The 57,671-nt window shown below is 68.5% G+C and carries 44 protein-coding genes, 3 pseudogenes and 1 other annotated feature (1 of these 48 running past the window's edge); of the genes and pseudogenes, 37 read left to right on the top strand and 10 right to left on the bottom strand.

Annotation, left to right across the window (positions count from 1 at the left end; genetic code table 11):
- A protein-coding gene (locus Q0967_RS03380) for a hypothetical protein (protein ID WP_299449086.1) crosses the window boundary here: on the top strand, window positions 1-902 show its 3' portion. 271 nt of this gene lie to the left of the window's left edge; 902 of the gene's 1,173 nt are visible here — the last part of the coding sequence; its start codon lies beyond the left edge, outside the window; it ends in the stop codon at window positions 900-902.
- 169 nt (window positions 903-1,071) lie between these two features.
- Here the strand turns inward: Q0967_RS03380 and Q0967_RS03375 are convergent, their stop codons facing one another.
- The 5 genes from Q0967_RS03375 to Q0967_RS03355 form a co-directional block, all read right to left on the bottom strand.
- Window positions 1,072-1,470, bottom strand: a complete 399-nt coding sequence (locus tag Q0967_RS03375) for a hypothetical protein (protein ID WP_162802977.1) — start codon at window positions 1,468-1,470, stop codon at window positions 1,072-1,074.
- Between the two features lie 589 nt (window positions 1,471-2,059).
- Window positions 2,060-2,557, bottom strand: coding sequence for a hypothetical protein (locus tag Q0967_RS03370; RefSeq protein ID WP_299449079.1), 498 nt, complete (start codon window positions 2,555-2,557; stop codon window positions 2,060-2,062).
- A gap of 390 nt (window positions 2,558-2,947) precedes the next feature.
- Window positions 2,948-4,015, bottom strand: a complete 1,068-nt coding sequence (locus tag Q0967_RS03365) for a CHAT domain-containing protein (RefSeq protein ID WP_299449077.1) — start codon at window positions 4,013-4,015, stop codon at window positions 2,948-2,950.
- 404 nt (window positions 4,016-4,419) lie between these two features.
- Entirely contained in the window at window positions 4,420-4,698 is a 279-nt protein-coding gene (locus tag Q0967_RS03360) for a hypothetical protein (protein ID WP_299449074.1), read from the bottom strand.
- A gap of 84 nt (window positions 4,699-4,782) precedes the next feature.
- Window positions 4,783-7,206, bottom strand: coding sequence for a hypothetical protein (locus tag Q0967_RS03355; RefSeq protein ID WP_299449071.1), 2,424 nt, complete (start codon window positions 7,204-7,206; stop codon window positions 4,783-4,785).
- Window positions 7,207-7,731: 525 nt separating this feature from the next.
- Between Q0967_RS03355 and Q0967_RS03350 the strand changes: the two genes are divergently transcribed.
- The 21 genes from Q0967_RS03350 to Q0967_RS03255 all read left to right on the top strand — a co-directional run bounded on the left by Q0967_RS03350 (window position 7,732) and on the right by Q0967_RS03255 (window position 32,565).
- Window positions 7,732-10,782 (top strand): hypothetical protein, encoded by a 3,051-nt coding sequence (locus Q0967_RS03350; RefSeq protein WP_299449068.1) that lies wholly within the window; start codon window positions 7,732-7,734, stop codon window positions 10,780-10,782.
- 508 nt (window positions 10,783-11,290) lie between these two features.
- Window positions 11,291-12,555, top strand: a protein-coding gene (locus Q0967_RS03345) for an IS3 family transposase (protein WP_299449065.1) whose coding sequence is annotated in 2 segments (ribosomal slippage) — window positions 11,291-11,582 and window positions 11,582-12,555 — 1,266 coding nt in all. Because the reading frame shifts where the segments join, the coding sequence is not laid out codon by codon here.
- Window positions 11,569-11,712, top strand: a sequence feature (AL1L pseudoknot). Its footprint overlaps the gene before it by 144 nt.
- A gap of 439 nt (window positions 12,556-12,994) precedes the next feature.
- Window positions 12,995-14,509, top strand: a complete 1,515-nt coding sequence (locus tag Q0967_RS03340) for a class I SAM-dependent DNA methyltransferase (protein WP_299449063.1) — start codon at window positions 12,995-12,997, stop codon at window positions 14,507-14,509.
- Window positions 14,502-15,683 carry a hypothetical protein gene (locus Q0967_RS03335; RefSeq protein WP_299449061.1) on the top strand — a complete coding sequence of 394 codons (1,182 nt, stop codon included), beginning with the start codon at window positions 14,502-14,504 and terminating at the stop codon, window positions 15,681-15,683. The genes Q0967_RS03340 and Q0967_RS03335 overlap by 8 nt, the downstream gene beginning before the upstream one ends.
- Window positions 15,680-18,715, top strand: a complete 3,036-nt coding sequence (locus tag Q0967_RS03330) for a type I restriction endonuclease subunit R (protein WP_299449059.1) — start codon at window positions 15,680-15,682, stop codon at window positions 18,713-18,715. Before Q0967_RS03335 ends, Q0967_RS03330 begins: the two co-directional genes overlap by 4 nt.
- A gap of 250 nt (window positions 18,716-18,965) precedes the next feature.
- The gene (locus Q0967_RS03325; RefSeq protein WP_299449057.1) at window positions 18,966-19,316 is read left to right on the top strand and encodes a hypothetical protein; all 351 of its coding nucleotides are present in this window, start codon (window positions 18,966-18,968) and stop codon (window positions 19,314-19,316) included.
- Window positions 19,313-19,693 carry a hypothetical protein gene (locus Q0967_RS03320; RefSeq protein ID WP_299449056.1) on the top strand — a complete coding sequence of 127 codons (381 nt, stop codon included), beginning with the start codon at window positions 19,313-19,315 and terminating at the stop codon, window positions 19,691-19,693. The genes Q0967_RS03325 and Q0967_RS03320 overlap by 4 nt, the downstream gene beginning before the upstream one ends.
- A 340-nt stretch (window positions 19,694-20,033) precedes the next feature.
- Complete coding sequence (locus Q0967_RS03315; RefSeq protein ID WP_367181608.1) at window positions 20,034-20,276, top strand: excisionase family DNA-binding protein; 243 nt, start codon at window positions 20,034-20,036, stop codon at window positions 20,274-20,276.
- 65 nt (window positions 20,277-20,341) lie between these two features.
- Window positions 20,342-20,782, top strand: a complete 441-nt coding sequence (locus tag Q0967_RS17395; protein WP_367181607.1) for a helix-turn-helix domain-containing protein — start codon at window positions 20,342-20,344, stop codon at window positions 20,780-20,782.
- Window positions 20,783-21,308: 526 nt separating this feature from the next.
- A complete protein-coding gene (locus tag Q0967_RS03310) occupies window positions 21,309-21,584 on the top strand; it encodes a hypothetical protein (protein ID WP_299449054.1) in 276 nt (91 codons plus the stop codon).
- A gap of 230 nt (window positions 21,585-21,814) precedes the next feature.
- The gene (locus Q0967_RS03305) at window positions 21,815-22,540 is read left to right on the top strand and encodes a hypothetical protein (RefSeq protein ID WP_299449052.1); all 726 of its coding nucleotides are present in this window, start codon (window positions 21,815-21,817) and stop codon (window positions 22,538-22,540) included.
- A 187-nt stretch (window positions 22,541-22,727) separates the two neighbouring features.
- Complete coding sequence (locus Q0967_RS03300; protein ID WP_299449050.1) at window positions 22,728-23,348, top strand: SAF domain-containing protein; 621 nt, start codon at window positions 22,728-22,730, stop codon at window positions 23,346-23,348.
- Window positions 23,348-24,133 carry a hypothetical protein gene (locus tag Q0967_RS03295; protein WP_298891676.1) on the top strand — a complete coding sequence of 262 codons (786 nt, stop codon included), beginning with the start codon at window positions 23,348-23,350 and terminating at the stop codon, window positions 24,131-24,133. The genes Q0967_RS03300 and Q0967_RS03295 overlap by 1 nt, the downstream gene beginning before the upstream one ends.
- Window positions 24,130-25,785, top strand: a complete 1,656-nt coding sequence (locus Q0967_RS03290; RefSeq protein ID WP_298891675.1) for a CpaF family protein — start codon at window positions 24,130-24,132, stop codon at window positions 25,783-25,785. Before Q0967_RS03295 ends, Q0967_RS03290 begins: the two co-directional genes overlap by 4 nt.
- Complete coding sequence (locus Q0967_RS03285) at window positions 25,782-26,639, top strand: type II secretion system F family protein (RefSeq protein WP_298891674.1); 858 nt, start codon at window positions 25,782-25,784, stop codon at window positions 26,637-26,639. The genes Q0967_RS03290 and Q0967_RS03285 overlap by 4 nt, the downstream gene beginning before the upstream one ends.
- Window positions 26,636-27,550, top strand: a complete 915-nt coding sequence (locus Q0967_RS03280) for a type II secretion system F family protein (RefSeq protein WP_299449047.1) — start codon at window positions 26,636-26,638, stop codon at window positions 27,548-27,550. The genes Q0967_RS03285 and Q0967_RS03280 overlap by 4 nt, the downstream gene beginning before the upstream one ends.
- A 142-nt stretch (window positions 27,551-27,692) precedes the next feature.
- The gene (locus tag Q0967_RS03275) at window positions 27,693-27,872 is read left to right on the top strand and encodes a hypothetical protein (RefSeq protein WP_298891669.1); all 180 of its coding nucleotides are present in this window, start codon (window positions 27,693-27,695) and stop codon (window positions 27,870-27,872) included.
- Window positions 27,872-28,297 carry a TadE family protein gene (locus tag Q0967_RS03270; protein WP_298891667.1) on the top strand — a complete coding sequence of 142 codons (426 nt, stop codon included), beginning with the start codon at window positions 27,872-27,874 and terminating at the stop codon, window positions 28,295-28,297. Before Q0967_RS03275 ends, Q0967_RS03270 begins: the two co-directional genes overlap by 1 nt.
- The gene (locus tag Q0967_RS03265; RefSeq protein WP_298891665.1) at window positions 28,294-28,758 is read left to right on the top strand and encodes a TadE/TadG family type IV pilus assembly protein; all 465 of its coding nucleotides are present in this window, start codon (window positions 28,294-28,296) and stop codon (window positions 28,756-28,758) included. Before Q0967_RS03270 ends, Q0967_RS03265 begins: the two co-directional genes overlap by 4 nt.
- A 13-nt stretch (window positions 28,759-28,771) precedes the next feature.
- The gene (locus Q0967_RS03260; protein WP_299449044.1) at window positions 28,772-29,218 is read left to right on the top strand and encodes a TadE/TadG family type IV pilus assembly protein; all 447 of its coding nucleotides are present in this window, start codon (window positions 28,772-28,774) and stop codon (window positions 29,216-29,218) included.
- The gene (locus Q0967_RS03255) at window positions 29,215-32,565 is read left to right on the top strand and encodes a LysM peptidoglycan-binding domain-containing protein (protein ID WP_299449042.1); all 3,351 of its coding nucleotides are present in this window, start codon (window positions 29,215-29,217) and stop codon (window positions 32,563-32,565) included. The genes Q0967_RS03260 and Q0967_RS03255 overlap by 4 nt, the downstream gene beginning before the upstream one ends.
- Before the next feature lie 69 nt (window positions 32,566-32,634).
- Here the strand turns inward: Q0967_RS03255 and Q0967_RS03250 are convergent, their stop codons facing one another.
- Window positions 32,635-32,898, bottom strand: coding sequence for a helix-turn-helix domain-containing protein (locus Q0967_RS03250; RefSeq protein WP_298891658.1), 264 nt, complete (start codon window positions 32,896-32,898; stop codon window positions 32,635-32,637).
- A gap of 252 nt (window positions 32,899-33,150) precedes the next feature.
- Between Q0967_RS03250 and Q0967_RS03245 the strand changes: the two genes are divergently transcribed.
- The 11 genes from Q0967_RS03245 to Q0967_RS03195 are packed head-to-tail and all read left to right on the top strand — an operon-like array spanning window position 33,151 to window position 44,837.
- Entirely contained in the window at window positions 33,151-33,942 is a 792-nt protein-coding gene (locus tag Q0967_RS03245) for a hypothetical protein (RefSeq protein WP_299449040.1), read from the top strand.
- Window positions 33,939-34,787 (top strand): hypothetical protein, encoded by an 849-nt coding sequence (locus Q0967_RS03240; protein ID WP_299449038.1) that lies wholly within the window; start codon window positions 33,939-33,941, stop codon window positions 34,785-34,787. Before Q0967_RS03245 ends, Q0967_RS03240 begins: the two co-directional genes overlap by 4 nt.
- Window positions 34,784-35,104, top strand: a complete 321-nt coding sequence (locus Q0967_RS03235) for a hypothetical protein (protein ID WP_299449036.1) — start codon at window positions 34,784-34,786, stop codon at window positions 35,102-35,104. Before Q0967_RS03240 ends, Q0967_RS03235 begins: the two co-directional genes overlap by 4 nt.
- A complete protein-coding gene (locus Q0967_RS03230; RefSeq protein WP_299449034.1) occupies window positions 35,101-35,940 on the top strand; it encodes a hypothetical protein in 840 nt (279 codons plus the stop codon). Before Q0967_RS03235 ends, Q0967_RS03230 begins: the two co-directional genes overlap by 4 nt.
- A 30-nt stretch (window positions 35,941-35,970) precedes the next feature.
- Window positions 35,971-37,533 (top strand): hypothetical protein, encoded by a 1,563-nt coding sequence (locus Q0967_RS03225; protein ID WP_299449032.1) that lies wholly within the window; start codon window positions 35,971-35,973, stop codon window positions 37,531-37,533.
- Between the two features lie 48 nt (window positions 37,534-37,581).
- Window positions 37,582-39,084 carry an SCO6880 family protein gene (locus Q0967_RS03220; protein WP_299449029.1) on the top strand — a complete coding sequence of 501 codons (1,503 nt, stop codon included), beginning with the start codon at window positions 37,582-37,584 and terminating at the stop codon, window positions 39,082-39,084.
- Between the two features lie 8 nt (window positions 39,085-39,092).
- Complete coding sequence (locus tag Q0967_RS03215) at window positions 39,093-40,637, top strand: ATP-binding protein (RefSeq protein WP_299449027.1); 1,545 nt, start codon at window positions 39,093-39,095, stop codon at window positions 40,635-40,637.
- Window positions 40,634-42,193: a peptidoglycan DD-metalloendopeptidase family protein gene (locus Q0967_RS03210; protein WP_299449025.1), complete on the top strand. Its 1,560-nt coding sequence runs from the start codon at window positions 40,634-40,636 to the stop codon at window positions 42,191-42,193. The genes Q0967_RS03215 and Q0967_RS03210 overlap by 4 nt, the downstream gene beginning before the upstream one ends.
- A 36-nt stretch (window positions 42,194-42,229) precedes the next feature.
- Window positions 42,230-42,688, top strand: a complete 459-nt coding sequence (locus tag Q0967_RS03205; protein ID WP_299449023.1) for a hypothetical protein — start codon at window positions 42,230-42,232, stop codon at window positions 42,686-42,688.
- Window positions 42,685-44,148 (top strand): type IV secretory system conjugative DNA transfer family protein, encoded by a 1,464-nt coding sequence (locus Q0967_RS03200; protein ID WP_299449021.1) that lies wholly within the window; start codon window positions 42,685-42,687, stop codon window positions 44,146-44,148. Before Q0967_RS03205 ends, Q0967_RS03200 begins: the two co-directional genes overlap by 4 nt.
- Window positions 44,145-44,837: a hypothetical protein gene (locus Q0967_RS03195; RefSeq protein ID WP_299449019.1), complete on the top strand. Its 693-nt coding sequence runs from the start codon at window positions 44,145-44,147 to the stop codon at window positions 44,835-44,837. Before Q0967_RS03200 ends, Q0967_RS03195 begins: the two co-directional genes overlap by 4 nt.
- A gap of 494 nt (window positions 44,838-45,331) precedes the next feature.
- On the opposite strand, the pseudogene Q0967_RS17390 reads toward Q0967_RS03195, so the two are convergent.
- Window positions 45,332-45,664: pseudogene (locus tag Q0967_RS17390) on the bottom strand (thermonuclease family protein); the annotation flags it as partial.
- 912 nt (window positions 45,665-46,576) lie between these two features.
- Here Q0967_RS17390 and Q0967_RS03185 point away from each other — a divergent pair.
- From Q0967_RS03185 to Q0967_RS03175, 3 genes are all read left to right on the top strand, one after another.
- Window positions 46,577-47,095 (top strand): hypothetical protein, encoded by a 519-nt coding sequence (locus Q0967_RS03185; RefSeq protein ID WP_299449017.1) that lies wholly within the window; start codon window positions 46,577-46,579, stop codon window positions 47,093-47,095.
- A 281-nt stretch (window positions 47,096-47,376) separates the two neighbouring features.
- Complete coding sequence (locus Q0967_RS03180) at window positions 47,377-47,571, top strand: hypothetical protein (protein WP_299449016.1); 195 nt, start codon at window positions 47,377-47,379, stop codon at window positions 47,569-47,571.
- 144 nt (window positions 47,572-47,715) lie between these two features.
- Window positions 47,716-48,492, top strand: coding sequence for a hypothetical protein (locus tag Q0967_RS03175; RefSeq protein ID WP_299449014.1), 777 nt, complete (start codon window positions 47,716-47,718; stop codon window positions 48,490-48,492).
- Window positions 48,493-48,943: 451 nt separating this feature from the next.
- Here the strand turns inward: Q0967_RS03175 and Q0967_RS03170 are convergent.
- Window positions 48,944-49,694 (bottom strand): annotated as a pseudogene (locus tag Q0967_RS03170) (IS3 family transposase); the annotation flags it as partial.
- Window positions 49,695-49,797: 103 nt separating this feature from the next.
- Here Q0967_RS03170 and Q0967_RS03165 point away from each other — a divergent pair.
- Window positions 49,798-51,087 (top strand): ISL3 family transposase, encoded by a 1,290-nt coding sequence (locus tag Q0967_RS03165; RefSeq protein ID WP_299449012.1) that lies wholly within the window; start codon window positions 49,798-49,800, stop codon window positions 51,085-51,087.
- 55 nt (window positions 51,088-51,142) lie between these two features.
- On the opposite strand, the pseudogene Q0967_RS03160 reads toward Q0967_RS03165, so the two are convergent.
- Both Q0967_RS03160 and mobF read right to left on the bottom strand, forming a co-directional pair.
- Window positions 51,143-51,500: pseudogene (locus Q0967_RS03160) on the bottom strand (transposase); the annotation flags it as partial.
- A 178-nt stretch (window positions 51,501-51,678) separates the two neighbouring features.
- Window positions 51,679-57,420 (bottom strand): MobF family relaxase, encoded by a 5,742-nt coding sequence (gene mobF / locus Q0967_RS03155; RefSeq protein WP_299449010.1) that lies wholly within the window; start codon window positions 57,418-57,420, stop codon window positions 51,679-51,681.
- Between the last annotated feature and the right edge of the window lie 251 nt (window positions 57,421-57,671).

Raw genomic sequence — 57,671 nt, 5'->3', positions numbered from 1 at the left:
CGAACATTTCGGGCACCAGCAAGCGGCCTGACTTTCTGGTCCACGCAGACGTGCCGTTCTATTTAGAAGCAGTAGTTGTGAGTGCTCGGCCAGAGCGTAAGGCAAGCGATCGTCGCCTCGCTCAAGTGCAGGCCATCCTGGACGAAGTACGGGTGGTCGGCTGGTCCCTGAGCTTCGATTGGTACGTCATCGGGCCAGCTCCCGTCAAGAGCACCAAGCTGCGTGACCGCCTTGTCCGGTGGCTCGACGGACTCGACCCGGAAGACGTCGCCCGGCGGCTGGGTCGGGCGTATGACGACGATGCGGACGCCGGTTGCTTCCCGTTCATAGAAGAGGGGTGGCACTTGGAGTTCAGGGCTCTGCCAACCGGGGTCCAAGACTCACCCCTCGTTCTCATGCGGGGAATGGGGCGAGCGGCGGGTGTAGACAACGCGACCGGGGTGACCAGGGTGCTCAACAGCAAGGCCAACCGCTACGGCCGCAACCTGCCACACCCGCTCGTTACCGCCGTACTGAGTAACACCGGGGCGCGCACGAAAGACTTTGAGTTCAGGTCGGCGCTCTACGGCGACCCGTTCTTGCCGCCGAATCACCTCCGCGATGCCGATCTTCATACGGACGCTCACTGGCGCACGCCGCGTGGCTGGCGACGCGCGCACAACCCGAACGTCGTTTCTGCTTCCTGGTTGACCTGGCGATCTTTGACTAAGCAAGTGCCTCGTCTGTGGGCCACTGCGGAGCCGGGAATACCGTCAGTTCGACCCCTCTCGTGGGCCGACACTGCAGATGTAAGTGGCCCGGAGACCCCGGAGCCGGCCAACCAACCTGCGTTGACGTCGCTCGGCATCCCAGCCAATTGGTGCGCGGGGGAGCCGGACTTCGCCCGAGGAACATCTTCCTAGCGGCTTCGTTCTGCGGATGTGTTGCCGGGACCCGCCCTCATCGCGGCGGAATGACGCACCGGTCGGACTCGCTGACTCGCGACAAGCGAGTCCGCGGGAAAAGGACGTGCCCACCCGGGTCGCTTATGGATGGGTTACCAAGCTGGCGTAGTACTTGCTTGGATGGTCCCTACTGGAGGCGGCTCCATGTCGGTGATTGCTTATGCTTCTCTCCGTGGCGCAGCAGTCCGTAGGCGTTCCTAATCTTGAAGACGAATCCAATCAAAGTTCCCAGCAGGGCAACAACTCCGACGTACCAGCGAGCGTAAGGATTGGCCCAGTCAATGCCCTCGGCAAAACCACCTGGATCCGGGCTCGCCCGTGAGACCTGAGTCAAAATCCACTCTTGATAGTCGATAACATAGTTCAGCACATAGAAGTTCACGACTGCAATCGCCAAGGCGCCGACACCACCAATCTTGAGCCCGAGGTCCCTCAGGCCGATCCAGCAGATTGAGCCGAGACCTACAGCGAAAGCGATTGCCCCCGTGAAGGCGATGAACTTGACGATCGTCTCGAACCACACCATAGGAAGGCCCAAGAGTAGGCAAAGGAGAAAGGAAAGGTGGGCAAGCAACACGCTGAGCACGAGGTCGCCAACTGCAACGCCCGCGAGCTTCGGTAGCAGTCTCCATTGCCCAACACGCAATAGATACGCGTCCCACAGGCGGGAAGCCTCCCTCCAACTGCCCCACGCGCGCTTTACCATACCCTCTCCCGCAACGCAAATGATTCTTCAACGCTTAGTGCCGCAAACAGGCGCGGAGTGGCGTTGGGGTAGGTGGGGCGGCAGTAAGAGCGACGCCTGCGGCAGGTGCGGCCGCTTGCCGGGAGGCTTGCCGTGCGGTGACCGTCGACGGGCGCTGTGCATTGAGCCATGCCGAGATGCTAGAGACGGGCTCCGACAAGCCCTGCCACCCGAGCGTCGACCGTTGGCCTGCACGGGCACGAGAGGACAGCATCGGCTGGTCCCCCTCGACCGGCCACGCATGCCACTTGCGGCGAAGTGACGCACCTTCAAGAGCGCCCGGATCGCAAGCCTGTTCGGACAACGCGAAGCAATAAGAGCACTCTCCCGCCTGGACACGGGAGGGCGCTCTCGGCGAAAGATGGTCCGACTACTTGCCGTCGGCCCACTCCTCGATGGCCTCGATGTTGGCGAGCGCCTGCTCGTGGGCGTTGCCGTTGATGGGGATGCGCACGTCGGGGGCGTGCACGTCGACACCAGGCAGGCTCATCATGAACTTGCGCTGCGACTTCTTGGCGTTGTTGAGGTCGAGCGAGCTCAGGTACAGCGAGATCGCCTCGTGCGTGCCCGCGTAGGTGAACAGGATGTAGCCACCCTTGAGGTTGACCGAGTAAATGTCCCACCCCCGTGAGAGGAGCGCCTTGGCGATCTCGCGGGAGCGCGTGGTCGCGTCGTAGCCCTTCTGGCGCTTGAGCATCTCCTCGAGGTCTTCCGCCATCTTCGGGTCGAGCGTCGACCAGATTGCGGCGGCGGCGCTGGCGGACGGCGCGGTAGGTGCCGTAGCGGTGACGGTGACCTGGCCGTCCTTGGTGACGGTCATCGTCCCGCTGAAGCCCTGGGGGATGTGGATGTGTAGGTCGCTGGTCATGAGAACTCCTCTCGTTCACGCCGCTCGGAACGATTGGCGTTGTTACCGCTCATTAGAGCATATGCCCGCATGGCCGTCAATGAACGGCAATGCGGGCATGCGGAGACCGGGACCGCGCCTAGGCCGAGTGGCCGCGCCTCCACGAGGGCCTCGATGAACTCGGGCCGCCGGGGTGGGCCACATACCAGCCGAGGGCGGCCCGGTTCAGCCCCTGCCCGTCGAGGAAGTCGTGGACGTCGGCGCGCGTGGCCGCGGACGAGGCCGGGCACGGCATGGTCTCGGTCACCTCTGTGCCCTCGAGACTGGCCCGCTAGCGGCGGTAGGACGCAGCTTCGACGTCCCGAGAGAGGGAATGCCGAATGGCGCGGCCGCGTGCCTTACACGGATTCTCTATTCGCCCGCGACTCGAACCAAGACCAGGTCGTCGACGTCAAGATCGTCGCGTGAGAGCAGGGTGGGCTTCCAACCCTCGTCCAGCCCCATCAGGTCCAGTACGACCGCACCTTGGCGTAGCGCCGGCCCGATCGGCTGCGCTGAGGCAATCGCAGCGTAGAACCTGGCGGCGAAGGCACTAGCAGCCAAGTCGCTGATCTGGGTCGCCATTGCGATGATCACAGGGGTCGCCTCAAGCAAGACCTCAGCTCCATCAAGGGTGTCGCAGCCATTCAGGGTCAGCAGTTTCGGCGGTTCAGCGGTGGCGCTAAGGGCACGAGCCAGCAGCTCAAATGGAACGTCCCGCCCCTCGGGGCCGTCGACGCTGGCGTTGTCGAACAATACCGCGGCATCGCCGGCGTGACCGGAAAAGTGGACAACGTGGGGTCGGACGTCGTTCAGACCGTCGAGTAGGTCTTCAGGGGTAGCTGCGGGCCGGTACTGGATGTCAATGAGATCTCGGTGTAGCGCACGTTTGACCGCCTGCTGAACGTCACGAACCTCGACCTCGGTTCGGAGGTCCATCTCAGGGTTGGCGGTCAGGTAAAGGACTCGGAGAATCTCTGGCTTCGGCGGCTGAACCGTCACGTAGTGCACGGTAGGGCTGGAGAGCCGCGCGATCTCGCGGGCATGACTCTTCTCCTTCTGCTGACGCCGGGCATCCGCCTGCTCCCGGGTTCGAGCATCGGCCTTCTTCTTGTCCTCCTCCTTCTTCGCCGAGCTCTTGATCTCACGGGCGAGGTTCTCCTCAGCCGTTGCCAGGTCTCCGGCTGACTTGCTGAGCTTGACCGACAGGGCGCTCACCTTCTTGTCCTCGGCCTGAGCCCTCTTCTCTAGGTTCTCCGCGTTGCGCTGGTAGGTCCGAGCCATGCTGGCGCTCGTGCGCGGCGTGATCTTCTGGAGCTCCTTGGCCGCGTCGGCGCGATGCTTCCCGGCGGCTGCCCGCGCCTTCCCGCGGTTCGTCTCGTCACTGGCTTGCTGCTTCCGGATCGCCACAATCTTGTCGCGGTACTGCTTCTCCGACATCGCGTCCCCTTCTTGACCGGCAGGTGGCCTGGAGCCGGTCGTGCACGAGTCCGGCGATCCTCCTGAAGGATATGAAGCGGGTCCGACAGACCCGGCCGATGGATGGCTGCCGACGTGTCGCGGTTCATGAGGCGTGACGGAATCTTGGGACCATCACCTGTATCCGGGTAGTTTGCGCTCGCACTCAGGCGCACGACCTCGACCCACGAGTCAACCCGCCCAGAGATCTCTCGGAACGGAACGCCCTACGAAGACCTGCGACAGATAGCCCAACCTGGGCCGAGCTGACGCCGGCCGTGGACCATGGACAGGTTCAGACGCCGGCGACGTAGGCGGTGAGGAAGTGGACGCCGTGGTGGTCGAGGTTGCCGCGGGCCCGGTCGTAGTGCTCGGTCGTTCTGGGGTCAGCGTGCCGGGCCAGGATAGGTCACCGACACGTTCGCAGCCACAGACTGTCCGAGGTTCTTCAGCACCAGGAGCGCGGTGCCCTTCGAGAGGCTCTCCCGCCGCAATTCGGCGACGATCACCGGTCGAGTTCGCGCTCGGCTGTCGTCCCGTGTCGCTTGCAGAGTGTCTCGTGCGTATAGGGCGGTGACGATGATGGCAACGGCCATCGCGGCTGTCCCAAGCGCCGTTAGGGCTCCCGCGATGGCACCGAGGGCGACCCAGTCGGTGTCAGTCATGGGCTCTGCATACCAGCCGCTACGGACACACTCCAGGTCCGCATGAAGACCGGTCTGCGCCTTAGGTGTTGGAGCGTTCGCTGGTCAGCGGTTCTTCCTGCCGCTCCGGAGACGACGAGTCGTTCGGCGAGCCGAAGGGGGGACGCGGGGGCCGGTCGCGGCCGGTTCTTGTAGGTTCGCCGCCTTGACGAGGGCGTCGAGGTTTGCGTCGGCCTCCGGAAGGCTGTTGAAGTACATGGCGACTTCGAAGTTACCGTCCTCGTCGAAGAGCAGTCCATACGACCGGTCTGACCCGAGCTGGTGACGCTTGAGGCGGATGTAGGCAGCGAACCGGCGTAGGACCGTGTCTTGGTCGTAAGCGTGGGGTCGGGTGAAGAAGAAGAGGGTCGGGTGCCCCCACGCCCCGGCGAGGGAGATCATCCCGTCGTGGGGCTGCCCGTCAAGGCGGGTGCGTCGGATGCACTCGTCAATACCCTCCAGCACGGTCTGCTGGGTGTCCTCCGACAGGGCGAACATGTCAGCGCCGAAGCGGACCATGCCGTTTCCGTGCGCCTCGACTGCGTCGACGAGGTCGAGGACCCGGGGGAGCGCCCGGTAAGTCGGCTTTACCGGTTGGGGAACACCCGGGACCAGGTTGTCACGGTTCATCCACGCGTCCAGCTCGGCGCACTGGTCCCCAACAAACGTCAGGACCGCGTCCTCGTCGTGAGTCGGGCGGGCGCGCTTCGTCTCTCCTGGAGTGTCGGGGTGTTGCGGGTGGAGCCGGTCGGGGTCGGGTTCGACGTAGAGGTCGGCGTCCATGAACAGCATGAAAAGATCGAGCTCGTCTGCGCCCTTGTAATAGGTGGTTACGTCCGAGTCGGTCCGTCGGCGCAGGTAAAGGAGGAACTCCGAGGGCCGTTGGCATACCTGGGCGATGGTCTCAAGATCGTGCAGCGATGTGATCCACGGAGTGCCGTGTGTTGGTAGCAACCCACTGCTGCGATGATCGCCGAGGTTCGTGCCCAAGGGACCGATGTCATCAAGGAGTGCGACCACAGACCGGACTTCACGCACGGGGCTCAGGTCGAACCAGGTGCCGTCGCGCAACCAAATCCCATGGTTGTTCTCGATGAGCGCCTGTAGACGTGCAGCCTGTGCATGGCCGTTCCCGATCGTCGCGCGCAGGTCGTTCCACAGTCGGTGGACGTCTCCCCGACGAGCCGGGGCTGACATCGATTTGCCCTTCACCTCGACGCAGATCGCCACGTCGCCGATGACGAACAGCCCGTCACCCTCCACGATCTTCCCCACACTCTTCAGGTTCGCGCTGTCCCGGCCAAGCAGGTGCGCGCTGGTGTCATCCGTGGGTGCGTAGTACTTGGCGCCTGCCAGGGCCGGTGGCGCCCCCAAGACACGTTGTAGGGAGTCGAGGGCAAGACGTTCGCTGACGACCTGCCGGACTTTCTGGTCGTATGTGTGCCAGTGCTTGGTATTCGTGAGCGCACCCTCGACGGTACGACGCAAGGAGTCCAGTCCGACACCGATGGTGGTCTCGGCAAAGTTTCCGGCCCCGTCCGACACCAGAGGTTTGGCGAGAAACGGGTTTGTCGAAGTCAGTAGTTCGAACACCCGGTCTTCCGGTGCGACGCTCGGGTCGAACTCTTGGGCCGAGGAGTTCATGACAGCGAACGCAGCCGTTTCCGAAATCCCAGCATCCTGCGCCACCTGTGCCGGCGTCATCACTGCTCTGCCCGCTGGCCGGATCAAGAACTTCTCGAGGGCTGCCTGGAGCGCTTTCCGCCATTCCACTGGCATGTCGGCTTGCGCGGTCCCTCGGTCGCGTCCGAACACATCGATGGTCTCGTCGACAACCGACTTCAAGCGCTCCCTGCCGATGTTCTTCATCGTGTTGCGGACCGCGACAACATCTGGATAGGTGTATCCGAGGTACTCACTCATCAGCGGCCGAACTCTCGGGTCGTCGAACAGTTGGGTATCCTGTGCGTCGCGAATGCTGTCGTACAGAAGGTTGCGGATGAGCAGGACGGACGACTGGTACTGCGCGGCGAGCAGCGCTAACGAGTCGCCCTGGAGCGTGGCCTCCGACAGGTGACGATAGTTCGCTAGTCGAATCAGGCGCGAAGAGCGATCACGAAGTTCAGGGATGACACCGTCGGGGCGTGAATCCTCGTGCGGTGTAGGTGGGCGCCTGCGCGAAGGGCGGCCCAGGAGCATGGCTGCGACGATCTCGACGTTCAGTGCTGACGCGTCGGGGAGGGTGAGGAGCGGGCTCAGGGGGAAGAACTCTTGCATCCGCATGAGTTCGATGACGTCGAACGCGTCCGCGTCGTGTACCAAGGCGAGCATCTGCTCCACCGCCCTGTCGACCTCGGCGCGGAACACCCTTCGAAGGTCTGTCGGGGTGTGGCATCCCGCGAACAAGCCGAGCTCCGCCTCTGGGTCTTCGTTGAACGGTATCTCCCCATGGTTCGAAGGCTCGGGGCTGACTTCAGGCATCTGCTTCATACGTTTCCTCGCTCTGGGAGAGACCCTACGGTCATTCATAATGTCCTGGCTGCGTTGCTAGCGGGTCAAACCTCAGGCGCGGTCGGGGCCTGTGCCACGCTGGTCTAGTGAACCCTTCTGGCAACTCGGCTCCGCACCGCCGAGATGGGACCTCTGCTTGTGTGTCGCCTCCCCGGGCCTTCTCGGCGCGGGTCTGGTCGAATCGCCAGAGAACTCTTTGTGGGGCGCGGCGGCCAGCCACTCAAGTCCTACAGGCGCCTCGTCCTCGACGCGTGGGTCATGGACGGGAGACGAGATCTCCCGGTCCACTTCTGGAAGGACCACCGCTGCTCGAATCCGCGCTCCATCGTCGTGTGCACGCCGCGGTTGAAGTGAATCTTGCACTGCGTGAACCCGGCGGGGCACGGCCGCTGGACGCTGCACGAGTGCCCGCGATGGTCTCCTGGGGTACTGGCTGGGGCCGTCGTTACCCCTCCGGGGTAGGTCGGCGGTCGAGAACGCAGACCGTTGTGAGAGCGTCTGCCGATGGCTGACAATGTCGAGCACGTTCGACACGAAATCCGGTTCGCGCTGAATCAACTGCGAGTTCGGAACGGCCAACACGAGTTCGAGACCTTGACGCGGATGCTCGCCAGGGCGACGGTGACCCGGAACCTGCTGCCGGCGACCGGGCCGGTCGCCGGTGGTGGAGACCAGGGTCGCGACTTCGAGACATTCCCGACGCAGCTGCCGGGACAGGTCCAGCGGATCGGGCGCGACCTCGGCGTCCCGGACCGGGCCATGGTCGGTTTCGCGTGCACGCTCCAGCAGAGCGACCTGCGTGGGAAGATCCGTGCTGATGTCGCCGAGATCGTCGACGGCGGGTCCGAGGTCGAGTCCATCGTCGCGTACTGCGAGGCGGATATCCCGGTCGCGCGGCGGCACGCAATCGAGCGAGATGCGATGGAGCGACACCGGGTGCGCCTGGCGGTCTTCGACGGCAACGCGATCGCTGAGCTTCTCTCGGACCATGCATTGTTTTGGATCGCAGAGACCTACCTGCACCTTCCCGCGCGGGTGCTGCCGGTGCCCTTTGACCGGCCCGACTGGTACGACGAGGACCTTGCTCGCTGGCGCGCGGATACCGACCCAGTCGACACGGTGGGTCGCCTGCTCGACCTCGCTGGGTGCTTGCACTACGCGTGCGTGACCCGCGAGGGCCGCCCCGACCTGCCATTCTGGCTCGAGCGGCTGGAGAGTGCTCTCGAGCCAGGCCGTCCACAGGCGCTTCGCAGGAGGGCGCTGTACGAGTGCGTGGCCGCGAACATCCGCGGCCTGGGCGACCTGACTCCCGCCGATGATCGGGCCGCGGAGTACCTGGACGAAGCCGTCATAACCGCTGACGGTCAGGAACTCTCGGACGCGTCGGTGCTCCTGATGTACATGACTGGTGCGGCGGCACGTGGCAGGACTGGGCACGCTGCGGAGACCCTTCATGCTTGGAACGTCGGCCTGTCCCAAAGGGTCGAGGTGCTCCTAAATGCGGACCCGCCTCCTGGTGCCGCCTGCATCCTCCTCGACACGCTCGGGTGGCTGCGGCTTCAACCCGATGTGATGACCGCGAACGAGACCGAGGACGGGTACGTCATCGGTGACAAGTTCACAGACATGACCTCGGAGGAGCTCCGAGCGGCGATGGCGGCCGGTGAACTGACGCTGGTCAATGTGCCACTTGTGGACCCGGCGGGTGCGATCGGCGCGTATAGGAGGCTGGTGGAGGTTCTCCCAGGGGCACCCTTGTTCCCTGTGGAGACTCTTGGCAAGGTGTTGACGATGTTTGCGCCGGTCCTGGTTGACATCCCCGGTTACGACGAGGTGGTCGATGCCATCGACGCGCGGGTCGCGACGACCAGCGGAGAGACGACAGCTGCGAACAACGCCCTCGATAGGTGCCAGGCGTTGATCAGCGCGGAACGGCGGGTTGCTGCGCTTAAGCAGCTGCACCGGGCTCGGAACGGGTTGTTCTCGGGGGACAGCCGGGAGCAAATGGTGCACGCGACTCTGGCAACCTCCGTCGCTTACCGAGAGCTGGGCCTGTACATGGCGGCCAAGCAGTACGCACTGGCGGCGGCGTACCTCGTTGATAGCACGGACCCAGCTCAGCACTCGATCGGGTTGGCGTACGCCGCGTTCGCCGACTACCACCAGGGGTCGTGGTGCAGCGCTGCTCACATGAACTGCGTTGCACTGGTGTCACACCGTCTGCTCGCCGAGCGGCCGATGGACTTTGATCGGCATGGCTGGCTCACGGGCGCGTTCTTCGAGCTGACCCAGATCAGGTCTTTGGCTCGCAAGGCCGGGGATCCGTACTGGGCGAACGTTGAGGGCGCTATCGTCCGCGGCGGGATCAGCGAGTTCCTGGATGACCTTCTCGCTGAAGCGTTTGAGGGTCGACGGCCGTGGTTCGAGGACATCGAGTTCGACGAGCACGTCGATCGGGTGGTCGACGATCTCGGGAGGCCACCGTTCGGTGACACGACCGAAGTCCGCCACGTCCGGTTCGATGCCCTAGGGGTTACTTGGAAGGTCGTGTTTCGCAACTTGTATGCCGACGTTGCGGTCGGTGAGCGGTTCGCGGCCGCTTTGCAGGTCCTACTGGCGCATCTGGCTGACAAGGATTTGGGCCTCGTACCGATGCGCAGGGCCGTCTACGTCACCGCGCTCCCCGCAGGCGCTGACTTTAGCGTCGAGGACAAGGCATCGACGCCCGCGGAGAGCAGGCTCAGTGTGCTGTTGCCCGCCGTCGACCGTCTGACGCATGAGTCGGCCAACGTGGTCGCTCGGCGGACGTTGGCAGCAGTCACGGCCGCGGTCGTGGAGGTTTCCACGCTGTCCGATGACCGGTTCCAGGAGATCTTGGTCGGCGGTCTTGAGGATGATCTGCTAACCGACATCACATTCGCTGTCCCGTACGACGTGCTCTGGCGCTCGACCGTATCCGAGGCGAGTTTCGATGCCCGACCGCGCACGACCGCGCCACTCTCAGCGCCGGACGTGACCTCGGCTGAATCACATCCAGATCTCGCAGCTCCTAGCACGAGAGGGCCCGGGTACGACCCAGACCGGAGCCGAAAGGAGATCCAGCATCGCTACAACGACTTGCCGCCGCGGATGAGGCCAACTCTCGACGCGTTGCGGAACGATGCCGCCTTTGCCGATGTGGTCGTCACGCTGCGCGACGAGGGCTGGAGGGACTGGCAAATATTGATCGCGGTCCACAACGTCGCGAAGAACGCACGGCACACGTTTCTCGCGCCGGGGTCACCCGATGAGGCGCGGCAGTTGCGCGAGGTGTTCATGGCCCCGGAGCCGGAGGGCGACCCGGTGGCAACCGACCTGTTCACCGTCGAGGCGTTGAGACAGGCACTACTGGTGACCGTCACAGCCAGCGCCCAGACCTGGTGGAGTCTGGTCGTTCGGCCGGAGCCGTTGCCATCGGCTGCGGTATTGGAGCTCCTTCGGGCCAGGTACGGTTGGAGCGAGGATGACATCGACCATTCGGATCCGTTCGTAAGGCCGGCAGTCGCAGCCGAATAGACCAGCGGCCAAGTGGCGAATTCCCGGGCACTAACAGAGCCGACCAGCATGAAATGTCGACACGAGTTGCGCTGTTGTCACTGTCATCGCTACCCCGCAATCTCCTGGGCAGGGAGTAGTTGCGCTTTGACGGTGCACAGCCCAAGACTCAGCCGAACCGAAGGTCCTGGTAGGCGTAGCGCGCCTTCGCCCTGGGGCGAGACTCGACCCAACGACACCCCTGTGTCCTACTGGGCGGTATGACATCCATGGCTGGGGGCTTCATACCGAGCCAGGGTCCGTGTGCTGCCGAGGGTTGGCACCAGTTGGTTCCCCGTGGTCTCAGATCCACTGCTGCCCACCGCTGCCGGGACGGACGTGAGAACTTCCAGTCCACGCTCACCCGGTCTGGCCATTGACACCCGGTCTGTCTCTGTTGGTTTAGCCTGTGAGTTAAGGAGACGTCCGCGAGCCGCGTGTCGCGTGCCGGGTCTGATGGAGGCTCTCATTCCACGGAAGGATGAGAGTCATGGCAGCACCGAGGAAGTACCCCGAGGAGCTTCGGGACAGAGCGATCCGGATGGCGCTCGATCTGCGGCGGGACCCGGCGACCAGGACCGGTGCGCTGCGCCGGGTGGGTGAGCAGCTGGGGATCAATCCCGAGACATTGCGCAACTGGGTCACGCAGGCCGAGATCGACGAGGGCCACCGTCCTGGGACGACGACGGCGGAGACGCAGCGGATCACCGAGCTCGAGCGTGAGGTCAAGGAGCTACGGCGGGCGAACGAGATTCTGCGGACGGCGTCGGCGTTTTTCGCCGCGGCGGAGCTCGACCGCAAGCTGAAGTGAGCACTGCGGTGCTGGTCGAGTACATCGACCAGCACCGCGGCCGGTTCGGGGTCGAGCCGATCTGCACCGTCCTACGTGAGGCCGGGATGCAGATCGCCCCGAGCAGCTACTACGCCGCCAAGACCAGGCCGCCCTCGGCGCGGGCGGTGGCCGACCAGGGCCACCGGGAGGTGATCCGGGCGGTCCACGCGGACAACTACGGCGTCTACGGCGTCCGCAAGATACACGCCGAGCTGAACCGGACCGGGCACCGCATCGCCCGGTGCACCGTGCACCGGATCATGCGGGCCGAGGGACTGCGCGGGATTACCCGCGCCAAGGGCCCCAGGACCACGATCCCGGGCACCGGTCCGGGCACCCGACCGGACCTGCTGGACCGCGACTTCAAGGCGCCCGCACCGAACAGGGTGTGGGTCGCCGACATCACCTACTGCCGCACGTTCGCCGGGTGGGTCTACGCCGCGTTCGTCATCGACGTGTACTCCCGCCGCGTCGTCGGCTGGCAGCTATCCAAGTCCCTGCGCACCGACCTGGCCCTGGACGCCCTCGAGATGGGCCTGTGGACCCGCCAGCACGCCGGCCAGGACACCACCGGCGTGATCGCGCACTCGGACAAGGGCGTGCAGTACCTCGCCGTGCGGTACACCCAGAGGCTGGCCGAGGCCGGCGCCGTCGCCTCGGTCGGCTCGACCGGCGACTCCTACGACAACGCCATGGCCGAGGCGTTCAACTCACTGTTCAAGGCCGAGCTCGTCCGCAACAAAGGGCCCTGGAAGCACATCGACGACCTCGAGATCGCCGTCGCCGAGTACATCGACTGGTTCAACCACCGACGCCTGCACGGCGAGCTCGGACTCGTACCCCCGGTCGAGCTCGAGGATCACTACTACCGTCACAACCACGCACCAGCTACCGTCGACGCGTCAGTTCAGAGCCTCCACTAAACCCGGTACGCGACAGCCCAGCGTAATCGCTACGTCGTGCATCTCGCATGCATCTTGAGGGCGCCTGTTCCGCCAGCTTGGGATCCCGAGGGAGCACTTTCCAGGCCGTGACGGGCCCCAGTTAAGCGATGCCGCCCACGCCTCCAAGGTTGTCTGGCTTCCTACCTCAAACTCCACGGACGTGTGACGTGAAAGCCCGAGGTCCTTCTTCCTGGCCGCGACCCCACGATGGCTGCCGGCCATTTGCGGGTGCAGCACCCCAAGCTGGGGTGTGACGGCCGTTGAACCGGCTGCGTCGTGGTGCGGGCACCGGCGATCGGACACGGTGTCCGTGCCGAACAACCTCTGTTGCTGCAGCCCGCCTGCCGGTCCAGCGCGGGAGGGTCCATGTAAGTTGCTCGGGACAGGGCGGAAGTTTCGAGAAAGAGGAGGGCCGAGGGTGACCTACGCCGACAGCGACGTGCAGGTCATGACGCAGCGCCAGCTCGAGTCAACCCTGTGGGCCGCGGCAAACGCGCTACGGGGGCCCGTTGACCCGGGCGACTTCAAGGCCTATGTCTTCCCGGTGATGTTCTACAAGTGGATCTCGGACACCTGGGACTCCTGGCATGCACATGCGATCGAGATATGGGGCGACGAGCTCACGGACGAGATCGAGGCCGACTATCACCCGTTCACGATCCCCGACGGCTGCCACTGGGCGGACGTGCACCAGACCGTCACCAACGTCGGCGTAAAATTGAACACCGCTCTGCAGCGCATCGAACAGGCCAACCCCGACCTGGTCGGCGTCTTCGGAGACGTGAACTGGGCCAACAAGCAGCGCCTGCCCGAGAACGCCCTGGTTGCCCTACTTGACACCTTTCATGGCGTTAAGCTCGACCCGAACCACATCGAAGGCGACATGCTCGGAGCTGCGTACGAGTACCTGCTGCGCGAGTTCGCCGAGGCCAGCGGCAAGAAGGCCGGGGAGTTCTTCACGCCTCGCCACGTCGTCCACCTGCTCGTCAAGATTCTCGCCCCCCAGCCAGGTGACCACATCGTGGACCCGGCCTGTGGCTCGGGCGGAATGCTGGTCGAGACGATCAACGCGGTCACCGAAGCCGGTGGCGATCCGCGGACGCTGCGACTGCATGGCCAGGAGATCAACCTGACCACCAGCGCCATCGCAAAGATGAACCTCTACCTGCACGGACTGAGCGACTTTGAGATTCGCCGCGGCGACACCTTCCGGGAGCCGCGGTTCGTCACGAAGGGCAAGCTCGACCGGTTCGACGTCGTCATCGCCAACCCGCCGTTCAGCCTTCAGAACTGGGGTGCCGCCGGCTGGTCCAACGACCCCTACGGTCGCGCGTTCTGCGGAGTGCCACCGGCCAAGAACGGCGACTTCGCCTGGATCCAGCACATGATCTCGGTGATGCGGGAGGACACCGGTCGGGTCGGGGTCGTCATGCCACACGGCGTTCTGTTCCGCGGCGGCAAGGAGGGCAACATCCGGCAGTGCCTGGTGGAGAAGGACCTGCTCGAGGCGATCATCGGACTGCCCAACAACCTGTTCTACTCCACGACTATCCCGGTGGCATTACTCATTTTCCGCAAGACTAAACCAGTTGAGCGCGCCGGCAAGGTGCTCTTCGTCGACGCCGCAGCACGGTTCCGCGCCGGCAAGAACCAGAACACGATGTCCGACGCCGACATCGAGACGATCCACGCGGCTTACGCGCAGGGTGAGGACATCGACGGCGAGAGTGGTCTTAACCTGCGCCTGGTCAACCTGGACGAGATCGCCGGCAACAACTTCGATCTGAACATCGGGCGCTACATCACCACCCAGGCTGCCGTCGAGGTTGACGTCGAGGCCGCCCTGGCCGCCTACCACGACGCCCGGGCCGAGCTGCGCGCCGCCGAGCACGTACTGGACGAGAAACTTAAGGCGGCGGGTTTCAATGCGTAAGGAGTGGCAGCAGGGCACTTTCGGAGACCTCGTGCAGCCGGACATTCAGAAGGTAGATGTTCAGCGGGGAACCAAGTATCCAATCGTTGGCGTGCTCGGCTTCGGGCGAGGACTGTTGCACCGAGATGCGGTCACCACGGAGAGTACGCGCTATAAGCAGCTGCACCAGGTCCGGCCCGGCCAGCTCATTTACAGCAAGCTGAAGGCGTTCGAGGGGGCTATCACTGTCGTCCCCGCCGAGCATGACATAGCCTATGCATCCCCTGAGTTCCCCACCTACAGGACCACTGCGCGGGCGCTTCCCAAGTATGTTCAGCTAATCACCCAGCGGCCTGCGCTCTGGGCGGACCTCGCAGCGCAGTCTAAGGGCGTCGGCGGGCGTCGCGAACGCCTCAACCCGAGGGACCTCTTAAGCGTGCCCGTCCAGTATCCCCAAGTCGCCGAGCAGCGGCGCATCGTGGACCTGGTCACCGCCCTTGACGACACCATCACGACCGCCGAGAGCGCCTACGCGCATCTGCTCTCCGCAACGGAACTGATGCGCGACGTTGACTTTAGTCCGGTCGGCAAAGTCTGCGTGAGTCTCGATCAGCTCTGTTCGGTTGATGGGTCGCTGGTGAAGCCGACGGGTTCCCTCGCCGAACTTCCCCACGTCGGTGCGGAGCGAATCGTCAGCGGAACGGGCGACTTGGTGGGAGTGGTCAGTGCCCGGGAAGATGGGGTGACAAGTGGCAAGTATCGGTTCGACGACCGGCACGTGATCTACTCCAAGATTCGGCCAAACCTTCGCAAAGTGGCGGTACCCGATGCGCCGGGTTTGTGTAGCGCTGACGCGTACCCCCTTCTCGGCCGGGACGGGGTTCCACGGCGCTACCTTCAGCAGCTTCTACTGAGCAGCGCCTTCACTGAAGTGGCGGCCTCTCGCTCTGGCAGGACGAAGATGCCAAAGATTAACCGGACCGAGCTTATGTCGATCGAGGTTCGCTGGCACGCGGCCGACGAGATGGCCGGTCTCGCCGGTAAGTACGACGCCTTGACCAAAGCACGTGAAGGGCTGCGGCGGCATGCGACCCGTCTACGCAATGTCCGCTCGAACCTGCTGACCGCCTTACTGTCGGGCGAGCACGAGATCCCGGAGTCGTACGACGAGCTGATGGAGGACGTGGCTGCATGAGCGGGTTGGGGGAGCTTCTGAGTGTTCAGGCGCCGCTCATCAAGGCGTTGGAAGGTGTCGGGTGGACTCACGTCCCGGCCAATGAGCTGGGTCGGCCGGACGAGGATCCGTTCGTCACCGACCAGGTGGTGGAGTCGCTGGTGCGGCTGAACCCGGTGATCGCGGAGGACCCGGAGCGGGTGCACGAGGTGTTGCGTCAGCTGCGGACGATGCCCCTGACTGCGCATGATGTCGGCTTGATGGAGAGCAACCGGGATTTCGCGGCCTGGCTGCGCGGTGAGGTGACGCACGAGTTCGTCGGCACCAAGGGCTCGGTCCCGGTGCGGTTGCTCGATTTCGATGACTTGTCCAACAACGTCTTCGTCGTCTCGGAGGAGATTCGGTACGGCATCCCGGGGCACGTGGCCCGGTTCGACGTGGTTCTGTGGGTAAACGGCTTCCCCCTGGTCGTGGGGGAGCTGAAAACACCGGTGAACCAGCGGGTGTCGTGGGTCAAGGGCGCGAGCGAGCTGGTCGAGACCTACCAGGAGAGCTGGGCGCCGTTCTTCGTGCCGAACGTGCTGACCTTCGCCACCGAGGGCAAACAGTTCCGTTACGCCGGTGTTCGCACCCCGGTGCAGCACTGGCACACCTGGGGGGCGGTGAAGGACCAGCCGCGCCTGGCCGACGTGCTGCAGGCCGCGACCTCGATGCTGACGCCGCGGACCGTGCTCGACTTCCTGGCCGACTACGTTGCGTTCGAGACGCCGCAGTCCGACGACGGCACCCGTTCGCTGAACAAGCTGCTAGCCCGATACACCCAGTACGAAGCCGTCAACCTGATCGTGGGCCGGGTAAAGGACCCGGCCCGGCGCAAGGGCCTGATCTACCACACCCAGGGGTCGGGCAAAACGCTGGCGATGGTGTTCGCGGCCGGGAAGCTGCTGCGCGACCCCGAGCTGAACAACCCGACGATCGTGCTGGTCGCCGACCGCGTGCAACTCGTCCAGCAACTATGGGACCAGTTCCGCACCACGTCCATGCCACGGCTGCAAGTACCGCCCACCGCGGGTGCCTTGCAGGACCTGCTGAGGTCCGACCGGCGTGGACTGATCTTCACCACAGTTCACAAATTCGCGGGCGCCGGAGTGCTGAACGAGCGGGACAACATCGTGGTGTTGGTCGACGAGGCCCACCGCACCCAGGAGGGCGACCTGGGGCAGACGATGCGGGCGGCACTGCCGAACGCCAACCTTTTCGCGTTCACCGGCACCCCGATCGCCGACGTCGACCGCAACACCTTTGCGACTTTCGGTGACGAGACGGACCCCGGCAGTGCGCTGCACACCTACGGCACGGACGCGTCGATCCGCGACGGGATGACCGTGCCGATCCACGTCGCCCCACGCAGGGTCGAGTTCACCCTCGACAAGCAAGGCCTCGATGAGGCGTTCAAGGTCATGGCGCAGGACGAGAACCTCGACGACGTCCAGCAGGACGAACTCGCCAGGCGGGCCTCCCGGGCCTCGACGTTCTTCGGCAACCCCGACCGGGTACGGGCCGTCTGCGAGGACCTCATTGACCACTTCTACTCCACCGTGGACCCGCTCGGGATGAAGGCGCAGATCGTCGTGGTCGACCGGGCCGCGTGCGTCGCGTACACCGAGGAGCTGGGTCAGATGCTCGAAGAGCGTCAGCAGCGGGAGTGGGCCCAGATCGGCGACGACGTGCCAGCGCCAGTGCGGGACGAGGTCGCCGTCGTGATGACCGTCGGCACCGCGAAGGGGGAGGACCCCGCCTGGCAGAAGTACGCCCTGACCGAGTCGCAGGAGGCCGACCTGCTCAAGCGGTTCCGCACCCACGGTGACCCACTGAAGTTCCTGGTCTGCACCTCCAAGCTTGGCACAGGGTTCAACGCACCCATCGAGGGCGTGCTGTACCTGGACAAGCCGCTGAAAGACCACACGCTGTTCCAGACGATCACCCGGGCAAACCGCACCTGGCGCAACCCCGAGACGGGTGCAGACAAGCGGTACGGGATCATCGTCGACTACGTCGGTCTCGGAGCTGGCTTCGCCACGGCGATGGCACCGGCCAACCCGAAGCAGGCACAGCAGCAGATCGAGATCGAGGGGCTCGTCGAGGTCTTCGAGGCGCAGCTAGAAGCCACCATGGTCCGGTTCGCCGGCATTGACGTTAACCAGCAGGGCCCACAGACGCTGATAGATGCCCAGGCCAGGATGCCCCGACCCGAGGACGAGCAGAAGTTCGCTGCGAACTACGTCATGCTTGAGGGCATCTGGGAAACCCTCTGGCCGCACGACGACCTGCGCACCCACCGCATGGAGTACCGCTTCCTGTCCCAGGTCTACGCCTCCTTGCAGCCCCCGCCCGGACCGGCCGACCACCTGTGGCACAGGCTCGGCGCGAAGACACTGGGCCTGGTGCACGGGCACATGGACGACATCAGGGTCACCCGCGCCGATGAGGTTGTAGTAGCCGACGCCGAAACGGTCCGCACCCTGATCGACGAAGGCCTTCTGGAAGATCCAAAAGAGGTTGAGGGCAAGACCGCCGACGACATCATCGACTCCATCGCCGCCCGGCTGAAGAAGCGTGAGGACGCCTCGGGCGAACACCCCGTGTACAAGTCGCTCGCCGAGCGGCTCGATCGTCTACGGGAACGGACCATGGCCGCGGCCGAGCAGTCAATCGAGTGGCTGCGGGAGGCCTTCCAGTTGGCGAAGGACCTAACTGCGGCTGAAAAGGCAGATCACGAGGGCAAGCTGGACCTGCTGCCCGATCCGCGTGTGGGGGCACTGACGCAAATCTTCGTCGAGTACGCCGCGGATGACTCGCCGGCCCTGGTCGAGCGCGTCGTCAACGACATCGACAGCATCGTCCGGGAAGTTCGGTACGACGGTTGGGAGGCCACGCAACAGGGCGACCAACTCGTACGTCGACACGTCCGTGAAGTGCTGCACAGGCACCAACTGCACAAGACCCCCGGTCTGTTCGAGCGGGCGTACGAGTACATCGCCGAGCACTACTGACCTGAGGCGTACGGGGTTCGGGCCTGCCCCGACTCGGCCACGCATCAGCGTCGCCGAACCTGCGGCGCCGCTGCCGAGAACCGGTTGACTCGTTGGTGCTGTCGACGCGCCCGGGGTGGTGCCAGGGCCTGGCGGACGCTGGCGGCTGTGGACCAGCGAGGCATGGCTGGACCACCGCCCGGAAGGCTGGGTCCGACCGCATTGAAAGAGTCCGGGCGAAATTTGGGAGGCTTCCTCTAGGCTGGCCGGCATGGCCGAGTGGTGGGTGGCAGTGCTGACGCTGGTCGTCGGCGCGGTCGTCGGCTACGGGGGGCACTGGGCGCAAGCGAAAGTCGCCACGCGCGACAACCAGGACACCATTGCCGAGGCCCGCAGGGCGACGGCCCATGATCACATGCGCTGGTCCATGGACCAACTGGTCTCCGAGGATCCAGAGTCTCGCGGGCTCGGCGTAGCGCAGCTCGAGACTCTCGCGGCATCCCCCGACCTCACCGACTTCGACGTTCGGCTGATCAGGGCCGCCCTTGCCTCAGCCCTGGAGCCGATCATAAATGAGTGGGATACTCGGGACCAGGAAGACCCGGCAGAGGAATCCCCATGAACGAGATCGTCATCACGCGCGCAGACCAGGACGTGGCTCGCCTCGACGTGAAGTTGGCTCAGCGCCTGGGCGAGCCGGTCGACCCACGGGTGCAGAAAATCGCCGACATGGACCGGGCCACCCTGCCAGACACGCGCCGCCCGACCCAGGAGGGACCGACAGCCTCGACGAACCTCGCCAACACCGGGACGCGCTTCGTGCTCTTCCAGTACGTCGACCCCTCCGACCCGCACCCGCTTCCCGTGGGCGACCCCTTTGAGGTGGGCGGCGGGCCGCTCCTGGGTGGTGTGCCCGCCAAGCTCATGCTGGGTGATGAAGTCCTTCAGGGCTGGATCACCCGCGGGTCTGGCACCGGGGCGGAGTCCCAGGACGACTAACGCGAGCCCGCGCCGGGCATATGCCGGGGTGCACACCTCGAAGCACACTGCAGCCATCGCTAGAGAGAACACGGCGCCTGCTGTCCGGGTCTCGCGGTCCGAAGGCGGCACGCACTGGACTGTGCAGATCGACATGCGCATGTGGACACCGAAGCCGTGGCAATCGTTCCAAGAGACGGGTCCATCTTCCCCCGGCGCCCCTGAGACCTTCGACCCAGTCACGACCGGCGAGGAGGCGATCGACGTCTCGCTGCCGAACGTCTTTGGGGTACTGCCCGTTGCGTCCGTCACGCTCATGGCTACGTGCAACGAGAGCCTGACTGAATGAAGGCGTGACGTGATGCTGAAGCGATCCGCTCCATGGCTTGTAGGCGGTATGAGCTATGCAATGGAACGTGCGCCCACAAAGGCTCGGCACTACGAGTCCCTGGCCGCTGCCGCCGAACGGACTGGCATGAGTATCCGCACACTGCGACGCCGTATCGCCGAGGGTCAACTCCCGGCATACCGAAGCGGCCCTCGCCTCATTCGCGTCAACCCGGCCGATGTGGATCGGCTGATGGTGCAGATCCCTTCGTTGTAGCGAGGGGACCCTGTGGGACAGAACATCAATCGCAGGCCAGGGCTCGATCCGGTTGGGCTGACCTGATGTCTCCAGCGCGCGCCCCCATGGATCCGAAGCGTCTGCGGTCGCTGCGAAAACGTGCAGGACTGACTCAGCACCAATTGGCCCGGGCGGTTGGGATTGTGGGCGGCGAACGTGTGTCGCGGTGGGAATTGGGGCGTTCGATACCACGCCCGGGGGTGCTTGGACGCATCGCAGAGATACTGGACGTTCCAGTCGAGACCTTGTTAATTGCAGCTGCTGACCCAGCGACGTTGCGGGAGCAGCGACTCGCGGCTGGTTTGACAATCGCGCAACTGGCTGAGGCGGTGTACGTCAGTCCCCGAACTGTGGTCCGGTGGGAGAATGGTGACTTGAAGAGTGAGGTTTCCACGCGGCATGTGACGCTGCTCGCTGAGCGGCTGGGGGTGTCTGCGCCGCGTGTCGTGCAGGCTCTGCGCGCCGCTCGCCGCCAAAATTCTTGACCGAATCGTTATTTGCCTACCCGTCATCCCCGCGCCATCCTGGGCTAGCGTCACGCTGGGTCGGTGCATCTTCACCTTACGGCAAGCGGGGTGCGTTGGACGCCGCCGACGTAGAACTAGTGCTTATCGGGCGTCCATCCCCGCACTGATGCTTCCCGTATCGCCTGGATGGCTTCCTAGTAGTGAAGGAGGTTACATGCGTACCAGCGGGGTGACGAGTGGGTTGGTCTTGGCGGCGTGCCTTGGCCTGTTGGCCGGGTGCGGGGGTGGCGCGCCGAACGATTCGTCCGAGACCACCCAGGCATCGGACACTCGCGAAACTGACACGGCCACATCGAGCGCGCCGGAGGACGCACGACAAACCTCGGCGGGTCCGACTGCTGCCGAACCACAAGACGAAGGGCAAGCAGATGCAGCCCAAGCCGTGGTCAAAGCATGGGCACTCCTGGATGAGGCACGACGGAACTCCGAAGTCCCGGTCCAGGACCTAGCTGGGGTTGCACGTGGCCAAGCGGTCGCGCAGTGGGTGTCCAACCTGCAGATGGATCGAGAGGAGGGGCTCGCTCAGGAGGGTGAGACTGTCGTGACGGTCACGGCGGTCGAGGCCGTAGCCGAGGGCGAGGACTACCAGGTGACGGCTTGCCTGGACTGGTCTGACGTGACTTACAACGGTGAGAAGCCGAATCGGGGTGAGTTGGGAGATCGGCAGCAGATCACCTATCGGGTCGGCCCAGACGCCACAAGCGAGGGTGAGCTGTTCGTCACTCACGACCCCATGGAGTACGAGCCATGCGGTCCCTGAAGGCAGCGACCATTACCACCTTGATGTTGGCAATGGTCGCACCAGTTAGCTCAGGCGCAGCGGCGATGGCGGGCGAGTCAGTTCCACCGGTGGTCTGCGGCCCCGGTGAGGTCATCGATCCAGGAACTGGACGCTGCAGAATCGTCATTGAAGGCCCGGGAGACCCCAGTGTGCCGGGGGATCCGGTAGATCCGGGTGGTGGCGGTGGCGGTGGCGGTGAGGGACCGCCGGTGGATGTCGCGTGTACGGAAACGGTGAGTGGGCAGGTGGTGCCGTGCGAGCTGGCGGGTGGTTGGCACTGGGTGCAGGGGTGGAACGCCTACGCGAAGCTTGCAGATCCGCAGCCGCGGAAGTCTGACCCGGCTTGGGAGGGCAACACCGAGGGGGCGATCTACGTGCGCGGTAACTGGCTGGGCGACCCGTCGCTCGAGCCGGGATTCGTGGACATGGCGTGGTCGATGAGCCCGCCGTGGGAGAACGTCCCCAACCCGCTGGATCTGGCGTACCAAGCGATCTCCCAGATGGACCTTCAAGCGATCGGGATAGGCATCGTCCCGGAAGACGGTCCGGACCGGATCGGGCTGATCGGGTTGCCGACCTGGATGTGGGTCGATGACCCTGCCGAGAACACGTTAGGCCCGGTCAGCCGGACCGCGTCCGCGGGTGGTTACTCGGTGACTGCGACCGGTGTGGTGGAGCAGGTGGTGTGGGACATGGGTGACGGGTCCTTGGTGACCTGCACGGGCCCGGGAACCTCGTACGCGGACGAATTCGGTGATCAGGCCTCCCCGGACTGCGGCCACCGGTATGAGGACCCGGGGACCTACCAGGTGTCGGCGACCTCGTTCTGGGTCATCACTTGGTCCGGTATGGGTCAGTCCGGTCAGATCCCGATGGATCTGGTCGAGTCGACGACCATTCGCTTGGGCGAGGCCCAAGCCATCATCCAGCCGTAGATCCTCAGCCAACTAGTTCGGTTGCAGCGGGACACGAGACGGGGAAGGCGCGAGAGGCTCGCGTCGGCGTAGCGAAGGGGAAGCAGACATGTCCAGGAGACGAGACGCGGACCAGTCCTCAGGTGCTGGCGACCCCGGCAATGGACCTAACGCCACGCTTCCGGTGGTGGAGGGTGAGTCGACGCCGGTGCCGACACCGCTGAAGCTGCGCCGGCGCCCGGTGCTGACTTTGGCCGGTGTCGCGTTGGTGGTGCTCGGCGCGCTGGTCGGGGTCTGGGTGTACCTGGCGACGTCAGAGGCCACGGACGTGGTCGCGGTCCGGTCGACGGTGATGCGCGGAGAGGTCATCGGGGCTGAGGATCTGGCGGTCGTGCAGGTGGGTTCCGACCCGTCCCTGGCTGTGGTGCCTGGCTCGGACCTGGAGGACCTGGTGGGGCGGCGCGCAGCGCTAGATCTGGCCGCCGGGTCGTTGCTGACGCAGGAGGCGGTGACCGAGCAGCTCGTCCCGGCCGACGGTGAGTCGGTGGTGGGTGTGGCGGTGACGCCGCAGCTGATGCCGGGGGAGCCGTTGGTGGCCGGGGACCGGGTGCGGGTCGTGGTCACGGCGGGCGCTCAGGGGGACCCGGCGACGGTGGAGGATCCGGTCCTGACCGAGGCTGAGGTGGTCTCGGTGCGTGCCCCGGACGTGGCCACGGGCCAGCAGGCCACGGTGGTGTCGGTGCTGATCGACGCGGCGCAGGCGCCGGCGGTGGCGCAGTACGCCGCGGCCGGGCGGGTCGCCCTAGTGCTGGAGAGCCGGGAGGGCTGATGGCGGTCATCGCGCTCACGTCCGCCTCCGGGTCGCCGGGGGTGACCACAACCGCGCTGGGTTGGGCATTGACCCGGGGCCGTCCCACGGTGCTGGTGGACGCGGACCCGACCGGGGGTTCACCGGTTCTGGCTGGTTTTCTGCAGGGGGCCGTGGCGCCCCCGGACGCCTTGGTGGAGCTGGTTGCTGCGGAGCGGCGGGGCGATCTGCGTTCCACGATCCCGACGGTCTCGATGGTGTTGCCGGGCTCCCAGGTCGCGCTGCTGCCCGGGCCCCGTTCCCACACCCAGGCCCGCGGACTGGGCGGGTTGTGGGACCCGCTGCTGGGGGCGTTGAAGGCGCTGTCGGGGACGGGCCAGGACGCGATCGTCGACCTGGGCCGGCTGGGGCTGGTGGGTTCGGCGACACCCCTGCTGCATGGGGCGGATCTGACTCTGGTGACCTGCCGCTCGGACCTGGTGTCCCTGGCTGGGGCACGCTCGTGGGTGCAGGCGCTGCGGACCGAGTTCGACGAGTCGGGAGCCGGGTCCTCGTTCGCGGTGGTCCTGGTCGGGGCCGGCCACCCGTACTCGGCCCGTGAGGTGGAGCAGGTGCTGGGCGCCAAGGTTCTGGGCACGGTGGATCTGGACGCCAAGTCGGCGGCCGCATTCTCTGTCGGGGCATCGGTGCGGCGGCTGGCCGCGAGCCAGCTCGTCGGCAGCCTGCGCCGGCTGGACCAGGCGGCCATGACCACGATCACGCAGAACCGGCAGGAACTCACCGAACCGGACCGGGAGGCGTCATGACCAGCGAGACCGACACCAGCACCGAGCAGCCGCTGACCGGACCGGGGACTGACCCGACGAACCTGCCGCTGTTCGCCGCTGCCACCCCCGGGGGCACGACGGAGGCCACGCCAGCACCGGCCAGGCCGGGGCGGCGGCGAGGCACCTTCACCCTCCCACCGGGGGAGCGTTCCCCGGCACCGGCTGTGCAGGCCCCCGGTGCGGGGCAGGGGCCGTTGCCAGGTGCTCGAGCCACGGTCGTCCCGTTCGAGACGGTGCACCACCCAGGGGAAAGCGGCCAGCAGGCTCATGGCTGGGACCGGTCCGGGCGGTTGGACTGGTCGCTGGTGGCGGTGCTGCGGCAGCAGACGGCTGACCGGTTGAGCCAGGAGTCGACCGGGGACCTGCTCAAGGACCGGGATGGGCAGCGGGAACGCGGCCGGGCGATCATCGCCGACCTATTGGCCCGGGAGTCCACCGAGCGGGCCCGGGCCGGGAACGACCCGTGGCCCCTGGCTCATCAGGACCGGTTGGGCAGGGCTGTCTTTGACGCCGTGTTCGGGCTGGGCCGGTTGCAGCCGCTGGTCGATGACGATCAGGTGGAGAACGTGATGATCTTCGGCCACGACCGGGTCGTGGTCGAGCTGACCGGGGGCCGTCAGGTGGAGGCGGACCCGGTCGCTGACTCCGATGAGGAGCTCATCGAATTCTTGACGTTCGTCGCGACCCGTTCCGAGGTCAACCCCCGCCCGTTCTCACCCTCACACCCGCGACTGCACCTGCGCCTGGATGGCGGGGCCCGCCTCGCGGCGCAGGCGTGGGTGACCCCGCGGCCGCAGGTCGTGATCCGCCGGCACCGGCTGACCCAGGTCAGCCTGCAGGACCTGATCGGGATGGGTGCCTTGAGCCCGGTCGCTGCGTCGTTCTTGGCCGCGGTGGTCCGCTCCGGGCGTTCGGTGGTGGTCTCCGGCGCGCAGGGCGCGGGGAAGACGACGATGGTGCGGGCCTTGTGCAACGAGATCCCTCGGTATGAGGTCATCGGCACCTTCGAGACCGAGTACGAGCTGCACCTGCACGAGATGACCGACCGGCACCCGCACTGCTTCGCCTGGGAGGCCCGGCCCGGGTCCGGCGAGATCGGTCCGAGCGGCCGCAAGGCCGGCGAGTTCACCCTCGAGGAGGCGTTGTTCGACTCCTTCCGCATGAACCTGAACCGGCAGATCGTCGGCGAGGTCCGCGGACCAGAGGCGATGGCCATGCTCAAGGCAATGCAGTCCGGGTCGGGATCGATCTCGACCACGCACGCGGCGCACGCCCTGGGCGCTGTGGACAAGCTCGTCACCTGCGTGATGGAGGCCGGTGAGCACGCCACCCACGACTTCGCCCTCCGTTCGGTAGCCGCCGGGATCGACGTGGTCGTCCACGTCACCAAACAGGTCGACCCCGTCGAGGACGGCACCGCGCGGGTGTCTCGGTTCGTCTCGGAGATCATCGCCCTCACCCCGGGCGAACAGGCCAAGGGCTATGCGCACACCCACATCTTCAAGGCCCACCCCGGTGCCGCTGTCGCGCTCCCGCGGGTGCTGCCCGACGACTACCGCGACCTGGTCCGGTTCGGGTTCGACCTGGCCGCCTACCAGGCTGAGCAGGACCAGGAAGGGGGTGCCGCATGACCCCGGTGGTTCCAGGCCTTGCCGGCGCCCTCGTCGCCGGCGGGGTGCTACTCATCGCGCTGGGGCTGACCCGCAGACCGGCACCGCCCCCACGGCCGCCTCGCTCGCGCCCCCGCACGATCACCCTGTCCCGCCGCACCCTGGTGCTCCTGGCCGCCGGGTTCGTGGCCGGTGCTCTGATCGCGGCGCTGACCGGGTTCCTGGTCGCTGTGGTGCTGGTCCCGGCCGCGGTGGCCGGGCTGCCGCTGCTGCTGGCGGCGCCCCCGGCGCAGGCACAGGTGAAGCGGTTGGAGGCGATGGAGGAGTGGGTGCGGTCCGTGGCCGGGGTCCTGACCGCCGGGGTCGGCCTGGAGCAGGCACTCATCACCTCTCTGCGCTCCACCCCTGAACCGATCCGGCCCGAGGTGTCTCGTCTGGTCGGACGGTTGCGGTCCCGGTGGGACACCCAGTCCGCGCTGACCCTGCTGGCCGACGACCTCGACGACGCGACCGGGGACCTGATCGTGGCCCAGCTGCGGCTCGGGGCCCGGCGCCGGGGGGCCGGTCTCGCGGCGGTCCTCGACGCGTTGGCCGAGTCCGTGGGTCAGGAGGTCCGGGCCCGCCGGGAGATCGAGGCCGACCGGGCCAAGCCCCGGTCCAACGCGCGCCTGATCACCCTGATCTCGGTCGGGGTCCTGGCGTTCCTGGCCCTGTCCGGGGACTACGTCGCCCCGTACGGGACACCCTTCGGGCAGGCGTTGCTGCTGGTGCTGCTGGCCGCCTACGTCGCCACCCTGGTCTGGATGCGGGTGATGTCCCGCGGCAAGCCGCTGCCCAGGTTCATCGGCACTCACGCACGGCAGGCCGCGTCATGACCGGGCTGCAGCTGATGCTGGTCGCCGGGGGACTGGTCGGTGCCGGCCTGGCGCTGATCCTGATCCGCCTGGTCCCAGCCGCCCCGGACCTGGCCGACGCCCTGACCCGGTTGTCCCCGGCCGGCACCCGGGCCGCCACCCTGCGCACCCGCAACGGTGCGTCCAAGGACGCAGACGTCCGGGACGTGCTGGGGTCGGTGGGTCACCGGGTGCTGCCGGCACGCGTGTGGGGCAGGGTCTCGGCCCAGGACCTGGCCGTGCTGCGGATGACCAGGGAACGGTTCTACGGCGAGAAGCTGCTCTTCGCCTTCATAGGCCTGGTCGTCGGTCCCTTGCTGAGCGTGGTGCCGATGGTGTTCTGGTCCGGGCTGCCGCTCTACCTTCCGGTCGCGGCCTCCCTCGGACTGGCCGTCGTGCTGTGGTTCATCCCGACCTACAACGTGATCGACGACGCGAAGAAAGCCAGGGTCGAGTTCTCCCGGTCCCTGGGCGCGTTCATCGACCTGGTCGCTCTCGAGCGGGCCGCCGGGTCCGCACCGAGGCAGGCGATGGAGGCGGCCGCCTCGATCGGTGACTCCTGGGTGTTCCGGCGGTTGGGCGAGGAGCTGGCACGGACACGGTGGTCCGGGACCACCCCCTGGGACTCGCTGCGCGAGCTCGGCGAGGAACTGGGGTTGCCCGAGCTGCACGACCTGGCCGACATCATGCGCCTGTCCGGAGAAGAGGGCGCCCAGGTTTATGACCAGCTACGGGCCCGGTCGGCGAGCGTGCGGTCGGCGCTGCTCAACGCGCAGAAGGCCGACGCGAACGCGATTAGCGAACGGATGACGCTACCGATGACCATGCTCGGCGCCGTCTTCCTGGGGTTGCTCCTGACCCCGCAGATCCTGCGCATGGTGACGGGGGGCTGACCTGCACCTCTGGGAAGACGACGACGAGACGAGCACGCCACCACACCAGGACCGGTATGGCAACCCGCTGAACCCGCCCCTGGGACACGACACCAGCAACCAACGACAACCCCGCATCACCTACAGAGAAAGAAGCCGGTTCATGAAGCGCACCGCGATCAACCTGCACACCATCACCGCGGCCCGGCTCCGTGAGGGCCGCGAACGCGGCTCGATCACCGTCGAGCACATCATGTGGGCGGTCATCATCGTCGCCCTCGTCACCACCGTCGGCGCGCTGCTGACCGCGTGGGCCACCGGCAAGATCGGCGAGCTCGGCTGATGAGCCGCCACCGCGGCCGCGATCGTGCGGTGGACCGGTCGGGACGCCCCGACCGGTCCACCGAGCGGGGCTCGGTCACGGTGCAGATGGTCATCCTGGCCCCGGTCATGTTCCTGTTCCTGTTCATGGCCGTCCAAGCCGGTCTGTGGTTCCACGCACGGGCGTTGGCCCTGGGCGCCGCCCAGGACGGGGCCCGGGTCGCGGCCGCCGAGGACTCGACCGCCGGGGCAGGTGCCGCGGCCGCCGACGACTTTCTCACCGCCGGCGGCGGAGACGGGGTGCTGCAGGGCGCCGGGACCGTTGCGAACCGGTCAGCGACCACGGCCACGGTCACCGTCACCGGCCAGGCCCAGTCCCTCATCCCTGGATGGGCACCCGCGATCGTCCAGTCCGCCAGCGTGCCCGTAGAACGGATCACCGGATGAGGACGAACCACGCCACGGACCGGCCGCGGCGCCGCCGGGCTCGGGCGGAGCGGGGCTCGGCGACCTTGGAGATCGTCGTCCTGGCCCCGGTGCTGCTCCTGTTCGTGGTCCTGGTGATCTTCGCCGGGAGATGGGCTCTGGCCCAGCAGGCCGTTCAGGCCGCTGCCTCCGAGGCGGCCCGGGCCGCCTCGATCGCCCGGTCACCGGGGGAGGCGAACACCTCCGCAGCGGGGGCGGCGTCCGCGTCCCTGACGAACCAGGCGGTGCGGTGCGGCACCCAGTCGGTGGCCGTCGACACCGCCGCTTTCGGGCTGCCCGAGGGAACCCCCGGCACCGTGGCCGCCACGGTCACCTGCGTGGTCGACATGTCCGACCTGGGGATGCCCGGCGTGCCCGGTTCCCGCACCCTGACCTCGACCATGACCTCCCCGCTGGACACCTACCGCAACCGGCAGGGTTAGGAAGGCAGGCCTGATGCAACCCCACCCCCGCACCGGTCGCCCAGCCGCGGTCTCTGATCGTGGGTCCGTCACCGTGTTCACGGTGCTCATCGCAGCCGTGGTCCTCATCATGGCCGGTCTGGCGGTCGACGTGTCCGGGCAGATCCACGCCATGCAGGAGGCCCGGTCTGTGGCCCGCGAGGCCGCCCGTGCCGGTGCCCAACAGGTGCAGACCGGTCCCGCGATGCGCGGGGTCGGTGCCGTGAGCGACACCGCGGGTGCGGTACCCGCAGCCAACGCCTACCTCGCCGCGGCCGGCGTCTCCGGGGCCGCGGCGTTGACCGGTGCCACCACGGTCCGGGTCGAGGTCACCGCCACCTACCAGACCCGGTTCCTGGGGGTCATCGGTGTCGGGTCGCTGTCCGCGAACGGCAGCGGCGAGGCACGGATCACCCGTTCTCTGGAAGGAGTCGAACAATGAGACTGCGACGCGTCCTGACCGGGCTCGGTGCCCTCCTCGTCCTGGCCGTGATCCTCGTCGGCCTACCCGTCGTCCTCATCGCCCTCGGCGGCAACCCCCTGCCCAGCAGCCTGCCCGACCTGGGACAGTTGCGCGATGTTCTGACCACCCGGGACGACGGAACCGTGGTGCTGGCCGCCGCGAAGGTCCTCGGCTGGCTGGTGTGGGCAGCGTTCGCGGTCAGCATCCTGGTCGAGATCCCTGCCCAGCTGCGCGGGGTGAAAGCACCCCAGCTCCCGGCCCTGTCCCTGCCGCAGTCGACCACGCACGGCCTGGTCGCCGCCGCCCTCGCGCTGTTCCTCACCGCCCCGGCCGCGGTCAACGCCGCTACCCCGGCCAGTGCGACGCACCCGACGACGACCACGCAGCAGAGTCAGACCGGTCCGATCGACACCGGCCAGCGGTCTGCAGGCGCCACCGAGGTCGGACCGACCCCGCCCGCCGCATCCGAGCGCCGGGACGGGGAGGCTGCGCAGGACGCGGACACGGTGGTCGTGGAGGAGGGGGACACCCTGTCCGGGCTGGCCGCTGAGCACCTGGACGACGGCACCCGGTGGCCCGAGCTGTACGAGGCCAGCGATGACGTCGTCCAACCGGATGGGCGCACCTTGCAAGACCCTGACCTGATCCACCCGGGCTGGCAGATCACCCTCCCCGCGCAGGCCGAGCGCCGGGACGGGGAGGCTTCGCAGGACGCGGACACGGTGGTCGTGGAGGAGGGGGACACCCTGTCCAGGCTGGCCGCTGAGCACCTGGACGACGGCACCCGGTGGCCCGAGCTGTACGAGGCCAGCGATGACGTCGTCCAACCGGACGGGCGCACCTTGCAAGACCCTGACCTGATCCACCCGGGCTGGCAGATCACGCTGCCCGAGGACCACCCCGAGGAGCAGGCAGCCCCCCTCGTCGACCGGGCCCACCGTGGTGCCGAGACCGGGGCCCGGGTCGGGGGCAGCGCACCGGCACCGGATGAGTCGACGGCGCAGGCCGGCAACCCGGCGGGCCCGGTGGGCGCTGCCCGTGACGGGTCGATGGCGTCCCTGACCGCTGGATCCGAGGACTCCACCTCCGGGGGCAGCGGCGCCGTAGGGGCGCTGACACCCGCCGGGGAAGAGGCCGAGCACCGAGCCTGGTCCGGTGACGCCGGCGCGGAAGCCACCGACGACGCGGGGCCGTCGTGGCTGCTGACCGGGCTGACCGGGTCCGGGGCCCTGCTCGCCGGGGGCTTGTTCCTGGCCCTGGGGCGGCGTCGGCGACGCCAGTTCCGGCACCGCCGCCCGGGACGGACGGTGAGCACAGCGCCCCAGCAGCTCGCCCCGGTCGCCAAGACCGTGCACGCCCACGGCGCCGTCGCGGCTCCCACCCTGGAGGACCTGGACGTCACGCTGCGCCGCCTCGCGGCCCGGCAGGTCGCCGCCGGTGGGCCGACGCCCGTCCTGGTCGCCGCCCAGCTGCGCGAGGACGCGCTGGTGCTGCACCTGTCTGAACCGGCCGACCTGCAAGCCCCGTGGCAGGGCTCGGCGGACCGGTTGCACTGGTCCCTGCCGGCGGGCACCGGTCTGGACCAGGTCGGTCGCGGCGGCCCGGACCTGCCTGCGGCGTGGCCGCTGCTGGTCTCGATCGGCGCTGGCGACGACGGGTCGGCGTGGCTGCTGAACCTGGAGGACCTGCAGGTGTCCTTGTCCGGGGACCGCGACTACACCGCTGACTTCGCCCGGTACGTCGCGGCTGAGATCGCGGTCAACCCATGGTCGGCCGAGGTGCGTCTGGACTGTGTGGGTATCGCCGAAGAGGTCGCGCCGATGAATCCCAGCCGGGTCCACGTGGCCGGCCCGGAGACGATCGGCGCCCTGCACCGGGACGCGCAGGCCGTGCACCAGCGGTTGGGACAGATCACGGACACCGCCACCGCCAGGGCGATGCTGGCCAGCGACGACACCTGGCCGGCGAGGATCCTGATGCTCGGGCCCGGCTACGCCGGCACCGAGCTCACTGCCGGGCTGCGTGAGGCGATGGGTGCCCGCCCCGGACGCACCGGCAGCGCGCTCGTGCTGCACACGGACGTCCCGGACGAGCAGATGATGCAGCTGGTGATCGGCAGCGACGGGAGGCTGCGCCTGCCCGAGTCCGGGCTGGAGCTGGTCGCCGCCGGCCTGACCCCGGACGAGGCGCAGGGATGTGCGCTGCTGCTCGCCCAGGGTGAGGACCTGCACGACGTGCCCATGCCCGTGGCCAGCGAGGGCACCGAGAACGAGCTGTGGCGGTCCTTCGCCGACGATGCCGGTGCGCTGCGGCCCGAGCACACCGTGGAGCGCCGCCCGCACCTGGTGGACGCCGATGCCGCCGTGGTGTCGGCGTCCTCGCTGCTCCCGGGACCGGACGGTGAGTACGTGCACGTCGCCGCCACCACCGAGCAGGATCTGGCCCAGCTCGCGCCCCGGGTGCCCCAGGCGGTCGCCTCGGACGTGCTCGAGGCTGACCCTGACCTGGAGCAGGACCTCGCGGACTGGTGGGACCGGGACTCGCGCCGGCCCCGACTGACCCTGCTGGGCCCGGTCGCCGCGAAGGCATACGGCGCCCCGTTGCCGGACCGAAAGGCCTACTTCACCGAGCTGCTCGCCTACCTGGTGCTGCACCCTCGCGGGGTCACCCCGGCCCAGACCGCGGACGCGTTCAGTCTCAGCGAAGCCAAGTGCCGCGACTACATCCGGCGGGCCCGGGAGTGGCTGGGGCCGAACGCCACCGACGGGCAGCCGCACCTGCCGCACGCCCAGAAGGCACCGGCGCGCCAGGAGCACGGCACGAACGTGTACCAGGTCCTGGGGGTGCTGTGCGACCTCGACCTGTTCCGCCGGCTGCGGGCCCGGGGGGAGGCGCGCGGCGGGGCCGAGGGCATCGAGGACCTGCGGCACGCGCTGAGCCTGGTCACCGGCGAGCCGTTCAGCCAGCTGCGACGCACCGGCTGGTCCTGGCTGGTCGAGGGTGACCGGGTCGACCAGCACATGGTGTGCGCCATCGTCGACGTCGCCCACATCCTGGTCGTGCACGACCTGCAGTGCGCGGACCTGGTCTCCGCCCGGGCCGCCGCGCAGACCGCGACGCTGGCCGCGCCGTACGAAGAGATCCCCACCCTGGACCTGGCGGCCGTGCTCACCGCCGAGGGGCACCACGGTGAAGCGGCCACGCTGCTGCAGGAGGCTGTCTGCGACCGGACCGAGGAAGAGGGCACCCCACCCGAGGACCTCCCCGCCCGCACGGAGCAGGTCCTGGCCCGCCGGTCCTGGATGGAGCCACGCAGAGCGGGCTGAGACCCACCGACCGCACCCTCCTGCGCCGAGCCCCTTCACCACGTCCCCTCCCGGCGCAGGGGGGTGCTTCTACGTCTCGGCGGTGGTGAACAGCTCGCCGACCGGCACCCCGAGAGCTGCTGCCAGATCCTCCAACCGTTCGAAGAGCAGACCGCGACGCCCCTGCTCGAGGTCGATCAGCTGGTTGCGGCTCAGCCCGGCGCGCTGGGCCAGGCCGGTCTGGGTCAACCCCTGCTCCTGCCGTAGCCGACGGGTGTTCGCACCCACCCTGAGCCGCGACTGCGACCAGCGCTGCTGGGAGTCCTCGTCTGAGAGATCGCGACGAACCGGCACGCTCGGATCATCCCACGGGCCGTTTTCGTGTACCCTTATGCCCAACTAACAGGGCACAACTAGCCAGACATATAGGGGGGCCGCGGGAAAAGTTAGGGGGCCTTCGGGGGCGCCGCCTGACCTGCAGCTTTGCCGGTGTCCCCAGCGCGTACCCCCCCCGAACGTGGGGTGGGTACGCACGGATCAGGGGCGCAACCGGGGACGTCCGGGGGAGAGCGTTCCGGGGTGTGCGGACGTGGAGAGGAGCTGGCGATGAGCCTGCGGACACAGTTGGGGTTGACCGACGGGTCTCCGAGCCCGGTGCAGCGCGCCGTGCAGGCCTGGCCGGTGTGGGTGGCCCGTCACTCGGTGCTCGCGCTGGTTGACGGCCCGGAGCAGCTCGCGCAGTGGCTGCGTGGGGCTGCGCCGGTGGAGGCGAACGAGGTCCTGTTGGCCTTGGGCGAGCTCGGTGCGGTGGACGGCGCCGACGACACGGCCGCCGCGAGCGTGCTGGCCGAGCTGTTGGTGCCGGGGGCCACTGTGATCGCGAGGGACCTGTACACCATGTGCCCGAGGATGGATGAGCTGGTGGCCGGTCAGCTGTGGATCAGTGTGCGCACCCTGTCGTGGGCGAACCGGATCCAGGTCGCTTCCACCGTCCTGATGAACGTCCGCCGCGACGTGCTGCGCCATCTGGGCTGGGCGACGCCGTGGGCCGACCGGGTGAGCCTGCTGGACCCGACCCAGGACCAGGACGCGTCCTGGTTGGCGATCGAGTGTCACCGCAGCGAGGTCGAGCAGCGCGGCGCGCAGGAGGCGCTGTACGACCTGCTCGAGGAAGCGGTCGAGGACCAGGTCCTGCCCTCCCGTGAGGTCAGGCTGCTGCTCGGGCTGGCCGAGGCCAGCGACGCCGTCGTGACCCGGCGAGCCAACGCCGGCCTGACGTCCAAACCGGCCGTGCGTGCCGTGGCCGCCGACCAGCACACCTCCTCGGCGTCGGTGGAGCGCCGGGCCCGCCGCGCCCTGGCCCAGCTGCGCGGCACCTACGCCCGGAGGTCGGCGTGAGCGCCCGCCCCGTCGCTGAGCTGCAGCGCGCCTGGGCCGCGTTGCAGTCGGGGCAGTTCCGGGCCGTCGAGCCGCCCGCACCCGGAACCGAGGAGCCCTCATCGTCGTCCGGGCCTAGCGCCGGTGATGCGGACTGGGACCCTGGCCACCCGGTCCTGCCGGTGCTGGGAGCCCACGGGTCGGCCGGAGCCACCACCCTGTCCCTAGCCCTGGCGACCGCGGCAGCGTCCCCGGCGCGGGTGGTCGAGGCATCCGCCATCAGCACCAGCGGCTTGGTCGGGTGCGCCACCGCCGAGCTCGGCGGTGTCGGAGCGGGCTGGTTGCGTGGCTTGCGCGACCGTGTCGTCATCGACCGTCAGGGCGAGGTCTACCCCGGCCCCGACCAGGTCCCCCTCCCCGTGCCCGCGCCCGAGCAGGTGTCGTTGACCGTGCTGGATCCCGGCTGGGACGCCAACCAGCTCTACCTGCGCGGCGGGTGGCTCGCCCGTGTCGCATGGCCTTCTCACGGTCCGGTCGTCGTCGTGACCACACCTGACGTGCCCGGGCTGCGCCGGGCCGAGCAGCTGCTGAGCCTGCTCGCCGAGGACACCGAACCGGTGCTGGCGGTCACCCGCGCGAACCCGCGGCGGTGGGGCAGGACGATCCGCCACTGCATGGGGGACCGGACCAGGCACCTGTCCGCGCAGCAGCACCTGGTCGGCGTCCCCGACGCCCCGGCCCTGGCCCTGCGAGGCCTGGACACCACGGACCTGCCCGCGGCCCTGGTCGCGGCAGCCACCCACGTGCTCGAGCTCACCGGGCTCGAGACCCCCACCCAGCACCACCAGAGAGGACGAGACACATGAACACCCTGACCACGCTCACCCAGTCCGCCACCTACCAAGCGGTGTCCTTCGCCACCGTCTGCCCGACCGCACCCCCCGGCGCCCAGGTCCCCGTCGACCAGATCATGGGCTACGTCCTGTGGGCGGTCGTCGCCCTGTTCGTGGTCGGCATCGTGGTGGCCATCGCCGCTGTGGTCGCCGGCCGCGTCTTCGCGATGCCGCACGCCTCCCGGGCCGGGGTCGTCGGCATCGTCATCGTCTTCATCGCCGTCATCCTCTACCTGATCCTGCCCGGGATCGTGACCTCGATGGTCGGCGCCGGGTGCGTCTCGTGGTGACCCCGACCAGCGGCGACACCGGGTGGAGCCGGGGGAGGCTGCTGGCCATCCTCGCCGCAGCCGTGGCGGTGGCGCTGCTGCTGCTGGCAGGGGTGGGCTACGTCACCTACCGGGCCCTGACCGCCGCAGGCGCCGGTACCGGGACCAGTCCGGCCGCCCCGGGAACCGCAGCGGGGGAGCCGGCCACGGACGCGCCAGAACAGGCGGGACCGGGACGGCGAGTCGCGATCGCGGCCGCCCCCATGCTGAGGGTCCAGGCCAGCGACGCACGGGAGGGCCAGATCTCCACCGAGCCGGCCCCGACGATCACCGTCCCGTCCCCGGACCGGACCGGGCCGCGAGGGGTGGCCACCGGGTACCCCGCGACCCCGCAGGGCGCCCTCGCCCAGCTGGCCGCCATCGACGTCGCCGTCCTGCAGGCCATGTCCATCCCGGCCACGCACCAGATCCACGAGGCGTGGACCACCGGACCCGGTGAGCCCGGTGGGTGGGTCATGACCGAGAACGTGCAGGTCTTCCTCACCGCCGCCGAGCAGTCCGGGCAGACCAAGACCGACACCCTCTCCGTCACCGCGGCCCCGGCCGCGGGACAGGTCAAGGGGCTCGACGACGACGACTGGGTCCTGGCCTGCGTGCTGCTGGACGTGCGCGCCGGCGGGACCGAGGACGCCCGCATCGCCTACGGGCACTGCGAGGCCATGACCTGGGCCGGTGACCGGTGGCTCATCGACACCACTCACGACGTCGCGCAGGCCCCCTCGACCTGGCCCGGGACGGACCTGGCCGCCCGCGCCGGGTGGCGCACCTGGGCCAGCACCGGCGACCCCCGCGACTGAGCACGGCCCGACCCCAGGAGGTGCACCGGCATGATCCCCAACCCGTTCGAGTTCCTCGGGCAGGCCGCCGTCGGAAAGCTCGTCGCCGACGCCTGGACCGCGGTGATGTTCGCGATCTGGTCCGCGGGACTGTGGTTCCTCAAGTTCGTCCTCGGCATCGTCGACCACGTCATGACCCCGGACGTCACCGAGGGCGGGCCGTTGGGCAACGCCTACGCCATCACCTTCTGGATCGCGCTGACGCTGCTGGGGGCCATGCTGTTCGTGCGCCTGGGCATCGTCGCGTTCCGCCGCCGGGGCGAGGACCTCGCGCAGGTCCTCGTCGGGCTGGGCCAGTTCGTGCTCGCCTGGTTCGCGTGGATCTCCTACGCCGCCTTGGTCATCACCGCCACCGCGGGGCTGTCCGGGGCGCTGCTGCAGGGCCTGCTCGGGATCCCCGCGTGGTCCGCCTGGGAGCCCCTGGGTGAGATCACCCTGTCGGTCGAAGACCTCACCGACGGGGTGCTGGCCACGGTCCTGGGCTTCATGGGGCTGTTTCTGTGGCTGGGGGGGATCGGGCACTTCCTGGTGATGCTGGCCCGTGCCGCCGCGCTGCTGGTGCTGGTCGCGACAGCGCCGGTCTCGGCGGCAGGCCTGGTCGCCCGCGGCAACGACTGGTTCTGGAAGTCGGTGCGCTGGTTCCACGCGGCCGCGTTCACCTCCGTGCTGATGGCCCTGGTGGTGGGGCTCGGGGTCTCGTTGACCTCCGGGGTGGTCCTGGACGAAGCCGACGGGTTGGGGCAGACCCTGGGCACGGCCATCCCCGGCGTCTTCCTCATCTGCATCGCCTGCTTCTCCCCGTTGGTGCTGTTCAAGCTGCTCGCGTTCGTCGACCCGGGCACCAGCTCTGGCGCGGCGATGCGCGCCGGGCTCGCCGCGCAGGGTGGACTGCAAGGGGTGCTGTCCGGGTCCTCGGAGAAGTCGACCTCGACCGCCGCCTCCAGCACCGACGAGCACGGGCGGTCCCAGGCCGAACGCTCCACCGACGGTGACGCCAGCGCACGTGCCTCCAAGGGACTGGGGTCCGGCCTGAGCTCCGCCGGTGCCGCACTCGGACCCGCTGCGGCCGCGGTCGGGGGTGTCGCCGCGCTCGGGCTCAGCGCGATGACTGCGGCCGGCACCCGTGGCGCCACCATCGGCGCGGACCTGACCAACCAGATGGGCGTCGGCTCCAACACCTACGTCCCCGACTTCGCCGGCTCTCGGGGCGCAGACCGGAACCGGAACCGGCACCCCGAACAGCGCGGCGAGGACCAGGACGGTGGCGACAACGCCCCCGAGACCGGCCCGCAGGGACCCGCATCGCCCCCCGGCACCGGGGACACCGGCAGCCCACGCACCGCGCCCGGACCTGACCCGGCGCCCACCGCACCCACAGCGCCCACCACGCCGACCGCACCGGCCCCGGCCGCGCCCCTGCCAGCACCGCCGGCGGCCGCGCCCACCGGTGCCGGGTCCGGCACTACCCCGGCGGGAGCATCACCCGCGGGCACCGGCCCTGGGGCCGGTGGCGCAGCCGGTTCCGGTGCGGCCGCGGCGGTGCCACCGGCGTGAAGGCGATGACGACGACACGAGCAGGACGACACGGATGGAGATGGGTGCATGACGATCTACGGTGACTACTCCCGGGCCCGCATCGGGTGGTTCTTCGGGCTGTCCGGGTGGCAGCTGGGCACGCTCACCGTGGCGGTGTTGCCGGTCGCGGTCGCGGTCTCCAGGTCGGCGTGGGCCTCGGCAGGGTTGTTCTTGGTGCTGTGGGCACTGCTCGCAGTGGTCGTCGCCGTCCCGGTGCGGGGCCGGTCGGTCACCGGTTGGTTGGCCGCGACCCTCGCGACCGCGGCCGGGGGGCTGATGGGATGGACCCGGTTCCGTGCCCGCGCCACCCGCGGCGCCGTGAGGGACCCGGCCCAGGCCGACCTGCCCGGGGTCCTGACCAGCATCGAGGTCCACGAGGGTCCCCCCTACGGGCCGACCTACCGCCGGGTGGCGTTGGTGCAGAACCACGCCGCCCGCACCTGGGCGCTGACCGCCGCCGTGGTGCACCCCGGGCTCGGCCTGGCCGAGGCCTCCGAACGCGACGGGTACGGCCGCGGCCTCAGCCAGCTGCTGGACGTGCAGGTCAAGACCGAACTGGTCAGCGAAGTGATCCTGCAGGTGCGGACCGTCCCCGAGGACGGAGCCGAACGAGCAGACTGGATGGCCCGCCACCGCCAGCCGGGCGCCCCCGCGGCCGCCCGCGTCATCAACGACACCCTGGCCGCGACCCTGACCGCGGCGTCGGTGCGCACCGAGTCGTTCGTCACCATCGTCGTGCCCGAGTCCCGGCTGAGCAAGGTCGCCAAGGAGTACGGCGGCGGCGTCAGCGGCCGAGCCCGAGCGCTGCACGCCGTCGCCGCCGAGACCGAGTCCCACCTGCGGGCCGCGGTCGGGGCCTCCTCGGTGGAGTGGTTGACCAGCGCCGAGCTGGCGACCGCCTGCCGGACCGGGTTCGCGCCCGGCGACCGCGCCAGCCTCGTCGAGGCCCTCGCCGCGCACGCCGCCGGCGACCAGGTCAACACCGAGGTGCCGTGGTCGATGGCCGGGCCCTCCGGCGCCGACCCGGCACCCCGGCACTACAGCCACGACGCGTGGAACTCGGTCAGCTCCACTCTCAAGCTCCCCGTGAAGGGCGCCGCGATCGGGGCGCTGGCGCCGATCCTGTCCACCCAGCAGGACGGGGAGCGTCGAGCGCTCATGGTCTGCTACCCGATCGTGCCCGCCGGTCAGGCCGCCCGCCGCTCGACCAACAGCGAGTTCGCCGCCGACCTGGGGGAGGAGCTGAACGCACGGGCTCGGCGCAAGGTCAGCACCCGCTCCCGCGACGAGGTCGACAAGGTGCGTCGGATCGAGTCCAAACTGGCCCGCGGCAACTCCCTCACCGAACCGTACGCGGTCGCCACCGTCACCGTCCCCAAGACCGTCAGCGCCGCCGAGGCAGGGCGCCGCCTCGACGCCGCGATCCGCCGCTGCGGGTTCGCCCCCATGCGCCTGGACCTGGCCCAGGATGTGTCTTTCGCCGCGACCGTGGTGCCCCTCGGGGTGTCCCTGACCCGCAGGAGCGGGTGAACCCGCCGATGGCCACCACCAGGACCGAACGCCCCCGGCGCGCCACCACAGGACGGGACGTGTCCCGGCTGCTGGGGGACTTCGGGCACGAGATCCCCAGCATCCCGGCCGCCGCCGTCACGGCGAAGGAACCCCGCATCTTCCGTCCCAGCTCCTGGCGCGGGCTGCGTCGCCGCGAGGCAGGGTGGGTGCCCGCGGCCGCGCCGGTCGCGGCATGGCGGATGACCAGCGACCAGGCCCCCGCCCTGTGGCCGTTCATCGCGACCCCTGGCCTGCCGCCGACCGGCGCCCAGATGGGGATCGACATGCTGTCCGGGTCCGCGTTCTACTGCGACCCCCTGGGGTGGGTTCTCAACGAGGCGATCCCGGTGACCAACCCCAACATCATGGCGTGGGGCAAACCCGGCCTGGGCAAGTCAGCGAACACCAAGGCGTTCCTGCTGCGGATGATGGACTTCGACTACAAGGCGCTCATCCTCGGCGACACCAAGGACGAGTACGAGGCCCTGTGCCGGTTCCTGGGTGTGGCACCGATCTCCTTGGGGCCGGGCCTGCCGGCACGGGTCAACCCGCTGGCGATCGGGCCGCTGGCGACCGGGTGGGAGAACCTGGACGGTCCTGCCGCCCAGGCCCGCGCCCAGGTCGTCTTCGGGCGGTGGCTGACCCTGGTGCGTGGCCTGGTCGGGTCCCAACGCATCGGTGAGGCCCGGGTCCCGTTCGGGCCCAGCGACGAGGCCGTCATCAAGGCGGCACTGGCTGACCTGACCGGGTACTCCCGGGGAGCGACCAGGTTGACCGAGACGACCATCCCCGCACTGTGGGCCGCCCTGGACAATCCCGCAGACACGCTAGTGGCCGAGTGCCGGTACGCCGACGTCCGCCACTTCCTGGACGCCACCCGGCTGCTGCGCGACGCCCTCGGACAGCTGGTCAACGGGGCACTGGCCGGACTGTTCGACGAGCACACGAACATCACGATCAACTGGGACGCGCCGATCCAGTCGCTGTCCCTGTCCCGGCTGCGGCCCTTGGGAGAGGAAGCCACCGGCATAGCCCTGACCTGCCTGAACTCCTGGGGTCGAGGGATCCGAGAGGTCGCTCGGACCGGCGACCTGCGGGTCGTGGTGCGGGACGAGGCCTGGATGCAGCTGCGGCTCGGCCCGGAAGCGGTCAAGTCCTTCGATGCCGACCTGAGGCTGTCCCGCGGTGTCGGCGGCCTCGGAGGGGACGTCCAGTACTGCGTCATGCACAAACCGTCGGACCTGCTGTCCGCCGGCGACCAGGGGTCCCAGGCCGCGACCATCGCCAAGGACCTGCTGCACCTGGCCGACATCAAGATCCTGCACGGCCAACCGCACCAGGTCGGCCACGAGCTGGACCACCTGCTCGGGCTCGGACCGTTGGCCCGGGACGTCGTCACCGGGTGGGCGCTGCAAGGCAAAGGACGCGCCCTGTGGCAGGTCGGGGACCGCTCCTACAAGGTGCAGACCGTTCTGACCCGCCCAGAGCTCGACCTGACCTACACCAACGAGGGCATCGAGGCCGCCGCATGAAACGCGCCATCGGCCTCCTCGCGGTCCTGCTGGTCCTGGCCGGGGTGCCGCTGGGTTTGGCCGTCGTGGTCACCGTGATCGCCACACCCGCCCTGGCCGAGCAGCACCGGGTGACCAGCTGCGCCGGGACCATCCCCGCCACCGGCGACTGGCGCGTCCCCTACGTCGACACCACCTACGAGCACCGTTCCGGGTTCGGTCCTCGCATCGACCCCGAGACCGGATTGCCCGGGGAGCACACCGGTCTCGACCTGGGGTCGGTGCCCTCCGGTGCGCCGATCGTGGCTGCCGCCGCCGGGCTCGTGGTCGACGCCGGACCGAACGGGGGATACGGCACCACCGTCGACGTCCAGCACGCCAGCGGGGTCCTGACCCGGTACGCCCACCTGGACAGCATCGACCCCGCCGTCACCGTCGGCGACCAGGTCGCGATCGGGCAGGTCCTCGGGGTGGAGGGCACCACCGGGCGCTCCACCGGGCTGCACCTGCACCTGGAGGTCCGGCTCGACGGGAAACCCGTCGACCCCGTCGCCTTCCTCGCCGACCGCGGCGTGATGCTGTCCGGCACACCGGTCGGACCCTCCATCCCCGACGACCAGGCACCCGACCTGCCCGGCGGCGGTGAAGGGGGCATCGGGTTCGCGCTGCCCCAGGCCGGTGAGCCACGCCAGGCGTCCCTGACCAACCCGGCCCAGCCAGTGCCCGCCCGGGTGCAGGACCTGTACGAGGCCGCCGCCGCCGAGTACAACCTGCCGTGGACCCTGCTGGCCGGCATCGGCATGGCCGAGACCGCGCACGGGTCCACCACCGCCACCAGCACCGCCGGCGCCCAGGGGCTCATGCAGTTCATGCCCGCCACCTTCGCGACCTACGGCGTCGACGGCGACGGCGACGGGGCGGCGCAGATCACCAACGATGCGGACTCGGTCCACTCGGCCGCGAACTACCTGCGGGCGCTCGGCGCCGCGGACGGTCCGGACGGGGTCCGCGAGGCCCTCTTCGGGTACAACCGGGCCGACTGGTACGTCAACGACGTCCTGCACTACGCCCACGCCTACGGCGGTGGTCTGGTGCTCGCCGAGCCCGCCGACTGCCCCGGCGGCACCGGCGACCCGGACCTGCCCCCCATCAGCGACGAGCGAGTCGCCACCATGCTCGAGTTCGCGCTGGACCAGCAGGGTGACGCCTACGTCCTCGGCGCCACCGGCCCGGACGCGTGGGACTGCTCCAGCCTCACCCAACAAGCGATGGCCCGCGTCGGGATCACCTCACCCCGCACCGCCCAGGCACAACGCGACTGGCTCGCCGCCGGCAACGGCTACCAGGTCCCCGTCGACCAGGCCCAACCCGGAGACCTGTTCTTCTTCGACTCCTACCTCGGGCCGAACACCATCGGCCACGTCGGTTTCGTCCTCGACCCCGCGTCCCAGAGCACGTTCGAGGCCGCGAACCCCTCCCTCGGCGTGGGCGCCTTCAGCTACGCCGACGACCTGACCCGCAACATCTTCCAGATCTGGCGGCTCGGCGACGTCGCCGACGACCCCGCCACCCCCTGACCCGCAGCACAGCACGTCACGACGAAGGACGCACCGATGCAACGCGACCGCCGCACCAACCCCTACCCCTACACCTGGGAGATCCCGCTCGGGATCTGCTTCGCGGTCCTGCTCATCCTGGTCCTCGGTGCCCACGCCGGCCGAGCCGCCGCCAACACGGTCGCCGGCGCCGGCCCCACCTGGCCCCCCACCACACGGCTGTTCTCCTCCGTCCCTGGGCTCCTCGCCGGGGACGCCTCCGCCGGGCTGGCCGACCCACCCCTGGCCGTGGCCACCACCGGTGCCCTGTGGGCATGGGTCGTCGCCACCGAGATCGTGGTCCTGATCCTGGTGGCCGCCGCAGGCGGGTACGGCTGGACCCGGTGGGGCCCGGGCGCGCTCAAGGGCATGGCCAACGCCACCGAGGCCCGCCAACTCCTCGGACTGGCCCGCCTACGCCAACACCGTGCCGTGATCCGACCCGACCTCTACCGCCGCAGGAAGGCGACCCGATGACCCGTCTCGACCCCACCCAGCTTGGGTGGCAGCTCGGCCGCTCCACCGCACCCCGCGGTGTCGACCTGTGGGTGCCCTGGGACCGCACCGCCGGCGTCATCGGGCCTCAAGGTTCGGGCAAGACGCTCGACCTGCTCACCCCAGCCCTCCTCGACGCGCCCGGTGCCGCCCTGGTCACCCTCACCAAGCCCGAGGACCTGCTGCTCACCTTCACCGCGAGAGCAGCCGGGGACCGGCCCGCCCTGGTGCTCGACCCCTTCGGGCTCACCCCCGGCCTGCCCGAGCTGGTCTGGGACCCGATCGCCGGCTGCGGCGACCCGCTGGTGGCCGAACGCCGCGCCAAAGCCTTCACCGCTGGCACCGTGAAAGGGGCCGTCGCCGAGGGCTACGGCGACCAGGCCGCCCGGTTCTACGCCGCCGAAGCCGCCAAGGTCATCCAGGCCTACTTCCACGCCGCCGCCCTCGAAGGCGCCACCCTCGACGACGTCCTGGAATGGGTCGCCAACCCCCGCAACGCCATCACCCCCGCCGAGACCCTGCGCGAGCACCCCGGGGCGGCACCGTTCTGGCACGGGCTGCTGCACGGTGCCCTCAACGGAGACGACCGCACCGCAGGGAACACCATCACCACCGTCCAGCAATCCATGTCCCTGTTCTTCCAGGAATCCATGCGCCGCCGGTGCGTCCCCGGCCCCGGCCGCCCCGCCACCGACCTCGCCGACGTCATCAACACCGGCGGAACCCTGTACCTCCTCGGCCGCGAAGACCCCTACGCCTCCGCATCCCCCCTCATGACCGCGATCGCCGAACACGTCCTGGACACCGCACTGTCGCTGGCGCAGAACTCCCCCCACGGCAAGCTGTGCCCACCCATGCTGGCCTGCCTCGACGAGCTGCCCTCCACCGCACCCCTGCCCACCCTGCGCACCCGGATGGCCAACGAACGCGCCCTCGGTCTGTCTTTCATCTGGGCCGCGCAAACCCGAGCCCAGCTCGACGCCATCTTCGGCCAACAGGAAGCCCGCGCCGTCCTCGGCCTCACCAACAACCTCGTCCTGTTCGGCGGGTCCAAAGACGTCGCCTTCAACCAGGAGATGTCCGACCTCCTCGGCAAGGTCCGGGTCGGCCGGTCCACCTGGAACACCGGCCACCGCGGCGGCCGCAGCTACTCCGCCGAAGACATCCCCGTCCTCACCGGCTCCGAGGTCCGCCGCATCAAAGACCGGCACGCCCTGGTCATCTCCGAGAACGGCAAACCCATCCTCGCCCGGCTTCACCGAGCCATCGACGGCAAGCACGGCAAACAGCTCCTCGCCGACCAGGCCCACCTACGGGACCGTCTCACCACCCACACCCACGCCACCGCCGCCACCACCCTCGCGTCGACCCCGAACAGCCGCGTCACCACCGCCCTCGCCGGCGTCGTCGATCACGACCACACCCAGTGGAGGAACCGGTGACCACCGCCAGGAACGGCCACTCCACCCCAGGCCGGCCACCCGTGCCGTTGGCCCTGCCCTTCCCCAAGCCCGGACCCGCCCTGGCCAACGCCTACCGTGAGCTCGAGATCGCCGCCCACGGCACCGAGAAGCAACGCAAAGAACTCGGCGACCTCAACGCGCTGGCCCGGCCCTGGGACCCCGCCACCGTCACCCACCCCCAACAACGAGCCCAACTCTGGGACTGGCTCGAAGCGGTCACTGCGTGGGTCAACACCGAGCACGTCTGGGACTCCAGCCACATGATCCCGCCCTGCTGGCCCCAACACCCCCACCTGGTCCACGACATCGCCGTCCTGGCCGACCTACGCCACCAAGCCGGTACCGCGTTCACCAGCGACGCCCTCGAAGACTGGCACCGCTACGCTCTCCCCGCCTTTCTCGACCGGGTCCGCAGCCGCACCCGCAGCGCCTGCGAGGACCATCACCGAGACTGGCCAGCCCGCGCCGCCAACGCCAGATACACCACCCACCAGGCCACCCGGGGCGCGCTCTACCGCCATGACCTCGACCACACCCGCACCGGGCAGGCGCACCCGGCAGCCGAACCACCAGCAGACCTAGCAGACGACCGGACCCGGCCCATCCCACGTCTCCGCCTCATCGACGGCCACACCATCGACACCCACACCGGTGAGGTAGTGGACTAAACACGGTCTTGACGGCCTTTCCGCGGGCCAGCACACTGAGTGGCGTGGGCAGGAACTGCCTACTTCGTCAGTACCGGCGGGGTTTCTAGGGCAGGGGTCGCTAGGCAAGCCGTGACCCCTACCTCGCGACACCGGACCAGTGAACTGGTGACGCCAGTCTTGCGGATCACAGCATCACATGATGCGTCGGGAAGGAACTTGGCGAATGGCGAAACAGCTTCGACGTGTGCTTTCTGGTCTGGCGACTACCGCGCTTGTCGCGGTGGCACTCACCGCACCCACCCAGTCCGCTTATGCAGCCAGCGGCACGGCCACCTGCGCAACCTCAAACATCGTGGGGATCTGGGTGGATGTGGATGGCGGGCGGGACGGCTTTGCTTCACGATGGGCGACCATTGACCCACGGGTGAACACTTTTTCGTACGACATGCAGGGAAAGAAGTGGAAAGTGCACGTCGGTTGTGGAGGCACATCCAAGAAGTGGAAGCAAACCATCAAGTCGGAGCGTTGGTCGACGATCCAAGGTAGAGCGACCATCTCGTGTGCTGACACTGGGCGCCCGAAGGTCTGCATCGTAGGTTGAGCCGCTCTCTCAATTGGGTCCCATGACGGAAAGCAGAACTGGTTGATGGCGGACGGGGCTCATTAGGGCAGGCGTCCCAGCTGCCGAGGCTGTTGGCGCGGGCCGCGTGTTCTTGGCTCGTGTACTCCTGCGATAGCGGATTTGCGAACGTGCTGGTTTCGGCGTGTCCGGTTGAGATGACCTCTAGGCCGACATCGGCCTCGCGCGGCGTAGTCACGTGCCCGAGCAGGCGACCGTCGCGATCGTGGCAAGTGAGCCGAGGACGTCCTGGCCTACTTCGAACGGCCTTCGCACCAGCAACGGCCCTACCGAGGGAGCGAACGGCCGCCTCGAGCACCTCCGCGGTCTGGCCCTCGGGGTGTCACGTTCCAAACTTCTTGGCAGACCGGTTATGAGAGCGTGATCGGTGTGACCATGAAGAACCGTGGGACGACCACCTGTGATCGCGGCGGAGCAGAAAGCCAGGATCGTGCTCAGCGTCCTGGCGCGCGAGGTTTCGACCGCTGAGGCGGCGCGCAAGGCGAAGGTCTGCGAGCAGTCGATCAGGCGGTGAAAGGCAGAGTTCCTGGAGGCGGGACGAACTGCGTTGGATGCCGACCGGGCCGGGCCATCGACCCGCGAGCAGCAAGTGCAAGCCGAGGTCACCGAGCTGACCACCGCCTTGGGAGAGGCGCATCTTGAGGCCCGGGTGCCGAAGTTGAGCGCTGCGGGCCGGCTGGGCCCTTCGAGGACCTCAAGGTAGTCCGCACCGAAGCGGGGATGCCGACCACGAGGTTCTGCGCACTGGTCGGCATCCCCGAGCGGACGTCCCGGCGATGACAGGCGCACGCCCGCGTCGGGCGGCCGGCAAAGGGCCCGTGGCCGCAGCCAGCACGGCAGGCCTCGCGGGTGATGATCACCGCTGTGGCGGGCAGGCACGCCGCCTGGGGATAGCGGAAGCTCGGGGCGATGGCTTGGCATTCGGGGCACCGGGTGTCGATGTCGACGGCCGCGCGCATCCTCGACGCCGCGGGGCTGATGCTCAAGGCTGACTGTCAGCGGGGACGACGCCAGCTCGCGCAGCAGCGCAAGACCGCATTTACCAAGACGCAGACGGGGCCTGGTCTGGCACTTCGACTTCTCCGAGTACGAGACCTCCGGTGGCGGGACCTGGCGCGTGGCTAGGATCGCGGACTACTGGTCGAAGTACGAGTTCGGGTGGCGCTGGTCGCCGACCGCGAATCAGCACGACGCGATCACTGCGGCCGGTCCAGCTCGCCTTGGCCGAGGCTGCGAGCCTTCTGCCCAACGGGCCGACCTGCTGGAGGCTCTCACCGACCCGGTGACTGGGGAGGTCGTGCCGATCACCCAGGGGAGGCGACAACGGCGGCCCGTTCCGCTCGGCCCGGTACGTAGCGTCCATCTCGGCCACCTCAGAGTTGGACCACGTCGCCACCCGGTCAGGACTCCTGGGCAGAACGGCGTCCGCGAGCGGACACTCGGCTCGCTGAAGTACGAACGTCTCTACTGCCAGCAGATCAACGACATGAACGACCTCGTCGATCACAGCGAGACCTTCAACACGACCCGACCCCGCGAGACGCTGTCCTGGAAGCGGCCCCGCGACGTGCACTCGGGCTTGACCGACCCCAATAATCCCAACCTTCCCGAGCCCCAAAACCTGCCAGAAGCTTGACACGGGACACCGTCGATGAAGCCTGAAGAACAGGATTAGAAGTGTGTCTTGACAGCCATCAAGGCCCTCAGTACTGTCACCGCCACTGATACTCGCCTGCTGGGAAGAGGTTCAACATGCCACTCACATCGTGTCCCGACTGCAACCGGGACGTGTCCGCCGCAGCCAAAACGTGCATACATTGTGGCGCGCCTTTGGCTTCTAGCAAAACGTCTCTGCGCATTAATCGGAAAAAGTCCATGAATGGCGCTATTCGAGGAATGTACGTCTATGTTGACAATGTGGCTCAGGGCACCTTAGCTAATGGTCGAACCATTGACATCGTTCGTGAGGGCGGGTTCACTGCGATGGTCGATTGCAACGTTGGCGGATTGAATCCTAAGCCAGCCGTCATAGCGGTGCAGCCCGGCCAGCAGCTCGAAGTGGTCGTTTCGTTAAACATGATGGGCGGAGTAACGGCAAAAGAGGTGCGTTGAAGCAAACATGAGGAAGTGCAGCATGTGCAGCGCGCTGCGCCGGTGGAGCACCGTTTTCAAGGCATTCGAGGCAGCCTCTATAGCCAGGCGGATAGAGGTATACGGTCGAGCTTGCTGCCCTAATCGCGCCTAAATTCAAACATCATGCCATCTCAGAACTTCGTGCACTTCTTTGCCGTGCTGCTCTTAATACTTCTTGTTCTTCTCGTTATATGGGTCGCGCAGGAAATAGTATCAGGATCAACTGACTCGTCGTATGCGGGCGTTGTGAGTCAGCCCCTTGTGGTTGCGGTGTCATTTGCCTCGAACCCTGATATCTTTGGGTTGCACGGCATAGGTGGGTGGAATTTATTCGGCGCCACCTTCGTTCTCGGCCTTGCGTCTGGGCTCCTGTCCTTCCCGGCGACTCTTAAGTTCCGTGACGCGATGCTTAGCATCGTGTCCGCGTATATGTTGTACGGGCTCTTCTCGAACCGAATGCAGCAGGGAATCGAGGCTGCTTACGTTTTTGTTTTTGTTGCTTTATGCGTGGCACTTGTGTACAATTTGGTTCGCTTAAGCGTGAGGCGGGTGGTGCGCTTGGGGACAGCCGCACTGGCGACTGTGGAAGTCATAGATTTCTTGGTGAGCCCGTTTGGTCTTTCTTATTGGGAATACGTTTCTGCTCACGCTGGTGTGCTGACTACGATCGCCGCCTGTTGTTTAGGGGTTGGCTTGGTGCTGCGTCCGACATTAGTAGTCGGCGTGGGAGTCTTCGCAGTCGTGGCAGGCAACCTTTTCTTTAACCTTCTCCTTTGGTTCGCAAACGAGAATGGAGAAATGATGGGTTATCCGCCTGATTTCACGGGTTGGATCGCCCTGATCGGCTGTCTTCTCGGCCTGGGAATCACGTCCCCAGTGTACTACCTGTCTGCTAGATAGCCAGTTGCATGATTGCGTGAAGGTCCTGCAGTCCAAAGCTCGATTCCCTACGCGGATCCGCGGACCGTCTGACTGATTCATTGACAACGGAGGTCGGACCATATGGGTTTTGGGACGGCTCAAGGACAATCTCCCTAAAACAGCTGATGATCTCAATGAGCTCACCGTCTCGAAGGCGACGGCAGAGACTGACGGCCGCCTCAGCCTGGACTTCGCCGGGGACGCGACGTTGCGCGGCTCTTCACGGATGAGGGTGTAGTCGACGCTGCGCGTCGGTTCGGAGGTAGGTGTCGAGGTCTGCCCAAGACGGAAGTTTCCACACCGCCCATCTGCAAGACCGCGAGGTTGGCTGACGCCACCTTCACGCGCCCCGATCTGACCACGGGACTGCTGCACGGGTAGGTGACAGGTTGGGGCAGACCGCCTGAGGGGCGACTGTGGCCATGGTGGCCTCGTACTCGATGGGCGTCAACCGGCCGAGTCGGTCCTGGCGTCGGCGGCGGTGGTGGGTGCGCTCGAGGCAGGTGACGATGCTGATGCGCAGGTCCTGTCTGGTGGCCCAGCGGCGGTCCAGGACGTTCTTCTGCAGGAGGGCGAAGAAGGACCCCATGGCGGCGTTGTCAGCGCTCGTGCCGACCTTGCCCATCGATCCGACCACGTGCTGTGGCGCAGCGCCGCCAGGTACTTCCGGGACCGGAAAGGGCTGCCGCGGTCGGAGTGGACGATGCAACCAGCCACGTCCACGCCCTGCGCGGGTAGCGACCGCGTTGTCCAGGGCCTGCACCGCCAGGCGCGACTTCATCCGGGCGTCGATGGAGTACCCGACGATGCGGCCCGACCAGACCTCCTTGACGGCGCACAGGTAGAGCTTGCCCTCCCCGGTGGGGTGCTCGGTGATGTCGGTCAGCCACAGTTTGTTCGGACCGAGGGCGGTGAAGTCCAACTCGACGAGGTCTTCGTGCGCGGGCGGTCCCGGCTTGCCGTTCTTGCCACGCATCTTCGGCGAACACGCTCCACCAGCTGTTGTCCGAGCAGATCCGCCACGCGGTCCGGTCACACATACCCACACCGGCCTCGCGTGCCTCGTCGTCCAGCAACCGGTGCCCGAACTCGGGGGCGTCGCGGTGGGCGTCGAACAGGGCGTTGGCGCGGTAGGCGCCTACCAGTTCAGCGTTGGTGACCGGCGCCTTGAGCCACCGGTATTAGGGGTTCTTCGTAGTTGAGCGGGGCGCCCGGTAGGTGATCGGGCTCGTGGCCCCGACATGCTGTTGGTCTCTCACCACCGACAGCGACGAGGCCACGAGCATGGACGACGGTACGGCAGTACTTCTGGGTCTGGAGGACGAGTTCACCGTCCTGCTGATCGAGCGGATCGACCCGGGGCGGGTGAAGGCGCTCATCGAGGTCAGGGCGAGCGAGGGTGCCTGCCCGGGGTGCGGGGTCCTGACGAGCAGGGTCAAGGACCGTCCGATCGTGGCGGTGAAGGATCTGAAGGTCAGCGGTCAGATCCTGGATCTGTGGTGGCGCAAGCGGCGCCTGGTCTGTCAGCAGACTGGGTGCCAGCGGGCGACGTTCACCCAGCAGTCCACCCAGATCCCGGCCCGAGCCAGGCTGAGCGCCCGGTTGCGCGCCGAGCTCGCTGCAGCGATCGCCCGGTCGAACCGGGCGGTGTCCGACGTCGCCGCCGAGCACGGCGTGTCCTGGCACACCGCGCACCAGGCGCTCATCGCCGCGGCGACCGCATGGTTCCCCGAACCGGAGCCGACCCGGGTGCTGGGCATCGATGAGACCCGCGCCAGGTCCGTGCGGTGGGTCCTGGAAGAGGCCGGGTGGAGAAGGTCCAACCCGTGGATGACCTCCTTCGTCAACGCCGACACCAGCGCCCCGGGCGCGTTGCTGGGCCTGGTCCCGGGCAGGTCGGGGGCCTGCGTCGTCGACTGGCTCGGTGAGCAGTCCCAGGCGTTCCGCGGCGGCATCGAGCTGGTCGTCATCGACCCTTCGGCGCCGTACGCCTCCGGTGTGCGGGCCGCGCTACCGCACGCGCGGGTCGCGGTCGACAAGTGGCACCTGGTGGCACTGGCCAACCAGATGGTCACCGAGGTCCGCCAACGCGTTACCCGGGAACGACTGGGCCGGCGAGGCACCACCGCCGAGGCGACCTGGGCCCACCGGCAGCTGCTGCTCACCGGGTACGAGCACCTCTCGACCAAGCAGGTCGTGCGCCTGCAGACCACCTTGGCGGCCGAGGACACCACCAACGAGATTGGCGCCGCGCACGCCGTCAAGGAACGCCTCAGGCTGCTCCTGGACGCCAGCGACCCGCCCCTCATCCGGGCCCGGCTATTCGACTTCTACAACGCCGCGGCCGACTCCCACATGGCCGAGACCACCCGTCTGGCCACCACGGTCCAGACCTGGTGGCCGGCCATCCTCACCGCGCTCACCGAGAACGTCACCAACGCCCGCACCGAGGGCTTCAACCGGATCATCAAGGACACCAAGAGAGTCGGCTGCGGGTACCGCAACATGACCAACTACCGACGACGCATACTGGCCCACATCACCCTCACCCGAGGGCACAGGTCAGCAGCATGAACAGCCCCGCCCCGCTCAAATGCGAAGAGCCGTATTAGGGCTGGCGAGCGATCTTGAGCACCCGGCACGTCACCGTGACGGGGATCCCGTTGCCGGCCAGCTCGCGGACGAGCGGGTACATCATTTTGTGGAGATGTTCGCCTGCGACAGGTAGGCCGCAGCGCGCCGCAGGACCTCGTTCTCCTGCTCCAGCAGCCGGATGCGCGGTTTGGCCTCACGCAGCTCGGCTAGCTCCGCACGGTCGGCGCCGGGCTTGATCCCGGCGTCTCGGTCAAGCCTGGGTCATCCAGTTGGTCAGACACGACTCGGAGATCCCGAAGTCCTTGGCCACCTGCTTGATCGTCACCCCCTTCGCGTGGACGGGCGACCCGGACGACTTCGTCACGGAACTCCTGGGGATACGGCTTGGGCATGGTGCACATCCTCCCCTGCAGCGCCTCACAGCACCACAGATCAGATGTCACCTATCGGTGCAGCAGTCCCGGGGGTAGGCGGCAATGATAACCGGCTCTTCACATTTGAGGGTGGGGGCACAGGTTCGGGCCACTGCCGATGAGGAGCACTCATAGCAGCACCTCGTCCCGGCGGGCGTCATCGACTGGGGCTTCCGCGGTCAAAGCGGTCGCTGGTTCGGGGTGTGTCACGGGTCGCGCGGCGCATCCGCTCGTTGGCCGCATCGCTGCTGGGGGTGGTGATGTTGGGGCGGGGCATGGGTGGGCCGATGACGACGAGTCGGTAGCGCAGGTCCTGCGCGGGGTTGACTGTGGCGAGGGGCTGTTCGGCGGTGGTGGCGCGGGCCAGGGCAACAGGGTCGTGCCCGTGGTCGTGCAGGTGTTGCATGACGCGCGCGAGAGCCGCCCAGTCGGGCTCGTGGGGGAGGCGGGGGTCGATGTCCTGGGCTGCGGCCGCCCACCGGGTTGCCGGTTCGACCTGTTGGGCGGCGTCGAGGTGGGCCCGCACGTCGGCACTGCCGGCGAGCCGCGCGGCGGCCACGCCGGCGGCGTCGTCCTCCCAGGCGCGGACCGCGGCGAGCAGCTCGCGGCGCACCTGGTGGGTGTCGGCGCCGGTGACCTGCGCGACCCGGTCGACACCGGACGCCCAGGTGGCGGGGTCGGCCGAGGCCAGGACGGTGAGGGTCGCCGACAGGGCCTGATCGGGGGGCAGGTGGGTCAGCCGCTCCTCGAGCAGGACCGTGGCCAGGGGGCGGGCGGTGATGAGGGCGTCGTGGACAGCGTCGGTGCCGTGGTCGGTGAGCAGGCTGGCGGGGTCGGTCCCGGCCGGCAGGGCGGCGTGGAAGGTGTGGGTGCCTTGCTGGGCCAGGAGCCAGTGGTCACGCTCGGTGGCGACCTGCCCGGCGACGTCGCTGTCGCGGGCGACGATGACCGGACCGCTCGTGCCGGCGAGCTGGGTGGCTTGGGCGTCGGTGAGCGCGGTGCCGAGGGTGGAGACCCCTACGTAGTGGCCGCCGGTGGCAAGGGTGATCGCGGCGGCGTCCATCGGGCCCTCGACGAGCACGGGGGTCGCGCCAGAGGCGAGCAGGGTCGGGTCGGTGCCGTAGAGCTGGTCACCCTTGTGGAACAGGGGCGTGTTCGGGGTGTTCAGGTACTTCGGGCCGGCGGCCTGGTCGTCGTCCCGGTGCGGGTTGCGGCGTCCGACGAACCCGAGAACCTGGCCGTCGTGGACGATCGGGAGCACGACCCGGTCGCGGAACCGGTCGATGAGTCGCCCGTCGCGGGTGCGGGTCGCGACCCCCGCGGTCTCGAGCTCGAGGTCGGTGACGCCACGGGAGCGGAGGTGGTCGACCAGGTGGGTCCACCCGGGCGGGGCGAACCCGGGCTGGATCTGGGGGTGACCGGTCAGGTCCTGCCCGAACCGCCCGGCCAGGTAGTTCTGGGCCCACCCGTGGGCCAGGTGGGACTGGTAGTAGTCCAGGGCCAGCTGGTTGATGTCCGCGAGCCGCTGGACCGGGACGGGGGAGTCCTGGCGCTCTTGGTGGCGGGCGTAGTCGCGGTCCAGCTGAGCCTCGGTGTACTCCGGCACGTCGGGCCCGAGGCGCCGGATGCGCGCGGCGAGCTCCAGCGCGTGCTCGACCTCCGCGGCGGTGGGCGCGGGCTCCAGGTCGTTGCCGGGCCCGTCGTCCAGGTCCGGGGTGTGGCCGACCAGGGAGGCGGCCCACTCGGCGTCGGTGGGTTGGATCGAGATGGGGTCGGGTTCGTGCTGGGTCGCCCAGGCTGCGTCCTCGGGGGCGGCGTCCTCAGGCTCGTGGCGGGTGTCGTCGGCCGGGGGAGGGTCGGCCAGCACGCTGATCTTCCAGACCATCGCCTGCGCGTCGTCGACGTCGGTCCCGGCCGCCGGCAGGGTCTCGACGAGGGCGTCCAGGCTCCAGCCGCGGTGCAAAGCGTGGTCGATGGTGGTGACCAAGGTCGGCCACCACGGTGATCCCTGCAGGGCGGCGGCCCGTTCGGGGTCGTTGACGTGGTCCAGCAGCGTGGTGCTCCAGCCGGTGGTGACGGTGGTGTCGCCGGCGGTGTGCGCGGCGACGGCCGGGGACAGGTGCCCCTGGATCCGCCACCAGAGCGCGGAGGCAGCGTGGTCGTCCGGGAGCGGCCCGGTGGCGGCCGAGTCCCGGGTGAGGGTTGCGGCGTCCAGGCCGGCCCGGGAGATCGCGGCGAGCCGCTCGGCCAGGACCGGCGCGAACGGGTCGGCGGTCACCGCGGGGGAGATCGAGGTCAGCAGCGGTGCCCATTCGGCGATCGCGGGTGCCTCACCGTGGGCGAGTTCGGCGCGCAGCTGCCGTTGGTAGGTGGCGGGTGCGGTGTCGGTCTGCCGCGGCCCGGTCGGACGTGGGTCCGTGTCGTCGACGCCGGTCGCAGCCCTCCAGACGGCGACCTTGCCGAGGACCTCGGCCGTGGGGGCGGCGTGCCCCTGTTTGGCCCACGCGGGCGTCGGGCCGGTCGTGGCGGTCTCGGCGACGTCGCCGGCGAGGTCGGTGACCCGCGCTGCCCGCGCGGTCAGGTAGAGGCCCCAGGTCGGGTGTCCGGCCAGTGCTGCGGGGATGCCGGGCACCCAGGGCAGGGGGCCCGGGCCGGCGTTGCGCAGCCCGGTGTCGTCCAGGCGCCACCCGAGAACGGCCGCGGGGTCGGCTGCGGTGTCGACCTCGCGTCCGGACACTGCCCGGTGCAGGGCCTGGGTGGGGGAGTGGCCGTGCGCGGCGATCAGCATCAGGTGGGCCCGCAGCGTGGGCCACGCCGGGGAACCGGTCAGGTCGGGCACCAGCTGGTCGGCGACCTGGTCCAGGGTGGCCAACCGTTCTGGCCCGGCCAGGTCCGCGGCCGCGGTGTAGAGGGCATCGACGTAGCGCGCGGTGGCCTGCCCCAGCAGCGGTCCCGGGTCGTCGGTGTGCCGCGACGTCGTCGACGCCGAGACCGGGGAGTCGTCGCGGGCCAGCACGGCCTCCAGGACGTCGGTCGCGGTGCGGGGGTGCACCGTGCCCGGCGCGATCCGGGTGTGCGGGTCACCGTCGCCAACGACCTCGAGGTAGACATGGTTGGCCTGCCGTCCCCGGGTCAGCATGGTGTAGAGCTGCTGGCGGGACTCCTGCCCGGTGGCGACCCCGTGGGTGGTGTCGACGGAGACGCCCTGGGCGGTGTGGACGGTGGAGGCGTACCCCAGCTCGGTGGACTCGGTGATGTAGTCGGCCGGGAGCGTGATGTGCCGGCCGCTGCCCAGGTGCTCGGCGCGGATCCGGCCGTCGCGGTGAACGTCCAGGACGGTCCACCGGTCCCCGTTCTTGACCCAGTCCGTCGGCGACAGGCGCAGCCGGCGGTCGTTGGACCGGGTCAGCACGACGTCCCCGATCGAGGCGAGGTTGCCGTCGGCCAGGTGCACCTCGCGCCCGGTCTGGTCAGTGCCCTCGAGCCGGTAGGCGCGGGCGCGTCGGTTCAGCTCGGAGACCAGTTCACGGGTGGGCGCGAGCATGATCGAGTCCAACCCGTTGCCGCGGTCGGCCCGCCATGACTCGAACACGTCCTCGGTGATGGTGCCCAGGTCTCCCACGTGGACCCGGGACCGGTCCAGGTAGAACCCCAAAGCCTCGGTGTTCCCTTCCCGCAGCGCCAGGGACGCGGCGCCCTCGGCCGGGTCGGTGAACCGCATCAGCTCGCTCAGGTGCAACGCCCCGTGGGTCGCGCGGATGTCGCGCAGCACCCCGCCGGCGCCGATCGCAGCGAGCTGCTGGTCGTCTCCGATCAGCCGCACCGACGCACCCCGGGCGGTCAGCCACGACACCGCCGTGTCCAGGGACAGGGTGTCGGCCATCCCGGCCTCGTCGATGATGACGAGACTGGCCGGGCCGATCCCCGCGGCCCAGGCCAGGTCCTGCACCGAGTCTGGATCGTGGCCCAGGCGCCACACCAGGGACGCCAGGGTGTCGGTCGTCGCGCCGGCCTGCTGGTGCAGCTGGGCGGCGGCCGCGGCCGACGGTGCGAGCCCGACCACGGACCCGCCGGAGGCCTCCCACGCCTGGGTCAGTGCCCGCATCGCGGTCGTCTTCCCCGACCCCGCGGGGGCGATCGCCAGCTGCAACCGTGCACCGGAGGTGGCCATCGAGCGCACCAACGTCGCCTGACCCGGGTTGAGCTCGACCCCGTTGGCGAGCGACTCGACCAACGCCAGATCCACCGCGCCAGCGTCCGCGACCCGGCCATCGGTGCGTCCCGCCGCCTGCACCAGCCGGGCCTCGGCGTCCAGGACCGCCCGGGAGGTAAACAGCTCGGAACCGGCGACCTGGTACACGCTGGTCCCGTCGGCCCGCCGCAGCACGGACGGTTCGTCCAGGGTGTCAGCGCGGCCCCCGCGCATCGGAACCGACGCCGTCAACGCCTGACGGGTGAGCTCCTCGACCAGGGTGTCCACGCCGCCGGCGGGGGTGGCGGTGCCCCGCACCCGCCGCTGGGCCTCGGCCCGCAGATGCCACACCTGCCACGTCGACCTGGCCCCCTGGACCGTGGCCAGCATCCGCTGCACGGTCTGCTGGCGCCACTGGTCAGTGACCGCCACCGGTGCGTCCTTGACCTGCTGACCACCCCGCTGGGCCGCCCGCAACATGGCCGTGACCTTGTCCTCACCGCCCAGGACCGTGACCGCCTCGGCCCGCCACGCGGCCCGTTGCTGCGCCAGGGACCGGGGCGCGTGCTTGGCCTCCCGCGTCTCCAGGGTCGCCTGCTGCGCCAGCTGGATCGACTCCACCGGGTTCGGCGGCCGCCCGTGGTCGGCCTGGAACTGTTGCGCCAGCTCGGTGCGGCGCGCCTGGATCGAGGCACGACGTGAGGACCACGCCCGGTTCAACGCCGGGTCCACCCCGACGATCTCCCGCACCGGGCGCTTCCGGACGTCCTCCCCCGGAGCCGGGTCACGCCGCTGCAACGCCAGCCCGAGAGCCTCCAGGTTCTTCTCCAGCGCCGTGTTGTAGGTCTCCGAGGCGGTGACGGTGGCCTTGAACAGGACACGCCCGTCGATCGAGAGCCACCGGCCATCGGTGGTCTGGACCTTGTTGGCCACGGCGACGTGGGTGTGCAGGTCGGGGTCACCGGCGCGGGAGTCACGGTGGGTGAACGCGGTCGCGACCATGCCGCGGACGTCGACCTGCTGCACCCCGTCCTTGCCGGTACGGGTGAACAAGGCATGGGACTCCAGGAACCGGACCGCCTCCCCGACGGCGTCCTGGTGTGCCCGCTCCAGTCGTGCGGCGGTGGCCGGGTCGGACAGCGCCCACAATGTCGAGAACGACTTGACCGGGGAGAACGTCAGGTCGTACCCCGCGACCGCGGTGGTCCGTGGACGGGACGCCCGGGCGATCAGACCAGCCAGCTCACGGTCGTTCAACGGGTCGCGCCCGTACTCCTGCCGGAACATCTCCCGCCCCACCTCGGTGCGGATCCGGGCCCGGGTCTCGATGTCCACCGGCGCCTCCCGCGGCAGCCCGAGGGCCACGTTGTGGGACTCGCACCGACGGGCGACCTCGATCCGGAAGGTGCCGACGTCGTCGCGGCCGCCGTACACCTTGTACGGCCGGCCCAGGTCCCCAGCCGCGTCCCCCAGGGGGTGCTCACCGGTCGAGAACAGGCGGGTCATCTGCTCTGCGGTGACCACGTCCCCGGCCTCCAGGCCCTCGATCCCGCCCAGCCCGGACCCCACCCACACCCCGGGCGCCTCGCCCTTCTCGGTGTAGTAGGACGCCAGCCCGGACCGGCCGGCCTCGGTCGCGTCCTGACGAGCGACCTGCCGGGTCAGGTAGTCATACCCCGACCCCGCGGTCAGCTTGTGAATCGTCATCGCCACACCCCTAACAAGCCACCGCGGGGGGTGTCACAGCATCAACTTCCGCCCTGTCTCCGGGCGCCGGTGGCCACGTACCCAGGACCGGTCACGGCCCGGGGAGGGGTGGCCTCTCGGGGACCCCCCGTCGCGTACTACTGGTGGACAGCCCTATCGGAACCAGTCCTTATGGCTGGCCCGAAGCAGGCGACGCCCCGCAGGTCAGGCGCCCGGAATGGGAGGCGTCACGCTCCGTCGTTCGGCGCTTC

This window comes from uncultured Serinicoccus sp., assembly GCF_947500995.1.
Classification (GTDB): domain Bacteria; phylum Actinomycetota; class Actinomycetes; order Actinomycetales; family Dermatophilaceae; genus Ornithinicoccus.
The sequence above is the reverse complement of the archived record's forward strand: the minus strand, read 5'-3'. Positions and strand labels throughout refer to the sequence as shown.

Coding starts and splice junctions, on each gene's coding strand:
- Q0967_RS03360 (WP_299449074.1), bottom strand. CDS start 4,698: ATGACTGACACCGACTGGGTCGCCCTCGGTGCCATCGCGGGAGCCCTA.
- Q0967_RS03335 (WP_299449061.1), top strand. CDS start 14,502: ATGCGTAAGGAGTGGCAGCAGGGCACTTTCGGAGACCTCGTGCAGCCG.
- Q0967_RS03295 (WP_298891676.1), top strand. CDS start 23,348: ATGGCGGTCATCGCGCTCACGTCCGCCTCCGGGTCGCCGGGGGTGACC.
- Q0967_RS03290 (WP_298891675.1), top strand. CDS start 24,130: ATGACCAGCGAGACCGACACCAGCACCGAGCAGCCGCTGACCGGACCG.
- mobF (WP_299449010.1), bottom strand. CDS start 57,420: ATGACGATTCACAAGCTGACCGCGGGGTCGGGGTATGACTACCTGACC.
- Q0967_RS03355 (WP_299449071.1), bottom strand. CDS start 7,206: ATGAAGCAGATGCCTGAAGTCAGCCCCGAGCCTTCGAACCATGGGGAG.
- Q0967_RS03325 (WP_299449057.1), top strand. CDS start 18,966: ATGGCCGAGTGGTGGGTGGCAGTGCTGACGCTGGTCGTCGGCGCGGTC.
- Q0967_RS03285 (WP_298891674.1), top strand. CDS start 25,782: ATGACCCCGGTGGTTCCAGGCCTTGCCGGCGCCCTCGTCGCCGGCGGG.
- Q0967_RS03165 (WP_299449012.1), top strand. CDS start 49,798: ATGGACGACGGTACGGCAGTACTTCTGGGTCTGGAGGACGAGTTCACC.
- Q0967_RS03375 (WP_162802977.1), bottom strand. CDS start 1,470: ATGGTGTGGTTCGAGACGATCGTCAAGTTCATCGCCTTCACGGGGGCA.
- Q0967_RS03365 (WP_299449077.1), bottom strand. CDS start 4,015: ATGTCGGAGAAGCAGTACCGCGACAAGATTGTGGCGATCCGGAAGCAG.
- Q0967_RS03200 (WP_299449021.1), top strand. CDS start 42,685: ATGACCCGTCTCGACCCCACCCAGCTTGGGTGGCAGCTCGGCCGCTCC.
- Q0967_RS03205 (WP_299449023.1), top strand. CDS start 42,230: ATGCAACGCGACCGCCGCACCAACCCCTACCCCTACACCTGGGAGATC.
- Q0967_RS03245 (WP_299449040.1), top strand. CDS start 33,151: ATGAGCCTGCGGACACAGTTGGGGTTGACCGACGGGTCTCCGAGCCCG.
- Q0967_RS03275 (WP_298891669.1), top strand. CDS start 27,693: ATGAAGCGCACCGCGATCAACCTGCACACCATCACCGCGGCCCGGCTC.
- Q0967_RS03220 (WP_299449029.1), top strand. CDS start 37,582: ATGACGATCTACGGTGACTACTCCCGGGCCCGCATCGGGTGGTTCTTC.
- Q0967_RS03215 (WP_299449027.1), top strand. CDS start 39,093: ATGGCCACCACCAGGACCGAACGCCCCCGGCGCGCCACCACAGGACGG.
- Q0967_RS03255 (WP_299449042.1), top strand. CDS start 29,215: ATGAGACTGCGACGCGTCCTGACCGGGCTCGGTGCCCTCCTCGTCCTG.
- Q0967_RS03260 (WP_299449044.1), top strand. CDS start 28,772: ATGCAACCCCACCCCCGCACCGGTCGCCCAGCCGCGGTCTCTGATCGT.
- Q0967_RS17395 (WP_367181607.1), top strand. CDS start 20,342: ATGTCTCCAGCGCGCGCCCCCATGGATCCGAAGCGTCTGCGGTCGCTG.
- Q0967_RS03280 (WP_299449047.1), top strand. CDS start 26,636: ATGACCGGGCTGCAGCTGATGCTGGTCGCCGGGGGACTGGTCGGTGCC.
- Q0967_RS03350 (WP_299449068.1), top strand. CDS start 7,732: ATGGCTGACAATGTCGAGCACGTTCGACACGAAATCCGGTTCGCGCTG.
- Q0967_RS03330 (WP_299449059.1), top strand. CDS start 15,680: ATGAGCGGGTTGGGGGAGCTTCTGAGTGTTCAGGCGCCGCTCATCAAG.
- Q0967_RS03175 (WP_299449014.1), top strand. CDS start 47,716: ATGCCATCTCAGAACTTCGTGCACTTCTTTGCCGTGCTGCTCTTAATA.
- Q0967_RS03370 (WP_299449079.1), bottom strand. CDS start 2,557: ATGACCAGCGACCTACACATCCACATCCCCCAGGGCTTCAGCGGGACG.
- Q0967_RS03225 (WP_299449032.1), top strand. CDS start 35,971: ATGATCCCCAACCCGTTCGAGTTCCTCGGGCAGGCCGCCGTCGGAAAG.
- Q0967_RS03320 (WP_299449056.1), top strand. CDS start 19,313: ATGAACGAGATCGTCATCACGCGCGCAGACCAGGACGTGGCTCGCCTC.
- Q0967_RS03270 (WP_298891667.1), top strand. CDS start 27,872: ATGAGCCGCCACCGCGGCCGCGATCGTGCGGTGGACCGGTCGGGACGC.
- Q0967_RS03315 (WP_367181608.1), top strand. CDS start 20,034: ATGCTGAAGCGATCCGCTCCATGGCTTGTAGGCGGTATGAGCTATGCA.
- Q0967_RS03235 (WP_299449036.1), top strand. CDS start 34,784: ATGAACACCCTGACCACGCTCACCCAGTCCGCCACCTACCAAGCGGTG.
- Q0967_RS03210 (WP_299449025.1), top strand. CDS start 40,634: ATGAAACGCGCCATCGGCCTCCTCGCGGTCCTGCTGGTCCTGGCCGGG.
- Q0967_RS03265 (WP_298891665.1), top strand. CDS start 28,294: ATGAGGACGAACCACGCCACGGACCGGCCGCGGCGCCGCCGGGCTCGG.